The organism is Hyphococcus aureus (assembly GCF_042643165.1).
Classification (GTDB): domain Bacteria; phylum Pseudomonadota; class Alphaproteobacteria; order Caulobacterales; family Parvularculaceae; genus Hyphococcus; species Hyphococcus aureus.
Genome location: NZ_JBHRSH010000001.1, coordinates 2317565 through 2374265, shown reverse-complemented (window position 1 = coordinate 2374265; position 56701 = coordinate 2317565). Strand labels below are relative to the sequence as shown.

Below are 56701 nucleotides of genomic sequence, written 5' to 3'. Positions count from 1 at the left end.
GACGATGAAAAGTTCAGGCGCGTCGGTTGGCTCCAGCATGTAGCCTTGCTGTCGGTCATGTCCTGTGACGCGAATGATTTCGGCGACGCGCCGTCCTTTTTGCGTCTTCTCGATGAAGACGACGACATCGACGGCTTCCGCAATTAGGGATTGCGATGCGCTTTGCGATCGCTCCCCAATCAGTTGCTCCAGACGTGCAAGCGCCAAGACCGCTGAATTCGCATGAATAGTCGCGATGCCGCCGGGATGGCCCGTGTTCCAGGCTTTCATGAGATCGAGCGCTTCGCCGCCGCGGACCTCCCCGACGATAATTCGGTCCGGTCGCAACCGCATGGTCGAACGAACGAGCGCTTCAAGCGTCACGCGCTGCGATGTGCGCAAGGCGATGGAGTCTTTTGATTCGCATCGCAGCTCTCGCGTGTCTTCGAGAATGACGACACGCTCATTGTGTTCTGCGATTTCAGCAAGCAGTGAGTTCGCCAAAGTCGTTTTGCCGGACGCCGTACCGCCAGCGATAAGAACACTGCTCCGCATGCGCACGGCCGATCTTAGAACCTGCGCCTGGCGTTGCGTGATGACTCCGGCAACAACATAGTCTTCCAGAGGAATGACGATTTTCGAAGGTTTCCGGATCGTGAACGCGGGGTTGTTTGAGACGGGCGGCAAGACGCCTTCAAAGCGGTCGCCGGTTCCCGGCAGTTCTCCCGAGATAATCGGGTGCTCATGGTCGCAGACCGTATCGAGAGCCGATGCGACAAGACGGATAATCCGCTCAACAGCAGCCGCAGCTATTGGCGCGTCCGCTCTCTCACGACCACTTCCAGCGCGCTCAATCCACAAGGCACCGTCGGGATTGGCGATGATTTCGGTCACGCTATCATCGTCAAGCGCGCTGGCGATTGCCGGCCCAAACGCAGTCTTGAGCATCGAAATTCGGCGAAACGCGACCCGCGCGGCGTGCTGTTGACCCTGGGCATTGGTCATTGGACCGCCTCCCCGCGCTGTTCACTTGTCGCCGTGGTCAAGCCTATATGTTCGAGCAGCGTGTCGGTGAATCGCTCCTGCCCCATGAGGCGGTCGCCGACCTGCGAGATAAATCGCTCGAACCGCTTTTGACCCAACGCTTCAGCGGCGGCGCGGTTTTGCTCCGGCAGTGGCGGCGTGATGCAGAGATAATAAAGAATGTAGAGTGCGAGCGTTTCGGTCTGCGCGGATGCGTCGTCGGCTAGGCGCTCCATTGCGCGCGTCAACTTGTCGAGCCGTTTGATCAGCGCTGCATATTCCTGCGAATCTTCTTTGGGGTTTAGAAGCTCGACAATCGCCGCTTCCACAATCGACGCCTTGGTGACGCCGGGCCTTTCCGCGGCGCGCGACAAAAGCGTTTCCGCTTTTTCTCCCAACCGTACCTGCAGTCTTGCTTTTTTCATGGCTTAAAAACTCGGCGTAATGCTGTCTGAATGTCGGTCCATGACGGCCGCGCGCTGCGTCGCGGTCCTCGCGATATCCTGAAGTTTCTTGGCTTGCGCTGCGTCGTCATCATTCTCGGATGTCGATGGGTCGCGCGGTTCTGGGTCGGGCTTGCTCGCCGTCGGCATGGCGAATTCATGCTGCATGGCGTGTCCGCCATCGTTATTTTCGCCCTCGCCTTTGACCATATCGAACCAGGGTTGGCTCAGGCGCGCATCCGTCCTGGCGACGATGCCGGACCAGTTGTCATCACGCGCCTTCGGCGAATCTGCGTAGAAATCATCGTCGGCTGTGATGTCAGGCGGCGCGAGGCGGCGGACGGTGAAATTTTGGTCTCGGTAATAATGAAGTTTCTGGGCGCGAATTGGCGCGACGCCCGACACCATTGCAATCGCTTCTTTCGGCGGAAGCTGCATCACTTCGCCTGGCGTCAGCAACGGCCGGGCTGTTTCCTGACGTGACACCATGACATGGGCGAGCCATGGGGCGAGCCGGTGACCGGCATAGTTTTTTTGGGCACGGAGTTCTGTCGCTGTGCCGAGCGAGTCCGAAATGCGCTTGGCTGTTCGTTCGTCATTCGCCGCAAAGGCGATGCGCACATGGCAGTTGTCCAATATGGAATTGTTGGCGCCGTATGCTTTCTCGATTTGATTGAGTGACTGTGCGATTAGGTAAGCGCGAACGCCGTAGCCGGCCATAAAAGCTAGCGCTGATTCAAAGAAGTCGAGCCGCCCGAGCGCCGGAAACTCGTCGAGCATCATCAACAACCGATGCGCTCTCTCTCCAGCGTTGCTCTCCAGTTCCTCCGTCAACCGGCGGCCGATCTGATTCAAGATGAGACGCACCAACGGCTTGGTTCTCGATATGTCCGAAGGCGGCACGACGAGGTAAAGCGAGACCGGCCGATCAGCGTTCATCAGATCGTCGATCTTCCAATCGCAACGGCTCGTTACACGCGCGATGGTCGGATCGCGGTAAAGCCCCAGAAAGCTCATCGCCGTCGATAAGACGCCGGAGCGCTCGTTTTCCGACTTATTGAGAAGTTCCCGCGCGGCTTGCGCCACCACCGGATGAACCTTTGGCGCCTCGACCGTTCCGATATGATTGGTGATCATCATCACTTTGAGCGTGCGCTCAAAGCTGCGCGAGGGGTCGGATAAAAACGCGGCAACGCGCGCCAGCGTCTTTTCTCTTTCCGCATAAAGAACATGCAAGATGACGCCGACAAGAAGCGCGTGCCCTGTCTTTTCCCAATGGCTGCGGCGTTCCAGCGATCCTTCCGGATCGACAAGAATATCCGCTATGTTTTGAACATCACGCACCTCTTGTTCACCGGGGCGCACTTCAAGCAAGGGATTGTATTTTGCTGAATGCGGATTTGTTGGGTCGAACAGAAGACAGTGCGAGAACCTAGAGCGCCATCCGGCGGTCAATTGCCAGTTTTCGCCTTTGATATCGTGAATGACCGCACTCCCGGTCCAGGAGAGGAGCGTCGGGACAACCAGTCCCACTCCCTTCCCGGACCGGGTCGGGGCGAACGCCATGACGTGTTCGGGGCCGTCATGGCGCAGATACCGGCCCTTCCATTTTCCCAAGAATACGCCTCGGGCATCGAAAAGGCCGGCATGCGCGATGTCTTGGCGGCGAGCCCATCGCGCAGAACCGAATGTCGTTACATTTTTTGTTTGACGCGCGCGCCATACAGAACCGGCAATTGCGGCGGCCGCGCCCAACATGCCGCCGGATGCAGCGATCCCGCCGCCACGCATGAACACATCTGGCGCATAAGGCTCAAACGCGTACCACCACTCGAAAAGCCGCCAAGGATAATAGACGGGTAAATCGAAAGCGACGAACCAGGGCGCGCCAAGGGCACTGTCAAAACCCAAAGCGCCGGCAACGTAAGCTGTCGCAATCCACATCGCGACGCCGACAATAAGAAAGACGATTATCGCTTGACCAATGAGTATCTTTGTCGGCGTCATGATTGAATTCTCGCAACCGCTTTGTGGGTCTCGCGAATCAATCATCGACTTGCTAACTACAAAAAGTCACTCGCGTTTATGTAGGGATTGTTAGGGAGAGTCAGGGGAGTGCCGTATACTTTCCTGACCGTTGAAACCGGCCACAGTTATCAGCTGGTTGCGACAGCCAAGAAATTCGCAATTATTTTTCCAAGAATTGTCTTTAGACGATTACTTGTGAGCATTTTCTAATTATAAGATTTGAAAGTCCGCCAAATCATTACACTATCGTTCGTATCATCGACCGCCTGATGACTTACGATCAAAACAGAATTGACCTCGATGGGCTACGAACAGGAACACATACCTTCAAAATCGGACCTCTCAATCGCCGATTATGAAATGCTCGCCCACGGGACAAATCGCCTAAAAACGATGGACGCCGAAGCACTAGATTTTTCGATGCTGGGGTTTTTCGGTGAAGCCGGCAGCCTTCTGAGCGCAGTCAAGAAACGCAAACGAGACGATATTCCGACGGCCCGGTATATCCGAGCGGTTGAAGAAGAGCTGGGCGATTTTCTCTGGTATTACACGCTCGTGGCGAAATCCTGCGGTTGTGCTTTGGAGCCATTGGCGCAAGCAGCTGCGAACCGGCCGGTGCGTAGGGCGAAAGGCGTTCGTTTTTCTGATGTTCAGTCGCAGTTTCATCGCGCCAAACGTGCGCCGCTCGACCGACTGATCCGTCAACTCATTCTACTCGCTGGTGAGGCCGGCCGTTTTGTCGATTTCTATTCGCGTAAACGCACAACAATCGATGCGACCGAAGCCGAAGGTCATCTCGTCCCTATTTTTAAGTCACTTTTACGCGCGGCGAGCGCGGCTGGCATCGACCTTCAGGATGCTGCTATCGAGAATCTACATAAGACGTATGATCGATGGCCGCCCAAAAGCGCCAAGGTGTATCCCGATCCGCTTGACAACCACCACAAAGACGAAACTGAAAAGCTGCCACGCCAGCTTGATATTTGCATCGAACAGCGGCGTAAACGTAACAAACCCTATGTCTTCCAGAGTTGTAACGGCATCTATATTGGAGATCCGCTTACGGATAATATTCGAGATGAAGACTTCTATCGCTTTCATGATGTCTTTCATTACGCGTATGCGGCGAAATTTGGCTGGTCGCCTGTGACCCGCGCCCTATTCAAGCTGAAACGAAAATCTGATCCCGAAACAGATGAAGCGGAAGACGGCGCGCGGGCGATTCTCATCGAGGAAGGCATTTCCACTATGATCTTCAATTACGCCAAAGACCTCCATTTGTTCGAGGGCATTGAACTGGGCGAATTGTCGTTTGAACTGCTGAAAAAGATCCGCGAATTTGTCGCCGGTTATGAGGTGGCGAAGACGCCGCTCTGGTTATGGGAGGAAGCGATCCTGGAAGGCTATGAGTGCTTCCGGTTTCTGCGTGAGCATAAGAAGGGAGTTGTCCATCTCGATATGACAAAACGTTCTTTGACTGTGACGGTGCTTAATTGATGCGCGTTAATCGATTTGTTTCAGAACTCGCCGCGTTTTCCGGGGAAGCCATTTTTAATCCCTATCGCGACCGGTGCGATGTTTACGACCGTGCTGACGCGCCTGCGATCCGGCGCGCCAATCTCCGCCACATGCTGTCGGCCGCGATTGAGGGCGGCGCTTCGACGCTTTGGGTGGCGCGCGATCTTGGCTATCGCGGCGGCCGGCGTACCGGGTTGGCCCTTACCGATGAAGCGCATCTGGAAGACGCCAGGCTGATGATGGGCGGCGCCCGTTTCCGGCGTGCGACCAGGGGGCCGGCCATGGCGGAGCGCACGGCGACTGTGATGTGGGAGACGCTGCTGCGAATCAAAGAGCCCGTCATGCTCTGGAACGTCTTTCCGTTTCATCCGCACGAGGCGGATGAACCGATGAGCAACCGAAGTCACACGCGCCGGGAACGCGATCGCGCTCAACCGTTTCTATACGATCTGCTTGACTTGATCACCCCCCAAAAAGTCATCGCCGTTGGGCGCGATGCAGCGGCGGCGATGGAAGGATTTGGCGTGCCGGTCGAACCGGTGCGACACCCGAGCTATGGGGGGCAGACGGAATTTATCTGTCAGGTCGAGACGCTTTACGGTCTTAGCCCGCTTGCGCAAGCGGCTCCGCCCGCGCGCTCGCATGCTCTGCTCTAATCGTCTCGCACCGCTTGACAAGGTCGGACGCGCCAGACTTGTTCCATTTGGTGCTGCCGCGTTTTTCGTTGACATCGCCTGGATCAAGTTCGGCGTAAGTGGAATGGATCGTCAGCGTTCCCGGTTGATGCCCGGTTTCGCGCGCAATGAAATTGAGCAACCGGCTGAGGCCGATGAGATTGCCGAGTGTTTTTGAAATGTAAAAGTGGCTTCGGTAGAGGGCGGTCATGTGCAGGCGCACAGCGTCGCCATCAAGTTCGGGTTTAATCTCGATAAAGCTCAAACATTGACGGCCACGGAATTTGTTGGCGTCGCGCACGGGATGAAACAGCGTCATCTCGTACATATGATAGCGATTTTTCTCCTCCGGCGCGGCGGGGCCAAACTTCCTTAAATTCATGATCAGCGTTTCCAACTGGTTCTCGCTGCCGCCGCGGGCTTTCGGCCAATCGGTCATCCGCCGGAAGTACCTGCCCCAATCCGGCGCCGCGCGTTTGATTTTCGGATAGAGGCGGTCGTAACGCGCATAAAGCGCATCCCGGTCGCCTGGCGTCCATAGATCTTCTGGAAAAATAGTGTTCGCAACGGTAACAATTGGAAATGCTTTGTAGCTTCGCAAGAGGCTGTCCACTTCCCCGATAATGGCGTGATCGGTTTCGGAGTGATGCGCCGGGTTCGCGATATGCAGGCTAAGCCCGTATATTGGTCCTTCCGTGTCAAGGCGCAGAGCAGCGTCGAGCCAAGCGTCAGCGCAGCTCCTCGATGGCGGCATGGGATTATAGTATGTCACTTCTTTTTCTCCTTCAGCCGAAAGCCGCCCATCCAGCGGTCGTTCATATAATTCTCCGTGATCCAGGCGTGGCCGAGATCGCCCCAGCGTGGCCCCCATGAATTGCGAACGAGTAATCGATTTCGCGATTCAATAAGCCCGGCACCGACAACCAATAGAGCATGGCCGGCCCCTTGCGCGACCGGTTCGGGGTCGTCGTCCACAAGCGCGTGTTCGCCGTTTTTAATTGTATGGATAAACGAGTTCCCGATTTTCAGTCCAATGATTGTGGGCACGCCTTTGGCGAGCGCCGCGGAAATGTCATCATATCTGGAGTCGGCGTCGTCGTTATCTGCAACAAAGATGTCATTAGGCGCCGTTGGTGGCGGGCGCCAGTTTCCAGGGTCAGGATCAGCGACCGAATACGGCCAGTGCGCATCAACCGGCTGGCCGATGTCTCGTATGACGGATGTGGTGTCGGGGATTCTTGACCCGGCGTCGGGCGGATCGCCGGCTCGGGTGACGGCGTAAAAATAAAGCCATTCGACGCAAAACGGTTCCTCGGCGGCGTGGCAATAGCGGTGCGCAGCGGATGCGGCGAAAGCGAGGCATGTTGGTCGCCGGCCCTGGTTGTCCGCGTCGCCGAATTGGTTGCGGAGGTCGATTTTGATGCTGTCTTCCGTCATTGCGTCCGCAGCAATCCGTCAAGCTGCGGAGCATAAAGACCGGGGTCGCCGCCGGCGGCGGTCCTGACATGCACGGTCAGCGATTGCGCATCGTCTGTCGGGTCAAAGGGTCGTAACTCTCGAATTGTATAACTGCCATCGGGCAAAGCACTTGGGTCGCCGAGAACATAGCGTCGGTTTGGGCCGCCCAAGAGATTGTTGTGAAAGGCTTCACTTTCATCTTTGAGGATGACGAATCCGGCATCCTTGAGTTCGTCAAAGGTCCAGAGGTAACCGGCGCCTTTGTGCTCTTCGAGTTTAAGAACAAAGATATCCTTGCGGTTGGCTTCGATCACCAGCCCTTCATCTTTTTCGGTGAGGCGCCAGACATCGCGATTGCTCCAATTTTCGACTTGCAGATCGTCGATGAGGTCACGCTTTAAGTCCTTGGGCTGCACTTTTCGCATTTCATCTCGCATGGGGCGCGAGATAAGGTTTTCCCGCTCGAAGGCGAGAAGCGTCGCGGCGTAGCTTGCGCCGAAGCGCAAGGACGCCTGATAAACGGTTTGCGGATTTTCATAGTCGCGTTCAACGAGACTGTGGGCGTGATGGTGCTTCTCGATCAGGAAACGCGGCAGCAAAAAGTGCGACGCGAAAGCGTCCGCTTCGCGTTCCTGCATGGGCACTTGCCGATACGTTCCGGCGACCGGGGCGCGCCGCAATATGTTCTCATCATCGGCATGGGGCTCGTGATCCATGTGCATGTGACCTAGCTCATGGCCGGCCGTGAAGCGCTGGACACCGGTCGGGCGGTTGGTCGTGATGATAACGCCCTTGGCGTGATCCTCCCGCATATAGGCGCCAAGCAGTTTGTCTAGGGGCTGAAACATCAACATTGCGCCCAGACGGACAATCGTACCGTACACGTCAATACGCATGGACGGTCCTAGCTTGGCGACCGTATCAAGGTCACGGTGCAGCCGGGCAGCTGACCGCATACCTCGCATTATGGCGCGTCTGTCGTCCCTAAGCGTCATTATTCGCCTTTGATTTGGCTTTCAAAAATTCTGCGAAACGCTGCAATTCCCCACGGTCGGAATCGGAAAGTTGCGATGCGGTTCTTGCGAGAAACTCTACATCCGCCGGGACACCTTCGACTATTTCATCCGTAAACCAAGCAACTGGCTTTTGATAGAGCTTCGCCAGCTTCTTTAACTCCAGCGCGCTGATGGCACGCTTGCCGCTTTCGATTTCGGAAATCGCCGAACGGGGCACGCCAAGATACTCGGAGACTTTCGCCTGACTGGCGCCAAGATATTCTCGGGCCTCCCTCAAGCGTTGCAAAAACAAAGTGTTCTCAATCTCTGGGCCGGCAAAACCCATTCGTTGTTCGCTCATTTCACCTTCTCCTGCTTGCGATTAGCCGCCCAGGCGATTTCCGTCTCTCTCAGAAATGCTTCAACGCATTTTTCGACGTTATCGAAACCGCCGGGCGGGATTTTATCTTCTGAGATGACGAGACCGGTTTCATCCTCAATACGCAATGAAATGCGCAAGGCGTTTTGGGAGTCGATTTCTGGCTCCCAAGGCGCGCGGTCTGCGTTTTCGCGACGCTTGATGGCATCGGCTTTAATGGTGTCGATCTCGTCGCGGATCGCAGTTTCGATTTCGTCTCTGGGAAAGGACATGGGACCGCCTGTCTTATTTCTCGACACAAACATAGAATATGTCGGAATATCCGACAAGTGAGTCGGCTGAAATTTCACCCAGAAAAGAGCATTATCATTTAATTTCAACGAGTTATGAATTGAAAAGGCGCATCTCGGAGATTTTGGAATAGCCGAAAATCAGCCTGTAAGCGGCTTAACAGGCCCGAATTTGTCTCTGTGATTCGCTAATCTGAGACGAAAAGCAGATACGAAACGATAGATTTCCAACCGTCGTTGATGCGCGAGTGTCGCCGTCCCTGGGGGCCCATGCGCCCAATCCGAGCCTCATTCGATTGAACGAACAAACTTGAATTGCCGAATTTGCTCTGTTGTCCGTGCCTGAAAGTCGACGATCTATCCCAACAACTGGCGATAGCCCTTTTCCATCATGAATCTCCCCCGCCGGATCGATCGCCTGACGCGGTCAATCAAATACCCGCCTTCGGGCGCCCAGTCGTCCTCTACTAACTGTTCACCATACAGTGCGACCGCGATCTCCCGCATCGGAGTTTGTCGAAGCCAAAGATCGAGCGCGGTAAGCACCTCGCCAAGGCGCGCGCTTTTGGCGTCTGGCTTGAAGAGCGTTTCTGCAAACTCGCTCGCGCTGTACAGATGAAACAATCGACGCATCGCGAGCAGCTGGCGTTCAATATTTCTGTCAGGCGCTATTTGAGGAATAATCGCCTGCCCTACACTCACAAAATCTCCGCCAATGCAATTTATCTGAATTTGCTTTGAACCTGCTTTTAGTAGCAATTGGGGTGTACGCCCCGGCCCGGTCAGCAGAATTTTATCGCACTTAAATTTCTCCAACTTCAGTACATTGTCTTCTGTTTCATCGGCAAGCGAATTAACAATTCGCGCGTCTATAATATCAGCGGATAGATCGCGCTCCCAAAAAACTATCGTATTATCGATTGGACGATCGCAACGGTCGCAAAAAAGAACCCCAAAGCCTTCCCTCGACTCCCCCTCGCCGACCGCAACAACCGCTACACCCCCTACGGCTTTGCTTGGAAGAGTTCTCTTTTCTCTCGATTCTACAGCAGAAATGAATTCAGGGTTTCGCCGAAGGAACTCGAAAGCCCATCCAGCAGATGTCCGCGCCTCGCCGTCTGTGAGAGGCGTATGTTCCGGCAGCGCCTGTTGAACCGCTCTGTCCACGTTCCCAAGGCCTTAAACCCGTCAAATTGGCTTTTCCGTTGATTATGTTAATGCACTTTTTGCTTCGCTGAAAGAGGAAGATAGTGGAACATCACGCATAATTGCGATATAGGTTTTCCTAGCCTTTGCTTTGCAGGAAATAGTCTGATTTTATTGTATTTTTTGCTGGTCGAGACCAAATAAACTTGCCGCCCGAGCACAGAATATGACTAATCATCTTCGCAAAAAGAGTAACATAGATTTGATGCCGGATATTCTGCCCACCAGGAACGGCGCGCCAGCCACCGTGGAACTGCCGGCATCAGTGTGGACGAGCGCTTTGGATCATCCAAGTCACAGCGCCGGGCCGACTGACGGGCGCTGGGCGTTCATGAAAAACGCAAGCGGTTCCCTCCGAGAAACCTTGCGGCAGGTCGTTGGATGTAAATGGGAGGGCGCTCTTTACAAGCTTGACGGCCATGTGCGGGCTGGACTGTGGCGCAATGGGGCTGTCGCAGCGCCGGCGACAGTTCGCGCAACGATCTATTTTCCTGAATCCGAACGTGAATTTTACGATCTATACCGGGCCCATCACGCCGCCAGCTCTGCGATCAGTCGCCTTGACGACATACAGGCGGCGTTTCGTGAAAATGAATTGAGCCTTAATTCCAGACGTCTGAAGCATGGGCTCCTCGTCCAAGCGTTCACATTGGCGCTGCGAGGAAGAATTAGAGTCGCGTCAGATGAAACGCCCGTCGATCTCAGAAATGCAGTCAGTTTATTTCGGAACGAACTCCTTCTGCTCGACAAGGCGATGCCCAGCGCAGAAATCTTTCAGACCGGCGTCGTTGCGGCCGCGTTAATTTGCCTGACGCTCTATCCAAAGCACGAGGTGTTCTTCGAAAAGCTGGCTCAGGAAAAAGGCAACAAACGCGACGGGTTAATGGACCCCGTGGAATGCGTTTTAAGCCTAGTCGAAAAAATCCGGAACCAGGGAACTGCATCGATTGATGCTGTACAGGAAGATTTATGCGCGCGAACAGTGCGCGCTTTTCTGGCCCAAATTCGCGGCGACCCGGAAGTTTTTGAAGGTCGGGTCAACAATACGATGAAGCGGTACTGGTTCAAGCGCATGATTCAGGGCGTTGATCTTGATGCCTATGTGAAGCGGGTTCGGCGAAAGAAAAAGATCGCCGACACGAGTGACTTGTAAGCGGGACGGCATGGGATGCGGAAACGCGAGAAAGCCGGCACGCCGGCGCCGGTTGAAAGGCGCGCATTAACCCGCCTTGTTACGGGCTCGCTCCTCCTTGCGCTGGTAATTAGCGCCTTCTTTCCACCAGACGCCAGAGCGCAACAAGAACGCCCCGTCGAAGCAGTTATTCTTCGACCTGCCCCAAACCCCACATTCGATGAGATATTTAACGCCATTGAAATGGGCATTCGATCGCGAGGGTCTGCGCTTTCTATTACGGAGCGCCGACTCAATGCTTTCGCATCCGCGCAAGCGATGCGAAACGGTATTTCCTCGGATGCGCCCGAGATTGTTTTCACTCTCGGCCGGCAAGCAGACGAATCCTATCGAAGCAACGGCCTGGAAATCCGCCAAGTGGTCGGCGGACTTGATATTGAGCCGGGCCTAGGAAGCCGGGACGGCGTCTCCCTGACCGCCGATCCCGTATTCCTGCTCAGCCGATTGAAAACGCTTATGCCGGAAAAACGGCGAATAAATGTCGTTTACGACCCTTCAAAAGATCGATGGCTCATTGAGCGCGCCAAAGCAATATCGGCTTCTATCGGGGTGACAATCGTCGCCCATGAAGCGACGACACTCTCGGAAGCTTCAAACCACTACTGGAACATTCTGAAATACGGCAACCCCGAAACGGATGTTTTATGGCTTCTTTCCAACCCGTCATTTGTGTCAAACAGCAATCTACCACGCCTCGTAGAAGAGAGCTGGCGGCGTAATTTTACCATCATCAGCAACAATATCGATCATGCGCGCCGCGGAGCGTTGATTGCTATTTATCCAGACCTTGAGGCGATGGGCGCCCAACTTGCCGATCTAGCCATTACAATTTCTGAAAATCCTAACAAGCGCCCGGAGGTCGAACCGCTCGGCGCAGTGAAATTCGCCATAAACAAGCGGATTGCAAGTCACCTCGGCATAGCAATATCGGCGCAGGATGAGCGATCCTTTGATCTCATTCTGGGGGAGCGGTGAGCACGATGTTCAATCGTTTCCGCCAGATGCGAATTAGCCGTCAGCTCTCCATCACTGCCGGAGCCAGCATCATTCTATTCTCGATTACCCTGACGGCTATAGCCTCTACCTTGATTTCGCGTCAGCTCAGAGACAACGCCCTTACTGACGCTCGGCTGCAGACCGAGCAATTCGCTGAACGCTCTATCTTCGCTTTTCTCGTAGAAGACCTGACTGTCGCAGAAGAAGCGATTGGGAGCATCACCGCATTCCCCAATATCGATGATGCGAGACTGATTAGAGCCGACGGCGATGTGCTGGCAAGATACAATAATGGCCAAGCTATCAATGACACGGACAACCCAATCCGTCATCTCACAGATATACGGGAGTCCTCTGAATATTGGATTGTCGCCGCGCCGGTTCTGTCCTCTCCCGAATCCGACGATTTAGATGGCGGATCGGTCAATGCGGAATATCTTGGTTCAGTTGTGTTGGCGTTCTCGAAATCGCCGGTGCGTGAAACTATTCGAACAATATGGATCATCAACGGACTAGCGGGATTAGCCGCCGCCGGCATATTTCTAGCACTATTATCTTTCCAGATGCGTGTACTGACCGATCCATTGAGATCGCTAAGTTCCACAATGTCGAATGGCGGGCGTGGCGCTCCGCGTAAGCGCGCCAGAGTATTTGGTTCCAAGGAGATTCAGGAAATAGCCGCGATCTATAACCAGCTTATGGATGAGATCGAGAAATCCCAAGCCGCGCTAGAGTCCGAAGTAGCGATCCGAACCCAGGAGCTTAAAACCGCCCGCGACGCAGCGTTTGCCGCCAATCGGCAGAAATCCGAAATTATGGCGGCGGTTACGCACGAAATGAAAACGCCGTTGCAGGCGATAATCGGTTATGCGCAATTGACGCTAGAAGAGCTGGAATTCGCCGTCGAAGACGATGCCGCCCATCGCTCACGGGAACAACTTTCGAATATTCTCGGGCGCGCGCATGAACTTTTAAACCGCATCACGCAGATGCTTGATCTGGCCCGCGCAGAAGCGGGCAAATTTGACCTTAATCTGGTCGAAACCGACATCAGCGCTCTGCTTCACGATGCACAGAAATCAATCCTGCCGCTAGCTACAGAACGGAACAACAAGTTCACCGCTGAAATCGACTGTCCGGCGACAGTTCTGATCGACCGCGATAAGTTTCAGCAGATTGCGCTTAATCTTATGACGAACGCCTGCAAGTTTACGCACAATGGCGAGATATACCTCAGATGCGTTGGTCGCGCCGACAAATTAATGTTGGAGGTCGAAGACACTGGCGTCGGAATCGCTGAAAAGGATCTTGATTCTGTCTTCGAACCTTTCCGCCAAGTCGATATGAGCGCCAGTCGTGCTTTTGGAGGAACCGGGCTTGGCTTGGCTATCTCACGACAATTTGCAAAATTAATGGGTGGCGAGATTGATGTTCGCAGTGAGCTTGGCGCCGGATCGGTATTTAAAGCTACAATTCCGCTACCAATTAAACAGGGCGCCTATGGCGCAAAATAAGTTGAATATCTCTGTCCGGCATAAGGGTCACGCCGACTTTATCGCCCACCGTTTGATCATGGACCAGTCTAAACTCAAATTTCTGCGCGCATTTTGCAATTGTCGTTATCAATTCCATAAGCGCCAAATGCATACCGATGCACTTTCGGGCGCCGCCGCCAAAGGGAAAAAACGCAAATTGATGCTGCTGGCTTTTATTCCCCAGCTCGAACCGATCCGGACAGAATTTATCCGGTTCCTCCCAATAATCCGCATGACTGTGCGTCACCGCGGGAGAGAGTATAACTGTTGCATTCCTTTTCAGAGGGCAGCCTTGAACGGGATTCGTCTCGCTGGACGCGCGCCGTTCCAATGCGTAGGCCGGCGGCTTCAATCTCAACGTTTCCATTACAAACGCATGCGTGAAAGGTAATCGCTCAGCCTCATCAAAATCCGGCAAGTGCGATTCCGAAAGTTCTGATGCCTCCGCAGCAATTCGGTCCGCAAAGTCCGGATACGAGGCAAGATAATAGAATGCCCATACTAACGCATTTGCAGTCGTTTCTAAGCCGGCAAAAAAGAATGCTGTCGCCTCATCGCGCACTTCCTTCTCGCTTAATTGATCGCCATCTGATGACTTGAGCGAACGGAATTGATCGATGAGAGTTGAAGTAGATTGGGCGGTGCTGCTTGTGATAGAATGGTCAACTATGTCGTTAAACTTTTTCAAGGCGTTCCTAAATTTTTTACCTTGGGCAAGTTTTGAGTTCTGATTTGATCCCCTTAGGACAAAACTTCGACAGAAGACTCCAAACAAAGCCTCATTGATACTGGTCACGGCTTCGGCAGCGGCCTGCGCGCGCTCCGGCGACATATCTTCGCCAAACATGATTGTTGTCATTATATCGAGAATAAGGTGGTTTGCCTCTGCCGTTATATTGACGACCGATCCTTCTGCATCTCTGTGACTCCATCTTTCAACCAACAAATCAACATTTGAGTTTATAATCGGACGCCATGCCTGAACTGATTTCTTCATAAACAACGGCTGCAGCAGTTTTCGTTTTCGGCGCCAGTCAGCGCCATTTTCTAGCGCTAACGAGTCGCCAAACGCCGCTTTCATTGAGGATGTAAGAATTCCTTTCGTAAATTCGGGCTCGCCTCTTGTCAGGACTTCTTTCACGGCGTCAGGCGAAGAAACCAAATAAGCGTTTGAAGTCATTATTTTGAATTCAACTGGCCGATCATCTCGCTCGGCAAACCTTCTGAGCGATCCGATAAGATCGTTTGCCAAAGCAGGAAGCTGGCCTAGAAATGGCCAGCCCTTTATGAAATATGGCCTGTCTCTTTCTGATGACGATCCACCATTTGCGCTCGTACGCTTCACCTAGACACTCCAATTCGAGCAATAATCTTTCGACCTTCAAGGGGAATATCATCAGTTGGAAAAATCAGATTCGGGCTGGGTTCGAGAGCCCGCTTGTCTAACAAATTCGTTGCAGCGACCCGCACAAAGAGACCCGTAATTTGCCGTGGTCTGTATTCCAATGACAAATTGGCGAGCGCATATCCGTTTATAGGCGGGCGGATGTCTGATACCGCACGAGAGCGATTTCCGACATACTTGACGCCAATCAACCCTGACCATTCAGACGTCATCATCCAGCGTCCTTCAGCATATAACAGGTGTTGCGGGACGCCGCTAACCCGTTGGCCTGAATCTCGAAGCTCAGCGCTTTGGTAGGCATAGCTCGTTCTCACACTAACATTTTCATTTACCTCCAATCGCCCTTCGAGTTCAAAACCGGCCCCTCGTGTGCCGCTTGTGTTTTCGAAAGTCGGTATCCCGGTGCCCGGAGAAGAGACGACCTCGATCAAGTCGTTGGTCCAGTAGGCATACCCTGTAACTGACGTTTCAAGCGCGTCAGACCATCGCTTTTCCAGAACGATTTCCGCTGTGTCTATCATTTCCGGCTCTAAGTTCTGGTTGCCTCTCGCGATTTGTCCCGATCCCTCTGTCTCCTCCAAAAACGTGGGCGCTCGGAATGCGCTTCCGTAAAGCCCTTTGACGGTAAGTGTCGGATTTGCGTTCCAAACCACAGATGCGCGTGGATTGATCGTCAAGCCGAAATTGGAGAAATGATCGAACCGGACGCCAAGCGTCACAGTCCAGTCCGGGGCCACTGACCATTCATCTTGCAAGAGTCCGAATACATTCGTTCTCGAATCGGCAAAGGCATTCGGAAGGACACCCAGCTCGTCCGTTGTAAGAAATCCGGGCGCAGGCAATAACACACCGCCGGGACCTTGAAGAAAGTTGCGGCGATCCACAATATTCGTGGCTCCTTGATATGTAACACCGAAACCTGCCTTCAGCTTATGAGCATTTCCTGGCGCATACAGAATTTCGGCGCGCCCGCGATATTCCATGAGGTCGAAATCGATTTGGTTCAAAACGCCCTCCGGAAAAAAGCCAAATGCACCCGGCGGGTTCGATTGGAAAAATGCTTTGAAGTCTTCTCTGAAGAAGCTCGCCGTCGCCATCATCTCCAAATTCTCGGAGAGGGCTGTTTCGAACGTCAGATCCGAAGAGAAAAGGTGAAGATCTCTTTCGCCGACAGGATCGAGCGCGAATGCGACGCCAGCTCCATTTTGGGCGTCTATGATGCCCTGATAAGCGGCGCGCCAGGTGAAGCTGTCTCCAAAGCGAAAATCGCTTCGCGCGTTGATATCGGTCCTACCAAGGCTAATGCCGCCCGGCGCTAATGACGCACTCGTGCTAAACAGTTGGTCGAGGAAGCTCTGCACGTCGGCCTGCACGATTGGATCGTCGCCACTCGTCGTTTGCATTTCTAGTGAAAGCGCCGCTTCAAAGCCGTCTCGAATTATTCCGCTTTGAATCCAGCCTCCATAGGTGCTGAAACTTCCGCCCAAAGCGCCGACCGAGAATGGGCCGATTTCCTGAGCAGTCTTCGTAATGATGTTTATCGTGCCGGCAAAAGCGTCCGCGCCATAAAGCGCTGAGCCCGGGCCCCGTACAATTTCAATGCGGGAGATATTTTGAACCGGTAAAGTCCAACCGAGCGGTCTGCCGCCCTGCACGGCGTCGCCGATGGGTGCGCCGTTGATCATAACCAAAACGTGTGGATTTACTTCCGACGCTATGGATCGAATTACATAAATGCTGTCATGCGCCCGGTTTTTTGATATGTGCAAACCAGTTACGGTGGCGAGCACTTCTTCTATTCTGGTCGCGCCGAGCGCTTCAATGTCCTTCGCTATAATTACTGTCGCGACGGCTGGCGCTTCTGAGATCGGCTGCTCGTAACCGACCGCCAAACTAAACATTTGATCCCCGCCAAGCGATTGGACCAAGTCACTTTCCTGTGCGAACACCTGTCCAGGCAGAAAAGCCATGAACGCCGCCGAAATTGCTTTCTTTGAGTTATTTATCTTGTACGTCATTCAACACCTCCACCCATTCATCGTCGGTTAAATCTTGCGGCGCGCCGACAAGCATGGCGTCCAGCTGCATTGCAGCCCCGGACGCATTTCCCTGGCGCAAGCTGATTGATGCGGCGGTCGCCCGATGCGCGTTCTCACGCGCGGCGGCGCGCATTTCATCGATTTCCCGGTCGGCGCGCGCCAGCGCCATTTCCTGAAACAGGCTTCGGCAGAGCGCGCGAAGCACATTGATGTCGAATGGTTTTTCGACGAACTCATTGGCGCCGAGCAGCATCAGGTTTGAATGACGGCTTTGCGAAGCGTGCGCGGTGACAATGATGACCGGTTGTTTTGGATTAACCGCGAGTATTTCCTTGAGCACTTCTTCTCCAGGCAGCGCCGGCAACATGAGATCAAGCAGGACGAGATCGTGGCGCTTTTCTTTCCACGCAGAGAGGCCGTCCGCGCCATTGACGGCGATTTCGACCTTGTAGTCGGCATCGAGCGCGCGCCGTGCGGTTTCGGCGGCGTCCGGGTCATCTTCAATGATCAGGACGCTGGACCGCCGCCGCAGATCGATCGCCGCCTGAACAATGCGGGGAATCGCATCGGGTTCGGAAAGCGAAGCCGTTACAGCGTTGAGACTTTTCGCAATGGCCTCGAAGCCGGCGCTTGGGGCGCCTCGATGTAGAACCACAATCGGCAAAGCCGGGGCGCAGAAGCGCCCTGAGCGGATGACCTTGGCGAGACGCCAGCAATCGCAATCCTCCAGCTGATCCTGAATGATCGCGCAATGAAACGGCCTGCGGCGCAGCCGGTCGATGAGCTCGCGTCCGGTCTCGCAATAAATCGTCTTGAATCGCTCTCCCCAAAACGCGGCGGAGGCAGGCGCGGCGAGCGGCCTTAAAATGTCGGAGGCGACAATAATCGCCTGCTTCGTATCCTTTAAAGGTGCAGGAACCATGCTACCCCCTGCCCGACACAAGACTGTGGAAATTTTTGTAAAAGAATGCGCGCGGATCAAGTATTCTGATGCAGAACCTCAAATCGAGCAGCGTCGCTTTCTTGTTAAACTTGTGTTTTTCGCGCCGGCGAATAGATGACATTTCTGTGATCGGCATGACTGTCTCCTAACGGCCCGGTCCGCTGCGCGTTCGCCCGAAATTCCAGTTGACGCGCCCGCGCTCCATGACGCCCTCGATGAGCCGGCCCCTGCGCGCCTCCATGACCGGCCGCCACGGGACCAGCGTAAATTCCTTTGATTTTTCGAGTACGGCGAAACGTCCGGCGGGAAGGTCGAGCCGCTCGGTGAAACGGCCCTTGATGGACTCTCCGTCTTCAGTTGGAACAAATGTCTTTCCGAGTCTGTGCCCTAGCGTTTCAGTGTGCGCATTCATGGCGGCGGCGGCGCGCGCCGCGAGCTTGTCCTGATCGATGGAAAAGCCGTTTTCTTTTTCCTGCGCCAGACCTTGCGCAAGAAGCCAGTTGCGGCGCGTTGCAAGCGCCTTCTGAACTGCACTGCCGAACCCAAGCGCGCCGTGACTGTCTTCACCCTTCTCTATTGCGTCATCGAGAAAGGTCCGCACCGGCGCCGTCGTCAGCGCGTCAAGCCCGACCCATGACAATGTCCGCATTCGCGCCGGCGCCTTCGCCGCTTCAAACTGCGCTGTACGTTCAAGAAAATCGCCAGGAACGCGCCATGTCCCATCGGCCAGGCGCTCGCCGATGCCGGCCCGCCGCAACGCTTCAAGGCGGCGCTTGTGCGCAAGCCGGTATTCGGGGCTGGCGGAAGGGTCGTTGCGCGCGTGCAATGCGTCTGAATAAGTCCCGTCATGGCGCGCGGCGATTTCAGCGATGGTGCGGTCGGATTTGCGCGGCGCCGCTGAGGCCAGCGAGGCTTCGACTATCGCGCCTTCGGGCGGCGCCGTTCCGGGGGCGCCGTCAAAGGTTACATGCCACTGGTTTCCATCGGCGCCGTCGAGCGCCAGAAAGCGCTTGTTATGCGCGTCGTCCGCAGCGCCTTCCCCGACCACGCGTCCGACCAGGCGCGGCGGCGATCCCGCAGCTCCGAACTCGCGCAATTTCGCGGGCTCGAATTGAAGCCCCATGGCGGCGCCCATAGAGCGGATAATATCGCCGCGACGGCCCGCTTCCCGCAGCGTTTCTTCGAGGTCCGGCGCGAGCCGCCAGCCGTCCTTTTCGCGCGCAGCGAGGCGCATCTTTTCGAGCGTTCTGAGCCGGGCCAAAAGCAGCTTCGTTTGAAAGCGCTCATAAGCTGTCCGCCCTTGCGACGGGGCGACCACACCGTCTATGGCCGCTGCGCAAAGTTTGCGGTCGAGTGACGTAAAGCGCTCCTTGTCGATTTCCGCATGGCGGCCGCGGGCGATATCGAGATCGCGTCTCGGCCCCAATTCGAGCGTCGCGATTTCCTCGGCGCGCTTGCGAAAACCATGGGTGATATAGTCCCGCGCGATGACGAGATCGCGGCCCTGATCGTCGCGCCCGCGCAGCACGATATGCACATGCGGGTGGTCGGTGTCGTGATGGTTGACCGCGACCCAGTCGAGGCGCGTGCCAAGATCGCGCTCCGCCGCCGCCATGACGGCGCGCGTATAGCTATTGAGATCGTCGAGCTCGCCCGCGTCTTCCGGCGACAGGATGATCCGGAATTGATGGCGGTCGCTCCGCCCCTCCTCCAGAAACGCCTTGCCGTCCGCTTCGTCGCGATCCGGGCCGTAGAGCTTGCCCGGCGCACCGTCTTTCTCGGCGCCGTCGCGCTGGATATAGCGCAAATGCGCTCGCGCCTTGCCGAGGCCGTTGGCGCCGAGGCGGACCGAACGGATCTTGACGGCGGCGCGCCGCATACGATGGCGAGCGAACGCCCGCCCGTTCGCAATGAACGCCGCGCCGAGCCCAGCGCCGCGGCCGATCTGGGCGCCCATAAAACGCGTCTGGCCGCGCTGCGCGAAAACGCCGGGCCGCGCCTTTTCCATGCTTGCGTAAAGCCGCGCCAGATAGCGCTTTGACGCCTTGCCGCCCTGGGCGCGAATGCGCCCCAAGCGTGGTTGGAAATCGTTGTCAGCACGCATGTCGCATCCGCCGCATTTTGGCGCCGCCACTATCAAGGCGGCGCCGCCTAAAAAGATGTGCAGACAAGGGCTTAGCCGCATAGCGGCGCCGCCCCTTTAATCTTGCCCTCCCCGCCTTCTTCCGTACCCGTCTCATCTCTTCATTCCATTTCCTGAAATTAGTTCCGCTCGCCCCGCGTCCATAGGGGACGCGCGATGCCGATCACGAAAGCGGTTTTGGTCGCCCCGAAATACCGTCCGTCCAGGGACTGGGCGTGATCATTAAGGAGAAAGATTTCATCGGCTTCGAGGATTTTGCAGCCGCTCCAGACCGGCAAATTGCGGCCCTTGGAATCGCGGCGCAGCGCATGGGCGACAACAGCGCCGTCAATTGAAATATTGTCTTCGTTACGGCAAATGCGGGCACCGGAACGCGCCGCAACACGCTTCAAAAGCGGCGTCGCCGGCGGCAGATAACTGCGTTCGTCGATCAGCGCCTGAACGCGTGGCGTCGGCGCTACGATGACAAAATCGCCGCGCTCAAACCTCTCTTGCGATACTGAATAGAGCCCAATGGGCGCGCTGGCGCTCGCGTTCCAGACGAGGCGCGGTGCAAACTCGGCGGCGCTTGCAACGCCGAGCGCAGCAACCGCGACAGCGCCAATGATGAGAGGTTTTTTGCGGCCCGTTCTCATGATTGCCCAGCCGCTCTGTCGCGATCCGGCGACCCGGCGCCGCCGGTCGATGTGTATTTGCGTCCCTGCGACCAGCCATCGAGATCGGCGCGATGATAGAGAATGCGATTGCCGTGTTTGCGATAGACAGGGCCGCCGCCATAAATCCGGTAATATTCGAGCGTGCGTTCGCTTAATCTCAAATACTGCGCCGCTTCCGCTGCATAGAGAAACGGGCTTTCGGGGCTCTTTTGCGTCCCGGTCATCATCCATCGCCTTTCCGCGAAGCGTCTTGCTCGCCGCTTAACGGGAGGTCGTGCAACCAATCCCACGAAGGTCACAATGAACGGACTAAGACCAAGCGCCCAGAGTCGAATTTACGATGACGCAGAATCGACTCGGGATGACGCAGAAACGATTCCGGATAATGAAAACCCCCGCGCGGAACCTCCGCGCGGGGGCATTGTTGCAATGGAAGCTCGCGTTAGTTTTGCGGATTCCAGAGAATGGCGAGAACCCGCTCATCTTCCTGCCCGGCGGCGCGGGCGAGGTTCGCGAAAACGCGTTTCTCGCCAAAGGCCGGATGCGCGAAGGTGAGCGAGACGTAAGGCTTGCCGGAATTTTTCCCGACGCGGTTCCAGCCGCCGCCGATCTCATTGCCGCGCGCGGCATAGATGCGGAAATCGGGCTGGCGCTCGTTGTCCTTCGCCTCGTTGGGAACGATGGTGATTTTGGTATTCAAGGTCATCATCGCCAGCGTGCCTTCAAAGCCGCCATTCTCGCGTTTCGTAACGGTTCCAAGTGATTGAGCCATCTTTTCGTCTCCTTATCGCTTGGCCGGAGAACCATTCCCCGGCCTGACGCGAAACGAGAAGAACGGCGCGCCGGGCCGCCTGAACCCCCTCTTTCACTTTTGGGGGCCGAAGCGCAGCGAAGGACCGGCGGGGGCGGATTTTTTGTTTCGCGATGAATGGCGCAGCCAGAGGAAAAAATCCGGCGCCGCCGGTTTCGGGCGGGCCGGTCGTCGTTCAGTTTCGCTTGGTTAAAGGCCGGGAATGGTTGTCTTCGCTCAAGCGAAATCGCGGAAGACGAATGGCGTTAGAAACGCAGGACCGGCAACGCGCGAATTTAAGGCGCCGCTGATTGAAGGCGCGGCTTTGATGATCTGAATATCACGGCCATAGGTTCTAAAATGACGAGGCGAAGCGCGAAATGCGCTCCGCCCCATCATCGTCTACTCCGCGAAAAGCGGCGCGATTTTTTCGGCGCGTTTGACTGCGCCGGGCTTTCCGGCGTCGCCATAGGAAAGCGCCGGAAACTGCAGCCAGCGCGGGCGCCAGTTCGGCGTTTTTTCGCGCCCGTTCCGGCCGTCGAGGCAGTCGCGAATGATCGCTTTCTGGGCTTTCGCGGTCGCGTCGCGATTCGCCTTTGCAACGCTGTCGCCCGCAATGTCGGCGAGCATGGCGTTGGTCATGTTTTTATCGCGCAAAAGCTCGAAAAACGCGTCGTCGGGCGTCATCCAGTCGGCGATATCGATAGGCAGAACGCGCGCGAGACAGTCCACCGCCTCGTGACCGGCGGCGACGATTTCCGCCGTGACGAAAGTCAGAATACGGGCGATGTCGACGTCGGAAAGCGTCATCATTTTTGCGAAAATAGACGCCAGACGCCAGCCGTCTTCATTGCCCCCGGTGATAGAGGGCGGCTCGTCAAGATCGAACAATTTGCCGATGTCGGCGCGCTCTTTCTCAAATGCTATTTGCCCTTTCGACGCCGCGACGCTCGCCGCCGTTTCCTCTTTCCGCGTCGCCTGCCGGTCGGGCTGACAACGGATATTCGGCGCGCCCGCGATCAGATGCGCCGCCAGCAAACGCATCGCAATTTGAGAGTGTTTCAAGAGCACGACGCGCGCGGCGGCGTGGCGGTGAAGGTCCACATAATTCTCCAAGGGCGCTGAGCATTCGGGCCGTACGGCGCGTGTTTTTTCTTTCGCCGCGTGGGTTTTCCGCCGGGGCGCGTAGCCCTTGATAAACGCAACTTCACCGGAATGGCGCACTTCGACGAACACTTCCCCACCCTGTTTTTTGGCGAGTTGATCGTACTCCCATGAATGGAAAAACTCTCCGCGCGGCAGGACCGTCACCTTGGTCCAGCCGCTTGAAATCAGCTTCTCGCGCTCGACTTCAATCGCCGCTTCCTGACGCGCCCAGAACTTTTCGGCGTCGGCGAATACCGAACGTTCGCCGAACAAATCCTCGAAAATGTCGCCGTCATAATCTTCTAGGGAAAAGAGCGCGGCGCCGGTTTCAATTTCGCCGCCGCCCAAGAGCCAGCGCTTCAACTGCCCGCCCCGTGGCGCCCGCATATCCGCCGATTTGAACATCTCAAACCATTCGCGCTGCTTGGCAACGCTGGCGAGGGTGAGCGCGGTGATGCTGGCCCCGTCGATCTCGTCGTCGGCATAGGCTTTGCGGATGCCGGGAATGAGGCTCGCCAAAGCCAGGCGGCGCTTTACGGTGAGTTCCGTCACCCCGAATACGCGGGCGATTTCTTCAACGCTCTTGCCTTTGTCGTTGAGCTTTTTGAACGCCTCGAATTCCTGCATTTCGTCCGGCTCAAGCCGCGCGGTGTTTTCAAGAATCGAGGCCTCCACGGCGGCGGCGTCATCGCCTTCCTCAAGCACCCGGCAGGGCAAATCGCGCGCCTCGCCGGTCTCGATTGCGATTGTCTTCGAGGCCAGAAACCGCCGCCGTCCGGCGACGATTTCGAAATGATTTTCCTTGCCGTTTGGACGCACGAGCAGCGGCACCAGAACGCCGCGTTCGCGGATCGACGGCAATATATCGTCGAGATATGGCTTTTTGCGCGACGCCCTCATATTAAGCGCCGAGACCGCCAATCGGTCGAGCGGGATTGTTTGCAGTTCCATCCTTCATTCTCCTGTTGCTGATGGTTCGGGATTACGCGCCGCCTCGCGGGTGACGCGGCGCAATTCATCGACAAGGTCGATCTGGCGCCGGGATTCCAAGTCGAAGAGTCCGACATCGCAGCGTTTTTGCGCGGCGCGCGGAGCCATGGGCGCCGCCGCGAGAACCGCCAGCCGGTCGCGCAAAGTGATCGGCGCGACGCCGCGCATCAGCGTTTGCGACCCCGCGCTCGTTTCTTCGGTTTCCGGCTTCTCGTCACGCGCGCTCATGCGGCGCGCTCGGTCATTGCCGCCGATCCCACAGGCGCATTCGTTTCAAAAGCCAGAATAAAATCCGCCGCTTTGGAGGCGAGCGACGCCGCGTTGAAAATCGCGCGGTTGTCTTCCTTCAAGACCTCAAGCCATGCGCCGAGATAATCCGCATGGCGCACGGTCGGCGTGATGGAAAGCGATGCGCAGACAAACGCGCTTGAGAGTTCCGCGACCAGTTCCTCGCGGGCGTAAGCGTGGCTTCCGTAGCGGCCCTTGAATTCGCGACCCAAACGCGAGGCGTGGCCGGTCCAGTGGCCAAGCTCGTGAAAGCATGTGCGATAATAGTTGATCTGTTCAAAGAAGGCCGGTTGCGGCGGAACGCGGATAAAATCCTGTGACGGAACATAGAACGCCTTGTCGCCGCCGATCCGGAAATCAGCCCCGGTCGCCTTGATGAGGTTTTCCGCGCGCGGGATCGCGTCGCATTCCGGCAGAGGCTTGGCGCCCGCCGTCAGTTCTTCGGCCAAGCCTTCGCATTGCGCCGCGTTAAAGACGGTGTAGCGTTTGAGGAAGGGCACGAATGACGCCTCGTCGCCATCTTTCGCCGCGCGCTCCTGCTCGTCCTTCGGAATAAACTTGTCGGCGTAAACGACCATTGAGCCGCGCTCGCCCTTCATCACCGAACCGCCCAAGGCTCTCGCCTGTTTGAAAGTCAGCCAAGTCTGACCGGAAAAGCCGTTCTCAATGGCGGCGCCCCAGAGCAACAGAATATTGATCCCGGAATAGGCGCGGCCTGTGCTCGCGTTCTTCGGCAGGCCTGCGGCAATGGTTGCAGCCTCGCCACGCGCCGCCCAAGGCTGCGCCCATGGAAACCGCCCGGCTTCCAGTTCCTTCACGATCTTCGTTGTGACTTCCGTATAAAGATCGGCGCGGGGCTTTTTCTTGCCTGAACGCCCGCGCGGCTTCTCGCCCGTGTTCGCCGCGTTCTTTCGCTGGGCGGCGCGGCTGGGCGCATCGGTTGCGGTTTCAAGTGCTGTCATGGCTGCTCGCTCCTTGCCTCTCCGCCGCAAATTCCCCCGGGACGGCGGGGGCGGCGGAAACGGGGCGAGCATGAGCGCCGGGCACCCAAGGCCGGGGCGCAACCGGATTGGTAGGATGAGAAAAACAACGAAGACGGATATAAAGCCAAAGCGGTTGCGGCGCGGCCGCCCGGCGCTATTCGCCCCGTCTTCCGTTCCGCCGCCCCCGCTGTCCTGAGGGGAATGTCTAAAAAGCCGCGGGGCGAAGCCCCGCGTCCTTATCCCGCTCAATGAGCGGGCACGCGGCAGGGATCGTCACCCGAAGGGCGAAGACGGCGAATTCATCTTTTGAATTTGTCGGCTTCGGGCCGCCAATCACCCATGATTGGCGCGCCTAGAGCCCGGCGCCGTAAGGCGGCCGCCGTAACACTTAAAATGCGCCAAGAGACACGATGCTCCCGGCGTTCAGTTCACATATTTTCCAAAGATCGGCTCGGTCAGATAGGTAAGAAGCGCAAGCGCGAGCGTTCCCCACACAACAATTATAAGTCCATCGGCGCCAAACGACACGATTCCAAAGCCGACCAGAAAGACGCCGGCGCCGCCAGCGATAAAAATCGGTCCGGAATAATAACAATGGCGCCTTCGACATCGTTTTGCGTTTAATACACACGCAAAACCCATCCAGAAAAACGAACCGCTCATTATCAAGAGGATAATTGGCAGGGGAACGACGCCGCTCATGAAGTTGGTTGAAAACAAAATCGCAAGCGGCAGACCCCATGACCAGAAGAAAGGCAACGGCTTGGCGGCGTGATCGTTTCCCGTTGCGTCAACCACAACACGCCTTCCCAGCCTGTATGGGCGGACACTTCACATCGCCATAAGAGCAGTAAACGCAGCAATCGCCGGGCTTCGGTTTCAGAACGGCGCCGCAGCCTTCGCAGTCGTAAAACCACTGGCATGCGTTGGTTGGCATTTCGTCGGTAGACTGATATCCGCATTCTGGACAAGTGATGGTGGATTTTGCGATGACGTCGCTCATTGATTCACCCAGCGAAGCAATTGGGGTTCATAGAACGGCATAATGTAGGCGGCGACGATGAGCGCTGCCGCAAGGATGAGCGTGATCGCAACGCGCTTGCCTGGCCGCCGCCCTTTCCAGAACGCCGCGACAATCGCCACAGCGAGCAGAACGACCGCCGCGCCCATAAAATAATGTTGAAACCGTGCAAAGAACGCGAGCTTGCCGACAAGAGCCGCGCTGACGCCAAGATTGATCAGGATGAGCGGCAATATGCAACACGACGCGCCGATGAACGCTCCGAGGCCTGATAGGGCCCCGCCGCCGGCGATCAATCCGCCTTTCTTTCGCGCTTTCGTATTGTTCGGGTCTTCACCTGTCATGCCGTACATCGTAAATTCTGTAGTCGCTACAGGATCAAGAGAGATGGACCAATTCAATCTGACAATCGGGAAACTGAGCGATCAAACCGGCGTGAAGATCGAGACCATCCGCTATTACGAAAAAATAGGATTGATGCCGGCGCCGCCGCGGACTGAAAGCGGTCGCAGACTTTATGACGACGTCCTCGCCGACCGGCTTTGCTTCATCCGGCGCGGACGCGAGCTCGGATTTTCGCTCGATGATATCCGTGCGCTCCTGGGGCTGGAGGACCGAAAACCCACTTGCGCAGAAGTCTTCGAAATCACCTCCACGCATGTGGAGATGATCCGGACGAAGATATCGGATCTGAAAAAGCTCGAACGCACCCTTTCGACGGTCGCCAAAGGCTGCAGCCGTAACAGGACGCCCGATTGCGCGATCATCAAGACGCTGTTCTCCTGAGAGGCTTGAGAAAAGGTGTCTTAGGCTGTCATGGGCAGCGGCTCGTCCCGCGCTTTTTCTGCGGTCCCACAGCTCTTGAGCCGAGCCCGATTCTCAGTCAGAAGTAGTGAATTTGGTGCTTTAATAATTCTAGAATTTAATGGTAATTAACCCCCACCACGCGATTATCATAAACTCCACTCTTGCCAGAGCTTTGCAATTTCCCTATTTTGTTGGCTATGACCCAACAACGCCAGGAACGATTAAAGCCCCTGCTCGACGACCTGCCGCCCGGCTTTGTCGCCGACGCGGCCTGGCTGACCGGGCGCGGCATCGACCGCAAATCGATTCTGCAATATGAGCAGCGCGGCTGGCTCGAAAAGCTTGCCCGCGGCGTTTACCGTCGGCCTGATACGCACCGCGATGTCAACGCCGCCGGCGACTGGCGTCGCCTCGTCCTCTCCCTGCAGCGGATCATGGAATACGAGGTCCATGTGGGCGGACGGACCGCCCTGTCGCTACACGGCTTTGACCACTATCTGAGCCTCGGCGCCGAAACGCCGCGGGTCTATCTCTATGGCGATGTTCCGTCATGGCTTGCGCGGCTGCCGAACGCGGACCGGTTCGAAACAAGAACCCTGAGCCTCTTCGGCGGATCCAAAACCGGCGTCGACGGCATAGGCGACGAAGAGCAATCATCCCCGCCGCAACGACAACTGAACGACCTCGTCGTCTCAACGCCTGAACGGGCGATCCTCGAAATGCTGAACGAACTGCCGGCGAATGAAAGCTTTCACAATGTCGATGCGATATTCGAAAGCCTCGCCAATCTGCGCCCGCGCCTTCTCGAAGCCCTGCTCAAAGAGTGCCGCAGCGTGAAAGCAAAACGCCTGTTCTTCGTCTTCGCCGACAGCCAAGACCACGCCTGGCGACAATATCTAAACCCGGACGACTTCGATCTCGGCTCCGGCCCCCGTGCGCTCGTTGACGGCGGGCGGCTGCATCCGCGCTACGACATCACCGTGCCGCCAGAGCTGATAGACGGTAAGGAAAGGGACGAGTCTGACGATGGCCCGTGAAAGCTATCTCGCGCAGGTGCGGCTCTTGATGCGCCTCCTGCCCATCGTCTCGACTGAATCCGCCTTCGCCCTCAAGGGCGGCACGGCGATCAATCTATTCTATCGCGAAATGCCGCGCCTCTCCGTCGATATCGATCTCGCCTATCTGCCCATTGAAGAACGAGCGACATCGTTACACGCCATCGACGCTGCGTTCGACCGAATCATGGCGCAAATCAACAAACTGCCAGGCGTCACCGCAACACGAATCGCCGGGGGCGGCGGCGGCGATACGCGCATCCTGGCGAATGCGGACGGCGTGACCGTTAAAATCGAAACCTCGCCGGTGATGCGCGGCGCCATCGGCAAACCGCGACTGATGCGCACCACCGACGCTGTCGAGGACGCCTTCGGATTCGTTGCAACAAATGTTCTGGCGTTCGATGATCTTTACGCGGGAAAACTGCACGCGGCGCTCGATCGCCAGCACCCGCGGGATTTGTTTGACGTCAAGCTTCTTTATAAAAACGGAGGCCTCACGGACGATCTCTTCCGCGTTTTTCTCGTCTACGCCGCCTGCTCCAGCCGCCCCATGCATGAACTGCTCGCGCCGAATGAAAAGGACATTGCTGAGGGCTTCGCGCACGAGTTCGCCGGCATGACGGCTGAACCGGTGAATATCAACGCTCTTCTCTCCGTGCGAAAACGAATGATCGACGACATCCAGGCGCGGCTCAATGGAAACGCCGCTGAATTCCTGCGCACGCTGCAAGCGGCCGAGCCTGACTTCACGCTAATCGGCCTGCCGCAGGCCGCGGACCTGCCGGCGATTAAATGGAAACTTTTGAACCTCAAAAAATTGATGATAGACAATCCGGATAAGTATCGAGCGCAAAGCGAGGCGCTGAACGCTATCATCCGGAATTGAGAGCGGCGGCGCCTTCTTGTGCGAACAACCTCTACCTCACCGGACAAATCATGCCGGTCAGAACATCTGTAGCGTCTCTATTGGCAATATTGTTGCACATTATTGCCAGTTCACCGACTGCTCCGCGGACCAGAGATCGCCATTCAGATATGTCGTCTTTTTTGGTTCGTTGTACGCCAATAATCGTAATGCATTAGCGACGACAATGAGCGTCGACCCCTCATGCACCAGAACAGCTGGCCCGATGCCAAGTCCGAAAAGCGTCGCAGGAATAAGAACCGCAACAATGCCCAGACTGACCCAAAGGTTTTGACGGATCGTTCGGCTGGTCGCGCGGCTCAGTCCGACGGCGAATGGCAGCGTTTCAAGATCATCCGCCATAAGAGCGACATCGGCCGTTTCGAGCGCCACATCCGAGCCGGCTGCGCCCATAGCGACGCCAACGGTTGCGTTCGCCATGGCTGGCGCATCATTTACGCCGTCGCCAACCATGGCGACGCCGCCTGATTCTTTTAGATCCTTGATTTTCTCGACCTTATCGTCGGGCATAAGATCGCCGAAGGCGTGATCGAGACCAACTTCGCGCGCAATCGCGTCCGCGACTTGTTGATTATCGCCCGAAATCATCATCATTGTCGAAACGCCGATATCGCGCAAGCGTTGGATCACACGCCTGGCGGCGGAGCGCGGCGTGTCCATCAAGCCCAGAGCGCCAAGATACGCATCGCCCCGCCGGACAATCATCGTTGTCCGCCCCCGCGCCGACATGCTCTTGACGGTCACGCGAAGATCGTCTGGCAGCGGCGTTCCATTTGTCTCAGTAAAGAGAGCCGTTTTTCCGATGTGAACGAGTTCGTCATTCAATCGCGCGGAAACGCCTTTGCCGGTGATGCTTTTGAATTCCGTCGCGTTGTATTCAATGGCTCCCATTCGTTCTTTGACATCGCGGACGATCGCGTCGGCGAGTGGGTGGTCGCTTAACGCTTCAACAGCCGCGGCGACGCGAAGAAGCTCCGGTTCCGTTATGCCGGCGACTGGCGTGATTTCAACGAGCTTCGGCTCTCCGGATGTGAGCGTACCCGTCTTGTCGAATGCAATTGAATCGAGCCTGCCCAGCGATTCAAGCGGCGCGCCGCCCTTGATCAGCACGCCGCCGCGTGCGGCGCGGGCGATGCCGCTGAGGATTGCGCTGGGCGTTGCGATGGCGAGCGCGCAAGGACTAGCTGCGACCAGCACCGCCATCGACCGGTAAAAACTTTGCGCGGGGTTTTCGTCGAGAAAGAGCCATGACAAAGCCGTGATGAAGGCCAGCATGACGACGCATGGAACAAACACCTTCTCAAACTTCTTGGTGAAATTTTGCGTCGGCGACTGCCTGGTTTCAGCGGCGCTGACCATATCGATAACGCGGGCCAGCGTCGTTTCAGAGGCTCGCCGGGTCACCTGAATTTCGAGGCTTCCGGCGCCGTTAATCGAACCGGCGAAGACCTTGTGCGCCGGTTTGATTTTGTCGGAATTGTCAGCCGCTTCACTGCTATCTTTCACAGGCGACTTATCGGCCGGCGCGCTTTCGCCCGTAATTGGCGCCTGATTGACGCTGCTTTCACCCTTGATGACGAACCCGTCGGCGGGAATACGGTCGTTCGAGCGAACGATTACAATGTCGCCCGGCTTCAATTCGTCGACGGGTACTTTCGTTTCCCTCCCGTCCCGGCGAACGAGCGCCTCCTCAGGCGCAAGATCGGCGAGCGCTGATATGGCGTTACGGGCTCTCGCCATCGCGTAATTTTCAAGGGCGTGGCCGATGCTGAACAGAAACAGGAGGAACGCGCCCTCCGCCCATTCGCCGAGGACAGCCGCGCCGCCTGCGGCGACGAGCATAAGAAAGTCGATCTCAAATTTGCCGTGTGAAACTTTTCCGATTGCTTCTTTCAGCGTGAAATACCCGCCGAAAAAATATGCAGCCAATAACAAGCCAAACGCAACGCCGTCAGGCATCGCCGATATTTTCGGCCCGAGCCAACCAGCAAGAAGTGCGGCGCCGCACATTAACGAGAAGACGAGTTCAGCCCTGCCGTCCAACAAGCTGTTTAGCCAATCGTCGTGCTGATGATTGTCTTGCGTGGCTTTGTCGGTCGGCCGGCTTGTTTTATTCACGGCAAAAAATCCTCTGATGGGCAATTAAGTTAGGACAATGCGAGTAAAGCGACCGGCAGGTGTGGAAGCGATACCTTTATTGAAAAGAAAAGGCGGAGCCGCCGGGTTAGGGGGACGAACCCGGCGGCTCCTCTGGTTACGCCGGACGACTACGCGCGCAGGAAGTTGGCGCTATCGCCCGCTCGCAATTCGTAATGACACATGAACTGCGAGACCAGAAACTAAAGACTCAAATCGGAATCGCGGCCGTGATCTTGCTCACATAAATGAAGCCCGATTCCTCCATATCGGTTTTCCCGTTCGCGCGTATCAGATCAGCGGCTTCGGAGAGCCGGTCGTCTTCGCAGACAAGCTCCAGCTTCACCTCGGTGATCACGCGATCGCCAAGCTCGGTTGAATATTGCTGTTCTTTTTCGTCGAGCGCTTTGACCATGCCTTTGACATCGACGGCGGTCATGTTCGTGAAACCGCCCTTGCGCAAGGCGCGAACGACGCTCGCCGCCCGGCTGCGATGAATGAACGCCTTGATTTCAATCATGATGCGCTTCCTTTCATTCGGCTGCTTTTGCATGCGCGTCGGCGAGGTCGAGATCGCCCCGAGACGGCGCCGGCTCAGACTTCCGGCCGCGCATTTCCATCCACTCATAAATGACCGGCAGGAGAATCAGCGTCAGCGCTGTCGACGTCAGCAAACCGCCGACGACGACAGAGGCCAGAGGCCTTTGCGTCTCGGCCCCGACGCCGGTTGACAAGAGCATCGGTATAAGGCCGAGAATGGCGACGCTCGCCGTCATCAGCACCGGCCGCAAGCGCAGTTCGGTGCCGCGCCGAACGGCGTCGCGAATACTGAAGCCGGCGTCGCGCTGTTCATTAATGAAACTGACGAGCACGATGCCGTTCAACATGGCGACGCCGAAGACGGCGATGAAGCCAATCGCCGACGGCACGGACAGATATTGCCCGGTGACGAAGAGCGCGAAGAGCCCGCCGCTGGCTGCAAAGGGGACGTTTGCGATAATCAACGCGGCGTATTTCACAGAATTGAACGCCGTGTAGAGCAACACGAAGATGAAAAAGATCGTCGCCGGAACAATCAAAGACAGTTTCGCAAGCGCGCGTTGCTGGTTTTCAAAAGCGCCGCCCCATTCGATCCAGTAGCCCGGCGGCAAATCCACATTCGCCGCAATGACCTCATTGGCGTCCTTGACGAAGCCGTCGACATCGCGCCCGCGCACATCCATTTGGATGACGGCGTAGCGCTGCAACTGTTCGCGGCGGACGAAGGAATAGCCTTCCGCCGACGTGACCGTTGCAACCCGTCCGAGCGGAATGATTGCGCCGTCCGCCGTCTGCAGTGGAATATTGCGGATCGATTCCATGGACGCTTTCGATGCATCTTGAAGACGCGCCGTAATGTCGAATCGCCGGACGCCGTCAATGAGCGTGCCTACCGGTTCAGCGCCGATGCCGGTACGCACGACATTGAGAACGTCGTCAGCGTTCATGCCGTAGCGCGCGAGTTCAGCGCGATCGACCTGAATGCGAATTTGCGGCTTGCCGATATTGGCTTCGAGAGAAAGATCAGCCGCGCCCGGCACGCCGGATATCGCCTCCTTGATCTCCTGGCTAAGCCGGTCGAGTTCGGCAAGATCCTGACCGTAGATTTTGGCGGCCAGCGTCGCGCGCACGCCGGAGATCAACTCCTCGACGCGCATCTGAATCGGCTGGGTGAAGGCGACGACCGATGTCGGCACGGTTTCTTCGAGCTTTTCGCGCATGTCATCGGCGAGCGAAGCAACCGACCGCTTGCGCGGCCATTCGCTTTGCGGTTTCAAAGCCGTGTAGATTTCCATGTAGTTGACGTCGGCGGTTTCGCCTTTTTCGGCCCTGCCGATCATGGCGATGGTGGTTTCTACCTCGGGAAACTCGCCAAGTGCGTGTTCGATCTCCTTCGAAATCTCGATCGACTGATCGAGCGACGTCGAAGGGATCGACGTCACCCGCCACATGATCGAGCCTTCCTGCAATTGCGGCATGAATTCCTTGCCCAGGAAGGGAAAGAGCGCGAGGCTGGCGACAAGGAGGCCGCCGGCGGCGAGACCCACTTTCCGCTTGTTGTCGAGTGACCAGGCGATCAGGGGCAGATAGCCGCGCTTGACGATGCGCATCAGCATCGTGTCGCGCTCTTCCTTGGGCTTCAGGATCATCGCCGCCAGCACCGGAATGATGGTCAGTGTCAGGATTAATGATCCGGCCATGGCGAAGCTGATATTAAACGCCATGGGTTTGAAGAGTTTGCCTTCGAGCCCTTCGAGACTGAACAAGGGCAAAAAGACGACGATGATGATCATGATCGCGAACGCGATCGGATTAGCGACTTCCCGCGCGGCCTGCAGAACAGCGGCGGTGCGGTTGACCTCGCCGCCCTCTTCTTTTCGTTTCGCCATGATCCGAAACGAGTTTTCGACCATGACGACGGCGCCGTCGACCATCATGCCGATGCCGATGGCGAGACCGGCCAGCGACATGAGATTGGCCGAGAGTCCCGCCTGGCCCATGAAAATAAAGGCGATCAGCATGGCGAGCGGCAGCGCCGTGATCACGACCAGCGCGGAGCGGATTTCGCCGAGAAACAGAAACAGCACGATGGCGACGAGAATCGACCCTTCAATGAGGGCTTTCTCCGCTGTGCCGACTGCCTTCTCCACAAGCTCGGTGCGGTCGTAAATCGGTTTGATGACGACGCCGTCGGGCAGCGCGCCCTCGACCGTCTCGACCTTTTCCTTCACCGCATCGACGACGTTCTTGGCGTTCTCGCCGATGCGCGCGAGCGCCATGCCGAGCACGACCTCCTCGCCGTCGCGGGTGACGGCGCCGAAGCGCAGCGCCGGGGCCTGCTCGACTCTGGCGACGTCGCGCACATAGACAGGGGCGCCGTCCTTCACCTTGACGACGATATTGCCGATATCGGTTTCGTCCCGGACAAGACCCAAGCCGCGAACGAGATATTGCTCCGGCCCTTGATCGATATACTGCCCGCCGACCTGCCGGTTATTCGCCTCAAGCGCCTCGACAACATCAGAAAACCCGAGCTCGTATTTGATAAGTTGCAAAGGGTCGATCTGGACCTGGAACTGACGCTCTTGCCCGCCCCAGGACATTACGTCGTCGACGCCGGCGGCCGTGCGCAGGATGAGGCGCACGTTCCAGTCCTGCAGCGTCCTCAAATCCATATCGCTGATGTCGCCCTTAAGGGACTCGTCAGCGCGTTCGAGCGTGTACCAGAAGACCTGTCCGAGGCCGGAAGCGTTCGGACCCATTTCCGGCGAGCCGTAGCCTTCCGGTATCCGGTCGCGAACTTCCGCAAGCCGTTCCATGACAAGGCGGCGCGCGAAATAGATATCGACGCTGTCCTTGAAGTAGACGGCGACATAGGAAAGACCGAAGAGACTGACCGAACGGATTTCCGATACGTCGGGAAGTCCGGCCATCGCAGACTCCACGGGAAATGTCAGCAATTGCTCGACATCTTCGGCGGCGAGCCCCGGCGATTCCGTGTAGATGTTGACCTGCACAGGCGTGACGTCCGGGAAGGCGTCGATGGGAACCGTTGTGACCGCGCGCCCGCCGAGAAAGCTGACGACAGCGAAGATGATGAGCACCAGGAATTTATACTGGAGCGAGAATTCTACGAGTTTATTCAACATGGTTCACGCTCCTAATGCCCGTGGCCTTCGCCCATTTTCGTCTTTTGAATGAGCGATTTGAGGAGAAAGGTTTGTTCAGTGACGATTTCGTCGCCTGCCGAGACGCCAGACGCGATTTCGATCCATCCGCCGCTGGCGGCGCCGGTTTCAACACTGACGGGTTCGATTTCATCGCCCTCGATGCGGAAAACAGTCGGCGCGCCGTCCATCAGGACGACCGCGCGTTCCGGCAACGCCAGCGTTTCATCGCCGCCGCCGGCGGCGATTGCTGCGTCGACAAATTGACCGGCGTGAAAATCATCGTCTTCATTGCCGATCTCGACACGCGCCATCAACGTGCGCGTCGTTTCATCAAGCGCGTGCTGGAGCTGAATGACCTCGCCTTCTTCCCAGTGTCCCGCGCTGGACTTAACGCGCGCGGATGCGCCGACGGCTATCCTTTGCGCCTGTTCGGCGGTCAGTCGCGCTTCAACCCAGACCGTCGATTCGTCGCTGATTTCGACCAGCACCCGGCCGGGATCGACAAATTCTCCCAACGTGAAATCGTCGCGGACGACCGTGCCGGACTGCGGCGCGAACAGAATGAAGCGGCCCGTCGCCTTGCTGGCGTCGCCGCTTTTCAGAAGCGCGGCGACTTCCTGTTCAGCCATACCGAATGAGAGGAGTTTGGCATGGGCCTGCTGGCGCGCGACTTCCGCCTCGACATAACGCTTTTCAGAAACGACGTCCCGGCCGAGATTTCGGACGCGGCGCCATTCTTTGTCGTTGATGATGAGCGCGCCTTGCGCTTCGGCCATTTCGACGCTGGAGAGCGTGACCAGCGGCGCGCCTTCTTCGACTTTCTCTCCGCGCACGATATGTCGCTCGACAATCTGCGCGCTGATGCGCGGCGCGACTTGCGCCGTCCTGTAGCGGTTCGCCGTCACCTCACCCGGCGCAATGAACTCACCGGTCAGTTGTCGCTTGCCGAGCGCAATGGATTTGATCCCTTTGGCGCTCCGCTCCGCCGCCGTCATTTCGATATGACCGCCGCCTTCTTCGCCGTGGCCCTCTTCCGACTGCTCGGCTGAAGATGGCTTTTGTTCAGCATCCGATGCGCCGCAGCCTGCGACTGTCAGCGCCCCGAGGGCGATGATCGCCAGTCCAAGGCCAGAATTCAGTTTCCGAAAGTTACGCATCACAGAGTCTCCATCCATTCATTGAGCGTCCCTGACGCATCGAGCCAATCGATCCAGGCGCGCCATAAAGACCCTTGAAGTTCAATTCCTGCGCGTTCCGCGCTGTAGGTTTGATCGAGCTGCACGAGATATTCGACCGCAGTGATGTCGCCCGACCGCCATAATTGATCGAGCACGCGGCGTTGCTCACCGAGCACATCCGACCCGTCGCGCATCCACGCGCGCCACGTCCCCGCCGCGACGGCGAAGCGTCCGCTGGCTTCGACGAGCCGCGCTTCGGCGTTGCGTAGCTGATTGCGGATCGCTTGCTCGGCGGCGATGCGTTCGGCGCGCGCCTCATCGACTTCGGCCTGTCCGGACGCAAAAACCGGAATGGGTACGGACAATCGGACGCCGGCGAAATCGGCGTCTCCTTCGCGTCCATAGGCGGCGCCGATGGTCGGATCGGGAATGCGTGCTTTTTTCGCAAACCGGATTTCGGCCGACAGCGCGTCGGCGCGCGCTTCCGCCGCGCGCAATTCCGGCAAGCGGCGGACCAACGTCATATCGAGCGGCGGCGCGGCCGCCGGCGGGTCAGGTAGCACCGGCCAAGCCGGCATGACTTCGCCCACAAGCGCTGTCAAAGCTTGTCGCGCTTCGGAGAACTCGCTTCGGGCGGTCGTTTGCTCCGCGATCGCCTGGGAAAAGCTCAAGCGCGCAGCAAGACGCTCCGATTTTGATAAGTCGCCGGCCTCTGCGCGGCGGTCCGCAATCGAAGAAAACTCGCGCGCGACGTCGGCGCGCTCGGCCGCCAGATCGGAAAGGCGTTTCCTCGCCTGGTAATCCGCCAGCGCGGTCAGGAGTTCGGCGAATAACGCACGCTTTTCCGCTTCATAGGCAAAACTTGCGGCGTCGACGGCGCTGCGCGCGCCCTTCGCCCGAGTGGCGCGCTTATTGGTGATGTCGAAGGCTTTCGACAGGCCGATAGAGCGACTGTCATCCGCATCGTCTTCGCTGTCCGAGAACTCGCCCTCGAATTCCGGATTGTAGAGCGGCCGCGAATTGGCGCGCCCGCGCGCTTCCGCCGCATCGAGTTCGGCGCGCGCTTCTTCGAGCCTTGGATGATTGCGCGCGGCGTCTTCAAGAAATTGTCCTAGCGTCGGGCCAGGCTCAGCGGCGCTCTCCTGCGCGGACGCAGCGCCGAGCCCCCACGCCGCAAAAGCGGCGAGCGCAAGCCTGCATATTCTGATGGTCATTGGTCATTGTCCTCTTGGAATCAAAATTACTGATGGGCGCGCAGAGCGCGCGCGATCAGTCAGATTCGCGGAGGACGGAATAATGAGGAAAGAGAAGCCTGGGGGACGACACCGTTTTCCGGCGCTCTGATCTTGCTCGCAAAGAGCAGCAGGGACGCTGGCTCCAATGAGGCGCGAGACAGGGCGTGAAAATGACATGCGCCGGAATGACAATGCGCGGCGTGCTCCGGATGGATGGAACCTTCGTCAGCCGGCTCGCCTTGTGTCGCGGCGCGCTCTTCGCCCGCGTCGTGTTGCGTCGCATGATGGATGTCTTCTTCCGCCGCGTGCGCAGGCGCGACGATGCCAACCGCGCCCCATAGCGCAATCAACAATACCACAATGACGCGGTGCATATGTCGAATGGATGACATCATCTCAAATGCGTCCTACTGTAAAACTCCTGACAAATCATTATAATTTTTCGTTTACATCGTTGCGCCGACCCGATGGCGGCCTGAAATATCGCGCGGTCTGCCTCAAATACGACTCATAGGCTCTTCCAAAGGCCGCCCGAAGATGCGGCTCTTCGACCGATACAATATAACAATGAATGAAGAGCGCGAATGAGAGGGTGAGCACGAACGCCCAAACCGAAAGCGCGGCCAATGACACTCCCCCCAGGAACAAGGCGTATCCGACATATTGCGGGTTGCGTGACCAGCGGTAAACGCCCCGGTCAATAAGTTCGTCTTCCTTGAGGCCATAGACTCTCGAAAAATCCGCGTAGGCGCTCCGGCCCAGATAAATCAGCGCAGCCCCGGCAATCGCAAAAAATCCGCCAGCCGCGCTCGTCAGAATACTTGGGGCGCCAAGCGAACCCCGATCGAACCACGCGATTGCAAACAGCAACAAAGCATTGCCGTGCATTGCGGCGCCGGTCCAGACGGCCATCGGTATGCTGACGCGTCCGCGTTTCGAAAAGTCCCGTTTAACCAGCATCGCCATCGGGATGGAAAGCGCAGCATTGGCCGCCGCCAATATGAGTAACGCCCGCGCCATGCTCAAACACGCCCCTCGGCGAAATTCAGCGACGCGCGGCGTTCTTTCATCGACTGCGCAATAATCGAGCAAGCTGATCTGGCGAACAGGCTCGCAAGCAATGCCGCCACAATCAAATCGGGCCAAAACGATCCGGTCAGCCACACCGCTCCGCCGGCGGCGATCACGCCGATATTGCCGATGGCGTCGTTGCGCGAGCACAGCCAGACGGAGCGGACATTTGAATCGCCGTCCCGCCAGCGAAGGAGAATAAAAACGCTGGCGACATTGGCGGCGAGCGCAGCAAACCCGATGCCGCTCATCACCGGCGCAACAGGAGAGGCGTCGCCGAACGCGCTCGCAACCGTGGTGGTTAGGACAAACAGCGCCATCAAGCCAAGACTGGCGCCTTTAATGAGCGCCGCCGTTGCGCGCGTGCGCAGCGCCGCGCCGATAACCGCGAAGCTCAAAGCGTAGGTCGCAGTATCGCCCGCGAAATCGAGAGCGTCGGCTTTCAGCGCCTGTGAACTCCCAAGATAGCCAGCCGACATTTCCACCAAAAACATGACGGCGTTGATCGCAATCACCGCGATCAGCGCCCGCATATAGGCGGGCGACCGGCCGTCGAATTGATCGGTGTCAATTTGATTGTCCTCGCACGCGCATCCGGCCATCGCGGCTCTCCATTGCTTTGCTGCTGACCCTAACCTAATGTCTACAGCAACTGTAGGTTCAAGAGGAAAAATGCCGAAATCCGAAAAAATTCCCGTGACTATAGGCCGGCTGGCGAAAGCCTCGGACGTCAAGGTCACGACGATCCGCTATTATGAGAGTATCGGCCTTATCGATCCGCCGGATCGGTCCGAAGGCGGCCAGCGGATTTATGACGCCAAAGCCGTCGAACGCATGCGCTTTATCCGCCATGCCCGCGATCTCGGCTTTCCGCTGGAGGCGATCCGCGAACTGATCGCCCTCTCCAGAAATGAGAACCGGTCTTGCGCGGACGTTGATGAAATCGCACGCCGTCACGCCGAAGATGTCAGACAACGCATCAAGAGATTGAAATCGCTCGAACGCGAGCTCAATCGGATGATCAAGGAATGCAGCGTCGACAAAATTTCAGACTGCCGCGTGATTGAAATTCTCTCCAATCATACGCTCTGTGCGCATGAGCATTGAAAGTGGGAATCTTCAAGGTCATTTTTCCGAAGAAAGTCGATCTCCATTACGGCGACGTTTTCGTATACTAAGTGAAGATGGCGCCAGACGAACCGTAACAGCCTCAATCACAGACTGGGTTGTCAGCATAGGCTAATACGCGGTCCGACAATCGCACGACGTTGACGCACGCATTTCAAAAGCAGGCGAGAACCCGCCGCCCGGCGTTCGCATATTGGTTGTTTGCCCCTGATAGAGGCGCGCCGCTGTCAGCAAAATCGATCCGTCATAGGTGTAATTTCGGACATCGACTTTCATGGTTTTAACATCATCATCGAGACGTATGTTGCGCTCGCCCGGCGGAACGATTTCCTGAGCGACATAATCGTTTTGAAGGATCTCTTCCCATACGCGACGCGTGATCTTGTCTCCGCGATAAGCGGCCTTGCTGCCATAACCGGCAGCGGGTTTGAAAAACAGTTTTTTTCGATCAGCCCAAAAACTGTCGGCCCGGTCGGGATCAAGCACAACGGTGCGCGGGATCGCACCCGCCAGTAGTTCAATCGAATATTCATCGACGTTCCATTGCCGCAGAAGATCTTCGTCGCACAGAAAAATCAGGTTGCGCTTGTCCGCCAGTAGAGCGTGAACGCGCGGGTTCGGCGTGACGACGACATCGTTGGCAAGATACGCGGATCGGATCGCAGCGGATTGAACTTTCTCGAAGGCGAAGTCCGTCTGGCGATTATAGACAAGATCGACGGAGCGAGTATCGCAAATAAGCGCGCCGTTGCTGTGCTCAAAAGTCTCCGGCGGAGCGATGACAGCGCGCACGCCGCGGCGCTCAAACAGGGTTTTGAACAAAAGAAGTTCGGGGTAGAAAAACTGGCTTTCCGGATCTTCATCCACTATCGCGATTGTTTCGAGCGGCGCGTCGCCGCGCTGACGGCGCCAATCGCTGATGAAACTTTCAAAAATTGCATTCGCAGGATCCATAGCCTGTAAGTCTGATGGCTCTGCATTCGCCGTCATCCCGCAGCACGCGCGATGCGCCTGGGCGAGATAGGCGTTGATTAATGCGCCGCCGGCATTGGTGTTGATTTCAATGAGCTTTGGGCCGTCCGGCCCAAGATGAAAATCGTATCCCATCATAACGCCGCGCGCGCCTGGGTCGAATTGTGCAATGGTCGGCGCATGGGCAGCGACAGCGCGACAGTATTCCGGCGTTTGCGCAATTTTTTCTATCGCCGAAATAACACTGCGCATTTTTTCTGCGTGCTCGCGCCCGATGAAGACCGGCGTATCGGCGATAACAGCGGAATGCGATCCGGTGAAATACTCTCGAAAAATATCGGAGTCGGTCTGCGCCTGTAGGGTCGCATACAGCTTCTCGCGATCGAGCGTCCGACAAAGGCACTGAATGTTGGGGTCTTCAAGCGTAATGTTCATCGCCGGGACAACCTTCAGTTCTGTTCTCGATTTTGCAGGCGCCTTACAAGCGGTGCGATTTGCCCTGATAGATTTCAACGGAGCTATTGTCGCCTACGCATGAAACGCAGCGCTCCCTCATAATAAGCATTCCGCAACCGGCAATAAGCGCGGCGTTAATCGGTCACGCGGTTGTCGGCTGCTCCGCCAGAGGCGGTAGACTGTCTTCGGAATGAGCAAGGCGCATGCGCTTGATTTCACCTAACTTCCATAAATAGAAGACCGCCGGAATGACCATGAGGGTCAAAATGGTCGAACTGACAACGCCGCCGACCATAGGTGCAGCGATCCTGCGCATGACCTCCGAGCCGGTTCCGGCGCCAAGCATAATCGGCAGGAGCCCGGCGATAATCGCCGCCACGGTCATCATGATGGGGCGCAGGCGCAACAGGGCGCCTTCCCGGATCGCGCTTTCAACATCAAAATGATCGACGGCGCGTTTTTCGTTGCGCGCAATATCGACGCGTTCCGCGAAGGCGTTGTTCAGGAATACGAGCATAACGAGGGATATCTCGACGGTCAGGCCGGCAAGCGCAATGAAACCGACGCCGACAGCGATCGACATGTTGTAGCCAAGCGCATAGAGAAACCAGATCCCGCCGGCCAGCGCCAGCGGCAAGGTCAGGAGAATGATCAACACTTCCGCAATGCGCCGGAAGGCGAGGAAGAGCAGGACGACAATGAGCGCCAGGGTGATCGGCACGATCAGCGCCAGGCGCTGTTGCGCGCGCTCCATATATTGGAACTGACCCGACCAGCCCAGCGAGTAGCCGGGCGGCAACGCGAGCTGCTCAGCGACGGTTTGTTTAGCCGCGGCCACATACGTGCCAAGGTCGACGCCTGCGATATCGACATAGATCCAGCCATTAAGGCGCGCGTTCTCGCTGCGGATCATAGCCGGCCCGTCGACAATGCGAATGTCGGCCAAGTCTGCCAGCGGCACATGGGCGCCTGTCGCCGTCACTACCGGCAATTGCTGAAGATGAACGACTGAGTCGCGTATATCGCGTGGAAACCGCAAATTGACCGGGTAGCGTTCGAGCCCCTCGACGGACTCCCCGACATTGGCGCCGCCGATCGCGGACCGGACAATGTCCTGCACTTGCGCAACATTCATGTCATAGCGGGCCGCTTCCTCACGGCGCACGTCAATTTCGACATAACGCCCGCCGACGACACGCTCGGAATAGACAGAGGCGGTGCCTTCAAGCGGCTTCAAAACCCGTTCGATCTCCTCGCCGATCTCTGAGATCACGGCGAGATCCGGCCCCGCGACCTTGATGCCGAGCGGCGTCTTGATGCCGGTCGCGAGCATGTCGATCCGGTTCTTGATCGGCATGATCCAGACATTGGAAACGCCCGGAACCTGCACCGCGGCTTCAAGTTCGTCGCGAATCTTGTCCATGGTCATGCCCGGACGCCATTCGTCATCGGGCTTCAGTTGGATCGTCGTTTCGACCATCGTCAGCGGCGCCGGATCGGTGGCGCTTTCCGCGCGGCCCGCTTTTCCGTGTACGGTTTCAACCTCCGGCACGGTCGCGATCATCTTGTTGGTTTGCTGCAGCAATTCCCGGGACTTGCCGATCGAAACCGCCGGAAATGCGCTCGGCATATAAAGGAAATCGCCTTCATTGAGGTCCGGCATGAACTCGTTGCCGATGCGCAGGAACGGATAGGCCGCCGTCATCATGATCGCCGCGGCGAGCGCGAGCACGGCGCGCGGGCGTTTCAGAATAAGATCGATGACCGGCCGATAGCCGCGCACCAGAATGACGGCGAGCGGGTTTTTATTTTCCGGCCTGATGCGACCGCGCACGAGATATCCCATCAGCACCGGCACCAGCGTAATCGCCAGAATGGCCGACGCGGCCATGGCGTAGGTCTTGGTGAAAGCAAGCGGCTTGAACAGCCGGCCCTCCTGCGCTTCGAGCGCGAACACCGGCATGAAACTCAGTGTAATGATCACGAGCGAGAAGAAGATCGCCGGGCCAACCTCGCTCGCCGCTTCGCGGACGATCCGCCACCGATTTTCGGGCGTCAGCGGTTCCTTTTCGATATGCCGATGAAGCGTCTCGATCATAACAATGGCGCCGTCGACCATGGCGCCGATGGCGATGGCGATCCCGCCGAGGGACATGATGTTGGCGTTGATGCCCTGCAGCTTCATGATGATGATGGCTGAGAGGATGCCGAGCGGAAGCGACAGGATAATAACCAGCGACGAGCGGAAGTGCAGCAAAAACGCCGCGCAGATCAGGACGACGACAATGAATTCTTCCGTGAGTTTCTCATAGAGATTCTCGACGGCGCGTTCGATCAGTTTTGACCGGTCATAGGTCTGAACGATCTCGACGCCTTCGGGCATGCTCTCATGCAATTGCTCGAGCCTCTCCTTGACCGCATCAATGGTCGCAAGCGCATTGTCCCCCCAGCGCATGATGATTACGCCGCCGACAGCTTCGCCCTCGCCATTCAGTTCGCTGATCCCACGGCGCATTTGCGGACCGATGTCGATATCGGCAATGTCTCGTAAAAGAACCGGCGAGCCGTTCGATTGCCGGCCAACCGGGATGCGTTTTAAGTCGTCAATTGAAGACACATAGCCTCGTGCGCGGATCATATATTCCGCTTCCGCAAGTTCGATCACCGAACCGCCGACCTCCTGATTGCCTTCCTGAATAGCCCGTCGCACCTGCGCCAGCGTCAGATTGAAGATGCGCAGTTTGTCCGGATCGAGCGTCACCTGATACTGCCGCACCATGCCGCCAATCGTGGCGACTTCCGAAACGCCTGGGACGCTCTGCAACTCGAACTTCAAGAACCAGTTCTGGATGCTCGTGAGATCGGCGATGTCATGCCGGCCCGTACGGTCGACCAGCGCATATTGATAGATCCAGCCGACGCCCGTTGCATCCGGTCCGAGCTCGGTTTTGGCGCCCTCAGGCAAATCGGCCGCGACCTGGCTTAAATATTCGAGCACTCGCGAGCGCGCCCAGTAAAGGTCCGTCCCGTCCTCGAAAATGATGTAGACATATGAGTCCCCGAAGAAGGAGTAGCCGCGTACCGTCGTCGCCTTCGGCACCGCGAGCATCGCCGTCGTTAAGGGATAGGTGATTTGGTCTTCAACGACCTGCGGCGCCTGCCCCGGATAGTTGGTCTTGATGATCACCTGAACGTCAGACAAATCGGGAATGGCGTCGAGCGGCGTCTGTCGCATCGCGACGACGCCGGCGGCCAGCAGGAAAAACGCCGCCATGATGACGAGAAAGCGGTTCTCAATCGACCATCGGATAATACCGGCAATCATTGGGCGGCCTCCACGGCGTCGATGATGTAGCGGCTGTCGCCGGTCTCACGGATCAGAAAGGCGATGCGCTCCCCCATGGGGACAGAAGCAAGGTCCATTGAATCAGAGACCGGAAAATCCATGGTCATGGCCGGCCATCCGATCTCCGGGATGGCGTCGTGTTGAACGGTGATCTTTTTTTCTTCCGCACTCACGGATTTGACAACGCCAAACGCTTTCACAAGTGGTCGTTCGCTTGAAGCCGAGGCGCCGTGCGCCGAATGATCCATTTGGTCTGTCGCTTCTGAAGGACCAATTTCATCCATAGACGCGTTATGGGCGGAATGATCCATCGCGTCCGCCTGTTCGGCAGACGCACTTTTATCTGGCGGCGCATCATGCTCATGAATGGGCTCGACCACCGCGATCGAAGTGATTTCGTAGCCGCCGGTTTCCTCGTCGAACGCGAGGGTGAATTCGATATCGCCGCCGGGCCCGAGCGCGTCCGCGCCCACTCCTTCTGCGAGCGGCAAGTCCATGGTCATGGCCGGCCAATCTATGGCGGTGATCGGATCGTGCGTCAGATTAATAGTTCGCCCGTCGTCGCTGATGGAGTTGATGACGCCGACGCCCTCCGGATCTCCCTCGCCGTCATGGTCGTGGCGCATTGGCTGCATCCTGAGCGCCGCGCCGGAAAAGCTGGATTCCGAATCGATCAGGAATTGTCCTGAAACGACCACCGTTTCCCCGGGATTGAGCCCGGACAGAATTTCGATCTTGCCGTCCGCTTCAATGCCGCTTGTGACAGCCGCCGGCTGGAATTGACCGCCGTCGAGCGCCAGAATAACGCGCTCCTGCCGACCGGTCCGGATGAGCGCTTCGCGCGGAATGACGGTTGTCTCGGCGCGTTCCGGCCCGGCGACCGAAACCGTCATGAACATGCCGGGCTTGAGATCGCCGTCAGAATTGTCGAGAACCGTGCGTACAGGGATCGTCCGCGTCATCGGGTCAAGGTCAGGGTAAACGTAATCGACGACGCCTTCGATCGTCGTCCCGGGCTCGAATTTCGAATTGCCTAAAACTCGTGCGCCCGTGCGCAATTGATCGGCGTTGGATTCAAAGACATCGCTCATCAGCCAAACCGTTGACAGATCCGCAAGCGCCATGATTTCCGTATCGGGTTTCACATACTGGCCATCCGCTACGTTGAGCGCGGTGACGACGCCGGTGATCGGTGCGTAAAACCGGACATATTGCTGAACCTGCCCATTCTTTTCGAGGTTGGCGATCTGCTGTTCGGAAATATCAAGGGCGCGCAGCCGGTCTTTCCCGGCCTCTATATATTGTTCGCGGCCGCTGCGCAGGGCCTGCAAAAATTCCGCCTGCGCATTGACGAGATCAGGGGAGTAAACTTCGAAGAGAAGCGCGCCTTTTTCAACCGGCTCTCCTTCCGCACGAACACTTAGGCGTTCGATCCATCCGCTGGATCGTAAATGAAAATTTGCGACGCGTTCTTCGTCATATTCGATCCGCCCGACCGTTCGGATGGACGGTCTTAGTGATCCGTACTCGACCTTCGCAGTGCGAACGCCAATATTATTGACGACCGAGGCGTCGATGCTGACTGAACTCGTCTTTCCGCCCGCACCGCTCGCCAGTTCGTCTTCATAAACGGGAATGAGATCCATCCCCATTGGCGATTTGCCCGGCTTGTCGCTCCGGAAATTCGGATCCATGGGCGCTTTATAATAGGCGATCTCGCGGCCGCCCTCTCCGCCGGCAGCGCTTGTATCTTCGTTCGCGCCGCCGAAAATCGCCGCGCCATAGCCAATCGCCGCGCCGATAAGAAGAACAAGCGCTATCGGAAAAATGCGTTTCATCATGGTCGTTCACCTGCGAGGTATAAAAGTTGCGACTGCGCCTTGGCGTGTTCGACGCGCAGGCGCCGCAACTGCAGCTCCGTGTCGAGTTCGGCGAGTTGCGAGCGGACCAGTTCGGCGAAATCGGAAACCTGATTTTGATAACCGTCGAGCGCTGCTTCGGCATTGGCGCTTGCGCGATCGACGACGACCCGTTCGAACAGGTCGACGCGCGCGTCTAGCCGCTCCCAATCCGCATAGGTCCGATCGAGCGCTTTTTTCAGTTCCAAAAGCGTCGCCATGCGGTCGAACCGGGCGGCAGCGCGCTCTTTCTTGGCGGCGGAAAGACGACGATCCTGCCGCTTGCCGGTGAAGATCGGGATATCGAGCACCACCATGGCGGAGGCGAAATCCGCCCGATCACCGCCGCGCGCACCGTAGCCGGCGTCAAGCGACCACCCCGGACGATATTGCTGTTTCGCGATCTCGACGTCGCTTTCCCGGACTTCAATCACCGCATCTTCCACTATCGAGGATGGATGATTGACAAGCCCGTCTTCGATCAGCTGGCGCGCCGGCGGCGCCGGCAGGCCCGGAAACGCATCGTCAATCGCACGGCGCGCATGTTCGGGACCAATGAGGCGCGCCAGATCCGCAAGTCGTGCGTCTATCTGGCGCTCAACTTCGACGGCCCGGTCATCCAGCAGGCTCAATTCCAGTTCCGCGCGCAACAAATCCTGGTTCGATTGCACGCCGACTGCGAACGACGTCTGGATCACCTCGACCAGCTCATTGACGACCTCGCGACTTTCGCGAACCGTTTCCCGGGCACCGAGCCAATAGTAAAGGTCAAGCCAAGCCGTGCGGGTATCAAGCACAATCTGCAATTCCTGCAAGGAGCCCGAAGCGCGCTGTCCGATTGCTTCCGCCTCGCGCCGCTCCCGCGTTTTCGAGAGTGTCTTCCCCCGCGGAAAACTCTGGCGCACGCCGACCTGCACCTGCGTCATCGCTTCCTGTTCGAAATCAAACGTATCAACCGGAAAATTCTGGAGACCAACGCGCAATTGCGGATCAGGCAATTGCGAGTCGGAAACGGCGCGGTCATCCAGTGCGCTAGCGCGTTCCGCAAAGCGCGCGACGGTCGGATCGTTAGCGCCCAGCGCAATCGCCACGGCGCCGTCAATAGTCAAGCCTTGACACGCTGCCCCAGGGGCCGCGCCGGCAAGTAAAACTGCTGCAAGCGCGGCAAGCGACGTTCTGTTCCGCCGACGGGTATTTGCTCCGGTAATCATGCGATCGAACTCAACTCCTGTCCTCACGCCTGACGGCGCTTTTCTGTCCATTCCCGCAGGCAGTAATTTCCATAACGCAGCGTTAAGGATCCCCCGGCTGGCGACCGTGTGAAGTTCAATACGCACCAAACCGCCTGATCCCGCATGACACACACCCGATTTATGTCCGGCACGCAAAACGCGTTCGCAAACAGGCGATTTTTTTTGGAGAGGCCATCGGTTGGGTCGTTTCGTAGCATTCGGCGTCGCCTCAAGCATTGTATGTACGGCGCGATATTCCCCTGGTTCGTCGGCTCCTCCCTGCGCCGAGAAAAAACGCTTGACCTTCCAGTAACTGGAATCTCTAAATTGCCCCCTGGCTCGACGAAATGGCGTTATCAAGCTGGCGGGAGGTCCAAAATGGCGGGTTCGAAAACGACGACGTTAGTGGACGTTTTAGCGCGCAAGGCGGCGGTCATTGCTCGATCGCATCGGGTACTGACAGTTGAAAGGATTTTGAGGCGAACGACATGAATATAGGCGAAGCATCGGCAAGATCGGGCCTCCCGGCGAAAACCATCCGTTATTACGAAGAAGCGAATGTCGCCCCGTCGCCGGCGCGCAGCACATCCGGCTACCGCGACTATGGTGAAAATGACGTTCATCTTCTGCGCTTTATCCACACAGCGCGGCGTCTCGGTTTCTCGCTCGAGGAATGCCGTGAGCTCGTTTCGCTTTACACCGACCCCAACCGGGCGAGCGCTGACGTTAAAGCGATCGCCAAACGGAAGATCGCCGAAATCGACCGCAAGCTGAAAAACCTCAAATCAATGAAACACACGCTGACGACGCTGATCGATGAATGCCATGGCGACGATCGGCCGGACTGCCCCATCCTTAAAGGCCTCGCCATGGAAGAAGAAAGCGAATTCCATGAAAACTGATCAACTTCCCGCAAGCAAAACCGGTCATTGTAAGGATCATACGCGTGCAGCGTCTGATGTTGCTACGGTTAAAGATCCGGTCTGCGGCATGGATGCCGATCCGCACCGCACGGAACACCGCGCCCGCTATAATGGCGCGCCCTATTATTTCTGCAGCGCTCATTGCCGGGATAAATTTGTCGCCGATCCCGAACCCTATCTTTCGGGCGAGCGGCCTCAGCCGGCGCCGGCGGCCCCCGGCGCGCAATATACCTGCCCGATGCATCCGGAGATCGTGCAGGACGGCCCTGGCGACTGCCCGATCTGCGGCATGGGGCTTGAGCCCATGGACGTTACGGCTGTTAAGGGCCCGAGCGTAGAATATCTCGACATGCGCCGGCGTTTCTGGATCGGTCTTGTCTTTGCCATTCCGGTGTTCTTCCTTGAAATGGGCGCGCACGTTTCCGGCGTTGGTTTGCATCGCTTCATCACAATCCAACAATCCAACTGGCTTCAACTTGCGCTGGCGACACCGGTCGTTTTGTGGGCCGGCTGGCCATTTTTCCAGCGCGGCTGGGCGTCTCTCCTGTCGCGCAATCTCAATATGTTTACACTGATCGCGATGGGCGTCGGCGCAGCCTATGTTTACAGCGTCCTCGCGGCGCTGACCCCGCAGATCTTTCCGGAAAGCTTTCGCCACGAAGGCGGCCCCGTCGCCGTCTATTTCGAGGCGGCGGCGGTCATCACCGTGCTGGTCCTTCTTGGCCAGGTGCTGGAATTGAGCGCGCGGGAAAAAACCGGCGCGGCGGTGCGCGCGCTTCTCGACCTTGCGCCAAAAACAGCAAGGCGTATTCGCGACGACGGCGCGGAAGAGGAAGTCGATCTTGACGTCGTCGACGCCGGCGATCGCCTACGGGTGCGGCCGGGCGAAAAAATCCCGGTGGACGGCGAAGTCCTTGAGGGCCGCAGCGCCATTGATGAATCGATGATCACCGGCGAGGCCGTGCCAGTTGAAAAGACGACCGGCGACAAAGTGATCGGCGGTACGCTCAATGGGACCGGCTCCTTCATCATGCGCGCCGATCGCGTCGGCGCGGAAACAATGCTGTCGCAGATTGTCAAAATGGTTGCCGAGGCCCAGCGCAGCCGCGCGCCGATTCAACGTTTGGCAGACGCCGTATCTGGATATTTCGTGCCGGCGGTGATCCTCGTCGCGCTCATCGCCTTTGGCGTTTGGGCCGCTGTTGGGCCTCATCCGTCGTTCGCCTATGCGCTGGTGATCGCCGTTTCCGTACTGATTATCGCCTGCCCTTGCGCGCTCGGCCTCGCAACGCCAATGTCGATCATGGTCGGCGTCGGGCGCGGTGCCCAGGCCGGCGTTCTCATCAAGAACGCTGAAGCATTGGAACGCATGGAAAAAGTCGACACCCTTGTCGTCGATAAAACCGGCACGTTGACGGAAGGAAAGCCGAAATTATCGAAACTTATCGCCGCACCGACTTTTGATGACGATACTTTGTTGCGTCTTGCGGCCAGCCTTGAACGCGGCAGCGAACATCCCCTCGCCGAGGCGATTGTAACTGCTGCGGAGGAACGGGATCTGGCGCTGGACCGCGCTGAAGACTTCGAAGCCGTGACCGGACAAGGCGTCAAAGGCGTCGTCGACGCCCGCGCCGTCGCGCTTGGCAATAAACGGTTCATGGACGCCCTTGGCGTCGAGACCGACATGCTTGATGCGATAGCCGAGGAGCAGCGCAAAGCGGGTGCAACATCGATGTATGTCGCTGTTGATAATAAGCTTGCCGGGGTCGTCGCCGTCGCCGATCCGATCAAACCGACGACGAAGGAAGCGCTCAAGACCCTCAAGCGCCAGGGCGTCAAGATCGTCATGCTTACCGGCGACAACAGGACGACGGCGATGGCGGTCGCGCGCCAGCTTGGCATTGAAGATGTGCGCGCCGAAGTCCTGCCCCAGGACAAGGGCGAAATCGTGCAGAAATTAAGGGATGGCGGGCGCGTGGTCGCCATGGCCGGAGACGGCGTCAACGATGCGCCGGCCCTCGCCTCCGCCGATGTCGGCATCGCCATGGGCGCGGGCTCCGACATCGCCATCGAAAGCGCCGGCGTCACGCTGATCAAGGGCGATCTCAACGGCATTGTCCGCGCCCGCAAACTGAGCCGCTCCGTGATGCGCAATATTCGCGAAAACCTGTTTTTCGCGTTCGTCTACAACTCCGCCGGTGTGCCGGTCGCGGCGGGCGTTCTCTATCCCGTGTTCGGCCTGCTTTTGAGCCCCATTCTCGCAGCTGCAGCAATGGCATTCAGCTCGGTCTCGGTGATCGGAAATTCCCTAAGATTGACCAGGGTCAAATTGTGACCGGCGGATGCGGCTATTTAGGAGGTGAAAGGATGAGGGCGATGGGCTACGGTTTAACGTCAGCGAGGGGCGGCGCGAAAAGGCGCGTATATCCCTTTAGACCAATCGGAGAAGTCGCTTTATGCCGAAATTGGATGCGTTGTTGCGTAAATACAGGGAGCGTACGGCGTGCGATCCCGTAGAACCAGTGGAACTCAAGGTCCTGGCCCGGTTGCGAGACAGGGAGGCAGCTTCGGTCGGAGCAATCGCCGCCAGACCGGCGTTCCGCCCTGTCGCAATGGCCGGCGGTTTTTTCATGGGCCTCGTCGCGGTCGGGTTCGCGCCGCTTGCGACAACCGCCACCGCCTCGGTGCCGGAATTGGCGGTGTTCGCGCCCGACGCGCCGAATCTTCCCTCCACATGGCTCGGCCAGACAAAAAAATGAATTTGAAATTCGGCCCGTTATTGCTGACGCTCGCCTTGGTGGCTGCGGCCGCCGCCGGCGGCGCGTGGGTCGGCGCGAGGCTTCTCCAGCCGCAAGATTACACCCACGAAGATTTTCACGACAGATTATTTGCAGAACTACACCTGACGGACGCGCAGCACGAGCTGATGGAAGTGCTCGAACACAGTCACGCTGAAGAAAACGGCGTACTCGAATCCCGCCTCGCCGACGCCAATCGCCATCTTGCAATCCTTATGGAAAGCGAATCCGCCTATAGTGACGACATCGATCGCGCCATCGAAGACTTCCACACGGCGATGCTCGAATACCAAAAAACGTCCGTTCGCCACCTTTATGAGATGAGAGATATTCTGAACCCGGAGCAACAAGAGATTTTTGACCGTCATGTCGCTGAGACCCTTAGAGAATACGCGAATTGACTTTGCCGAAAAGTCCGACGCGGACCTGATGGCCGAAGTCGCCGATGGCGATCATGCCTCGTTTACGGAGTTAATGGCGCGTTACAAGACGCCGTTGTTTCGATTTATTCTTCGATATGTGGGTGCCAGAAGCGAAGCAGAAGATTTGTTGCAGGACGTTTTCATAAGCGTCTTTTCCAAAGCGGCCTCTTATGATCCAGCATGGAAACCGACCACCTGGATTTACCGCATCGCGCTCAACAAATGCCGCGATTACGGTCGCAAGCAGCGGCTGCGCAAATTCGTATCCATTACTCGTCCCGATAACGAAGACGAGCCGGGCTCCTACACGCCTGAGCCCGTCGATCTCGGCCCCAATGTCGAGGACATCGTCGCCCGGCGCCAGGAAATAAGCCGTCTTTCGGCGGCGATCGACGCACTGCCGCACAAAATGCGCAGCGCGCTTGTCCTGCACACGATTGAAGGGCGCTCTCAAATCGAATGTTCGGAGATCCTTGGCGTATCGCGCAAGAGTGTTGAAATGCTCGTCTATCGCGCGCGCAAGACACTGCGCGACAAGCTCGGCTACCAACCCTGATCGTCAAGCAAGCAGCAACATCGGTCTAGATGAATCGGCGGAACATCGTATCGTTTTCGTCCGCAGCACGCTCAACAATATCGTGTTTTTTTACGTCGCCGCTGATAACCCGTACTCTGGCGAAATGCATGTCGACCAGTTCAATGACTTCAGCAGTCCCGACATCCTCGCGAATAAAGTCGGCGCCTTCTGATCCGGGATCGAGATAGCGATAGATGATGAAGATCCGGCCCGGCGCCGCGCCATCGGCGCGCCAAATACAGATGATCGTTTCCGTCGGTGCGGCGCGGACCACCTGGCCGCGCATCAATACGCCGTGAACGAACCCGCCGCCCGAGGAGCCGGATGCGTAGGCGCTCAGCAATGCACCGGCGATAAGCAGCGCTGCGATCATCGAACGCCTCACAACCATTCCTTTCAAATAGAGATTTGACGCCGGAAGCCTAGCGGGCGCCGGTTCGAGCCGACAGCCAGACTTTGGTCTAATGGGTTGACCCCTATGAAGACTGAGGGAGAAAAGGGCCCGGCGCGTATGCTATCGAACAGCCGCAAAGCAGCGGGAGGGGTTGATGATGGCGTTTTGGCGAATTTTGTTTCTTTTATTGGCGTTCTCCGCGACGCCGGCCACCGCGCATCTGTCGCTGACCGATTCAGATCCTGCAAACGGCGCTGAGCTTGTTTCAACGCCCGACGCCGTGGTTCTTTATTTTTCAAGGCCGGCGCGCCTCACGGCCGCCAGCATCGCGAAAACGGATGCCGACGCCGCCCCTCTTCCCCTTGCGCCCGCCGACAATGCGCCGACCACGGAAATGCGCTTGGAATTGCCGGCGCTCGCCGATGGGACCTACCGCATAGTCTGGAGCGCGATCGCAGAGGATACCCATCTGGCCTCCGGTGAAATCGTCTTCAACCTGACATTGCCGGTCGTTGACGAAACACCTGACGAGGCGGTTGCATCCATCGAGCCTCAACCGGGCGGCGCGGCGCCGGTTGCAGATGTCGGGCAAGCCCCGGATTCAACCCGCCAGAGACTTGCTCCAACCGAAATCACGCCGCCGAAACCCTCTTCTCGCGCAAAAACGCCCCCGGATCTGCTGGCGGTCGCAGCGCGCGCCCTTGGTTTCGCCGCCGTTCTGCAGGCAGTGGGCGCTGCGATTTTTTTGAGCGTCTTCGGCGCCAAGCTCGCCAGCGCTCAGCCCGCCATCCGCCGGCTCACCGCGATCGCAGCCGTTTTTGGCGTTTTGTTGACGGGACTGGTTTATCTCCTTGAGCCGGCGCGCATGGCGGGCGACTTTGCCGGGGCATTCGATCCGGCGATGCATTCATTGCTTGCGGAAACCAGCGCCGCAAAAGCGCGGGCCTTCCGAATCTTCGCGCTCATACTGGTGTTTTGGGGCGCTATCTCCGCGCCGCCAAGCGGGCGCACCCGCATGCTCCTCGGCGCCGCCTTCGCAGTCGCTTCCTTCGGGCTCATCGGCCATATCTCAAGCTCGGAACCGGGGTGGCTCCTTTTCATCGTTCTGGCGGCGCATCTTTCGATTGCAGCCTTCTGGTTCGGCGCGCTGATCCCCCTGCTGACGGTCCTCGCTGATGAGTCCAGAAGCGTCGCCGCCGCGATCGTCGACGGTTTTTCGCAAATCGCTCTGTGGCTTGTACCAGTTGTCTTTGTCGCCGGCGCCGTCATGGCGTTCTTTCTCATCGGCTCATTGAATGACTTGCTGACGACTGGTTATGGACGCCTCATCCTTACAAAAACAACTTTGTTCGCAATATTGATGGGGCTCGCCGGCTTGAACAAATTTCGGTTCGGCCCGGCCCTGTCGCGCGGCGAAGACCGAGGTCTCGCCGGACTTAAGACCGCCATCAGAATCGAATTCTGGCTCATCCTCGCGGTGCTGACGGCGACGGCGTTCCTGACTACGCTGTTCTCCCCGGAGGTCTGAGCTTACGCCTTTATTTTCAAAAGACCCGTCGCGTTTTGTGAGGGAAAGCAGCCGCCGATCCGTATCCTCAAGCGATAGGCGCTGATGTTCAGCGCCGGCGTCAAGGAAAGGGATTGGTATACCTGCGCACCGTCCTTTCTGAACCGCCCGAAAAGGGATCGCTATTCGCTAGGCATGATGACCCTCTCATCTTCTTCGAGCACGATCCCGAGCCCGCCGTCGCATATCTCTCCCCCAAATGTGCGCGGCGGGCTATACTTGCATCAGCCGCAACGGAAGGAGAGCCCGGAATGAAACGTATTGATCGACCCTTGCCGACGCCCCAATCAAGAAGAACGATCCTGTTCGCCGGCGCGGGCGTCCTCGCCGCGTCCGCCGCATCAGTCGTTCCGGCATGGGCTGCGCCGGCGTCGGACAAAAAGATCACGGTCTACAAAACGCCAACCTGCGGCTGCTGTTCGGCTTGGGTCGAGCATTTAACGGCCGCGGGCTTTGACGCGCAGATTATTGACAGGCCCGACCTCACGCCGATGCGGGCCCGCTTCGGCGCGCCGGAGGATTTGCGCTCCTGCCATTTTGCGATCATCAGGCGCTATATCGTCGAAGGCCATGTCCCGGCGGCGTCGATCAACAAACTTCTGTCGGATGCGCCCGACGCCGTCGGCATTTTCGTACCCGGCATGCCGCTGGGCTCGCCCGGCATGGAAGGCCCCTACGGCAGTCAGCCTTATGATGTCATCCTATTACGGGAAAACGGCGACCGAGAGGTGTTTGACCGATACGAAGCGTAAGGACAGAGTTTCGACAGATGCTTCGCCGCAACGACTTCAGACTATGTCGAAGATCCGGCGCTGAGACATCACTCCAATCGCGATCAACAACAAGAAAAAGGGGTATCATGATGCTCAGTACTCACACCACATTCCAACGACGAACCCGCGCCGGAACGCTGGCGAAAAGCGCATTCGCCGCATTTTTTTCCTTCGTCGCGGCGCCGGCGACGGCTCATCAGACATTTCTTCTACCGGGCGAATTTGCGTGGGACAGCGGCGAGGCGGTGACCGTCGATCTCACCAGCGCCTTGTCGTTTCCGGATCTTGAACATGGTCCGTCTCAGGATCGAATCGCCTATTCGCAAGCGACTGTCGGCGGCGAACCGGTCAGCGCGCTCAGTTTCAACGAAGGCGAGACGGCGCTGCAGATCGGCTTCGGCTCAAGCGGAACAGGCTTCGCGATCGTCGCCGCAAGTTCAAAACCACGCGCCGGGCAAATACTGCCCGAAGATGTTGATGTGTATCTCGACGAAATTGAGGCGGCCCCTTCAGTGCGCGCCGCGTTCGACGCCCTGCCCGGTTCGCCGCCGCTCGATCGAAGTTACAGCAAACATGCAAAGACGTTCTTTTGCATTAAGACCTGCGACAACGCTGATGGGGCGACGACGCCAGCAGGCCAGAAACTGGAATTCGTCGCTTCCGGATCTCACGCCAGGACATTCGTCCTGCTTCTTGACGGCGAGCCCCTTGCCGGCAAAGCCGTGACAATTGTTCCGGTTGAGGGCGAGACAGAGAAAACCGTCAGCGGCGAAAATGGCACGGTGACGATAAGCCCGTCGCTCTCAGGCGTCGCCATGCTGTCCGCAGTCTGGATCACGCTGCCGGAAAACGCGGACGGCGTTTTTCACAGCGACTATGCGACGCTGACCATCGACCTTGATCAGCGGCCGTCAGGTTCCGAATAGTCATGACGTTCATGAAATGGGCGGTACGCGTCCACAAATGGATTGCGCTCATTGTCGGCCTCCAGATCGTGCTCTGGATCGCCGGTGGCGTCGTGATGAGTGTGATCCCGATCGAGATCGTCCGCGGCGAACACAAAATCGCCGAACGTCAGGTCGGAGCCTTCGATCCCGGTGAGGTTATTTCCGTTAATGAGGCGGCCGCTCGTCTGGGCGCCGATCGCGTTACATCCGCGGCCCTTGGCGAATTCCTTGGCGCACCGGTCTGGCGCATCGCGGCAGAGAACGGGGCGATGCATCTTGTCAACGCGAAGACCGGCGCGATCCTTTCGCCCCTAGGCGCCGATCTCGCACGCGACGCCGCCGAAAGCGGTCTCGCTATTGAAGGCGCCGTCCAGCGGATCGAGCAGCTCGAAACGCCGCCTTCCGAATACGCCCGGTCCGGACCTGTCTGGCGCGTTGAATTCGACGATCGCGACAATACGACGATCTATGTGGACCCCGGGACCGGCGAGGTGACAGCGCGGCGATCAAAGACCTGGCGCTTTTATGATTTCTTCTGGAAGCTCCACATCATGGACTATGACGACGGCGCCGATTTCAATCATCCGCTCCTGATCACCGCCGCCGGCGCTGCAATTTTTGTAGCACTCTCCGGTCTAATTCTTCTGATCATCAAGGTTCGGCGAAGTCTCCTGGTCTGGTTGAATCATCGCAAGAGCATCAAGACCATCGTCGCCAACTGACAGCCGAAGCGAAGACGGTATTACCGTCGCATTGAGATGAGCGGCGCGCCGCCGCGTCAGCGCGCAGAACAGATCGCCAGTAAAGCGATCGTCCGCTCGATCAACGCCTGAGGCTCGCGCGGCTCGCTTGTTTTCAGGCCCTGACCGCAAACATATTGTAAAGCGGGCCGAAGATCAGGGCCACATACCATCCGTAGATGAATGTTTCGACAAGCCCCAGAAAGAATGCGCCCCCGCTGATCCAGACAAATCCCGGCAACAGCCCGTGCCACGCCTCATGCATCGCGTATTGCGGAAACAAAAGGT

The 56701-nt window shown here is 57.7% G+C and carries 54 protein-coding genes (2 of these 54 cut by a window edge); 18 read left to right on the top strand and 36 right to left on the bottom strand.

Annotated elements, in window-relative coordinates:
• The 3 genes in view from trbB to ACFOOP_RS11560 are tightly spaced (at most 3 nt apart) and all read right to left on the bottom strand, a layout consistent with a single transcriptional unit that may run on beyond the window.
• Positions 1 to 984, bottom strand: the 5' portion of a protein-coding gene (gene trbB, locus ACFOOP_RS11570) for a P-type conjugative transfer ATPase TrbB (protein WP_379881112.1). The gene continues 21 nt to the left of window position 1, outside the view; the window shows 984 of its 1005 coding nt (coding positions 1-984); the start codon lies at positions 982 to 984; its stop codon lies off the left edge, out of view.
• A complete protein-coding gene (locus tag ACFOOP_RS11565) occupies positions 981 to 1427 on the bottom strand; it encodes a CopG family transcriptional regulator (RefSeq protein ID WP_379881111.1) in 447 nt (148 codons plus the stop codon). The genes trbB and ACFOOP_RS11565 overlap by 4 nt, the downstream gene beginning before the upstream one ends.
• 3 nt (positions 1428 to 1430) lie before the next feature.
• A complete protein-coding gene (locus ACFOOP_RS11560) occupies positions 1431 to 3452 on the bottom strand; it encodes a conjugal transfer protein TraG (protein WP_379881110.1) in 2022 nt (673 codons plus the stop codon).
• A gap of 321 nt (positions 3453 to 3773) precedes the next feature.
• Between ACFOOP_RS11560 and ACFOOP_RS11555 the strand changes: the two genes are divergently transcribed.
• Together ACFOOP_RS11555 and ACFOOP_RS11550 are read left to right on the top strand one after the other, a co-directional pair.
• Complete coding sequence (locus ACFOOP_RS11555; protein WP_379881109.1) at positions 3774 to 4970, top strand: pyrophosphatase; 1197 nt, start codon at positions 3774 to 3776, stop codon at positions 4968 to 4970.
• Positions 4970 to 5647: a uracil-DNA glycosylase gene (locus ACFOOP_RS11550; RefSeq protein ID WP_379881108.1), complete on the top strand. Its 678-nt coding sequence runs from the start codon at positions 4970 to 4972 to the stop codon at positions 5645 to 5647. Before ACFOOP_RS11555 ends, ACFOOP_RS11550 begins: the two co-directional genes overlap by 1 nt.
• Here ACFOOP_RS11550 and ACFOOP_RS11545 read toward each other — a convergent pair.
• The 6 genes from ACFOOP_RS11545 to ACFOOP_RS11520 form a co-directional block, all read right to left on the bottom strand.
• Complete coding sequence (locus tag ACFOOP_RS11545; RefSeq protein ID WP_379881107.1) at positions 5595 to 6437, bottom strand: thymidylate synthase family protein; 843 nt, start codon at positions 6435 to 6437, stop codon at positions 5595 to 5597. The genes ACFOOP_RS11550 and ACFOOP_RS11545 overlap by 53 nt on opposite strands.
• Positions 6434 to 7102 carry a C1 family peptidase gene (locus tag ACFOOP_RS11540; RefSeq protein ID WP_379881106.1) on the bottom strand — a complete coding sequence of 223 codons (669 nt, stop codon included), beginning with the start codon at positions 7100 to 7102 and terminating at the stop codon, positions 6434 to 6436. Before ACFOOP_RS11540 ends, ACFOOP_RS11545 begins: the two co-directional genes overlap by 4 nt.
• Positions 7099 to 8019 (bottom strand): ImmA/IrrE family metallo-endopeptidase, encoded by a 921-nt coding sequence (locus ACFOOP_RS11535; RefSeq protein WP_379881105.1) that lies wholly within the window; start codon positions 8017 to 8019, stop codon positions 7099 to 7101. Before ACFOOP_RS11535 ends, ACFOOP_RS11540 begins: the two co-directional genes overlap by 4 nt.
• An 88-nt stretch (positions 8020 to 8107) precedes the next feature.
• Positions 8108 to 8479, bottom strand: a complete 372-nt coding sequence (locus ACFOOP_RS11530) for a helix-turn-helix domain-containing protein (protein WP_379881104.1) — start codon at positions 8477 to 8479, stop codon at positions 8108 to 8110.
• The gene (locus ACFOOP_RS11525) at positions 8476 to 8769 is read right to left on the bottom strand and encodes a hypothetical protein (protein WP_379881103.1); all 294 of its coding nucleotides are present in this window, start codon (positions 8767 to 8769) and stop codon (positions 8476 to 8478) included. Before ACFOOP_RS11525 ends, ACFOOP_RS11530 begins: the two co-directional genes overlap by 4 nt.
• Positions 8770 to 9144: 375 nt before the next feature.
• The gene (locus ACFOOP_RS11520; RefSeq protein ID WP_379881102.1) at positions 9145 to 9954 is read right to left on the bottom strand and encodes a DNA -binding domain-containing protein; all 810 of its coding nucleotides are present in this window, start codon (positions 9952 to 9954) and stop codon (positions 9145 to 9147) included.
• Positions 9955 to 10324: 370 nt separating this feature from the next.
• Here ACFOOP_RS11520 and ACFOOP_RS11515 point away from each other — a divergent pair, with 370 nt between their 5' ends.
• The 3 genes from ACFOOP_RS11515 (at position 10325) to ACFOOP_RS11505 (ending at position 13695) form a co-directional block, all read left to right on the top strand.
• A complete protein-coding gene (locus tag ACFOOP_RS11515; protein ID WP_379881101.1) occupies positions 10325 to 11146 on the top strand; it encodes a hypothetical protein in 822 nt (273 codons plus the stop codon).
• A 297-nt stretch (positions 11147 to 11443) separates the two neighbouring features.
• Complete coding sequence (locus ACFOOP_RS11510) at positions 11444 to 12160, top strand: ABC transporter substrate binding protein (protein ID WP_379881100.1); 717 nt, start codon at positions 11444 to 11446, stop codon at positions 12158 to 12160.
• A gap of 5 nt (positions 12161 to 12165) precedes the next feature.
• Positions 12166 to 13695: an ATP-binding protein gene (locus ACFOOP_RS11505; protein ID WP_379881559.1), complete on the top strand. Its 1530-nt coding sequence runs from the start codon at positions 12166 to 12168 to the stop codon at positions 13693 to 13695.
• Here the strand turns inward: ACFOOP_RS11505 and ACFOOP_RS11500 are convergent.
• From ACFOOP_RS11500 to ACFOOP_RS11440, 13 genes are all read right to left on the bottom strand, one after another.
• A complete protein-coding gene (locus ACFOOP_RS11500; RefSeq protein ID WP_379881099.1) occupies positions 13667 to 15061 on the bottom strand; it encodes a cytochrome P450 in 1395 nt (464 codons plus the stop codon). The genes ACFOOP_RS11505 and ACFOOP_RS11500 overlap by 29 nt on opposite strands.
• Positions 15058 to 17139 (bottom strand): TonB-dependent receptor plug domain-containing protein, encoded by a 2082-nt coding sequence (locus ACFOOP_RS11495; RefSeq protein ID WP_379881098.1) that lies wholly within the window; start codon positions 17137 to 17139, stop codon positions 15058 to 15060. Before ACFOOP_RS11495 ends, ACFOOP_RS11500 begins: the two co-directional genes overlap by 4 nt.
• Entirely contained in the window at positions 17120 to 18082 is a 963-nt protein-coding gene (locus ACFOOP_RS11490; protein WP_379881097.1) for a response regulator, read from the bottom strand. Before ACFOOP_RS11490 ends, ACFOOP_RS11495 begins: the two co-directional genes overlap by 20 nt.
• 166 nt (positions 18083 to 18248) lie before the next feature.
• On the bottom strand, positions 18249 to 20207 hold the full coding sequence (locus ACFOOP_RS11485) for a DUF3363 domain-containing protein (RefSeq protein ID WP_379881096.1): 1959 nt from the start codon (positions 20205 to 20207) through the stop codon (positions 18249 to 18251).
• A gap of 158 nt (positions 20208 to 20365) precedes the next feature.
• Positions 20366 to 20881 carry a S26 family signal peptidase gene (locus ACFOOP_RS11480; protein ID WP_379881095.1) on the bottom strand — a complete coding sequence of 172 codons (516 nt, stop codon included), beginning with the start codon at positions 20879 to 20881 and terminating at the stop codon, positions 20366 to 20368.
• Complete coding sequence (locus tag ACFOOP_RS11475; RefSeq protein WP_375204407.1) at positions 20878 to 21129, bottom strand: helix-turn-helix domain-containing protein; 252 nt, start codon at positions 21127 to 21129, stop codon at positions 20878 to 20880. The genes ACFOOP_RS11480 and ACFOOP_RS11475 overlap by 4 nt, the downstream gene beginning before the upstream one ends.
• Positions 21130 to 21344: 215 nt before the next feature.
• On the bottom strand, positions 21345 to 21674 hold the full coding sequence (locus tag ACFOOP_RS11470) for a DUF736 domain-containing protein (RefSeq protein ID WP_104831441.1): 330 nt from the start codon (positions 21672 to 21674) through the stop codon (positions 21345 to 21347).
• Between the two features lie 420 nt (positions 21675 to 22094).
• Positions 22095 to 23789, bottom strand: coding sequence for a ParB/RepB/Spo0J family partition protein (locus tag ACFOOP_RS11465; protein WP_379881094.1), 1695 nt, complete (start codon positions 23787 to 23789; stop codon positions 22095 to 22097).
• Positions 23790 to 23792: 3 nt separating this feature from the next.
• Positions 23793 to 24056, bottom strand: coding sequence for a hypothetical protein (locus ACFOOP_RS11460; protein WP_379881093.1), 264 nt, complete (start codon positions 24054 to 24056; stop codon positions 23793 to 23795).
• Positions 24053 to 25078 carry an ArdC family protein gene (locus ACFOOP_RS11455; RefSeq protein WP_379881092.1) on the bottom strand — a complete coding sequence of 342 codons (1026 nt, stop codon included), beginning with the start codon at positions 25076 to 25078 and terminating at the stop codon, positions 24053 to 24055. The genes ACFOOP_RS11460 and ACFOOP_RS11455 overlap by 4 nt, the downstream gene beginning before the upstream one ends.
• A 444-nt stretch (positions 25079 to 25522) precedes the next feature.
• Positions 25523 to 25897, bottom strand: a complete 375-nt coding sequence (locus tag ACFOOP_RS11450) for a hypothetical protein (protein ID WP_379881091.1) — start codon at positions 25895 to 25897, stop codon at positions 25523 to 25525.
• Positions 25890 to 26102, bottom strand: coding sequence for a GDCCVxC domain-containing (seleno)protein (locus ACFOOP_RS11445; RefSeq protein WP_379881090.1), 213 nt, complete (start codon positions 26100 to 26102; stop codon positions 25890 to 25892). The genes ACFOOP_RS11450 and ACFOOP_RS11445 overlap by 8 nt, the downstream gene beginning before the upstream one ends.
• Entirely contained in the window at positions 26099 to 26473 is a 375-nt protein-coding gene (locus ACFOOP_RS11440; RefSeq protein ID WP_379881089.1) for a hypothetical protein, read from the bottom strand. The genes ACFOOP_RS11445 and ACFOOP_RS11440 overlap by 4 nt, the downstream gene beginning before the upstream one ends.
• 34 nt (positions 26474 to 26507) lie before the next feature.
• Between ACFOOP_RS11440 and ACFOOP_RS11435 the strand changes: the two genes are divergently transcribed.
• The 3 genes from ACFOOP_RS11435 (at position 26508) to ACFOOP_RS11425 (ending at position 28871) form a co-directional block, all read left to right on the top strand.
• The gene (locus ACFOOP_RS11435; protein WP_379881088.1) at positions 26508 to 26906 is read left to right on the top strand and encodes a MerR family transcriptional regulator; all 399 of its coding nucleotides are present in this window, start codon (positions 26508 to 26510) and stop codon (positions 26904 to 26906) included.
• A 218-nt stretch (positions 26907 to 27124) separates the two neighbouring features.
• Entirely contained in the window at positions 27125 to 27964 is an 840-nt protein-coding gene (locus tag ACFOOP_RS11430) for a type IV toxin-antitoxin system AbiEi family antitoxin domain-containing protein (RefSeq protein ID WP_379881087.1), read from the top strand.
• The gene (locus tag ACFOOP_RS11425; RefSeq protein ID WP_379881086.1) at positions 27954 to 28871 is read left to right on the top strand and encodes a nucleotidyl transferase AbiEii/AbiGii toxin family protein; all 918 of its coding nucleotides are present in this window, start codon (positions 27954 to 27956) and stop codon (positions 28869 to 28871) included. The genes ACFOOP_RS11430 and ACFOOP_RS11425 overlap by 11 nt, the downstream gene beginning before the upstream one ends.
• Before the next feature lie 99 nt (positions 28872 to 28970).
• Here ACFOOP_RS11425 and ACFOOP_RS11420 read toward each other — a convergent pair whose 3' ends face one another.
• The 8 genes from ACFOOP_RS11420 to ACFOOP_RS11385 form a co-directional block, all read right to left on the bottom strand.
• Positions 28971 to 31028, bottom strand: a complete 2058-nt coding sequence (locus ACFOOP_RS11420) for a heavy metal translocating P-type ATPase (RefSeq protein ID WP_379881085.1) — start codon at positions 31026 to 31028, stop codon at positions 28971 to 28973.
• Between the two features lie 229 nt (positions 31029 to 31257).
• Positions 31258 to 31566, bottom strand: coding sequence for a P-II family nitrogen regulator (locus ACFOOP_RS11415; protein WP_274493828.1), 309 nt, complete (start codon positions 31564 to 31566; stop codon positions 31258 to 31260).
• Positions 31567 to 31579: 13 nt separating this feature from the next.
• Positions 31580 to 34735, bottom strand: coding sequence for an efflux RND transporter permease subunit (locus ACFOOP_RS11410; RefSeq protein ID WP_379881084.1), 3156 nt, complete (start codon positions 34733 to 34735; stop codon positions 31580 to 31582).
• A gap of 11 nt (positions 34736 to 34746) precedes the next feature.
• The gene (locus ACFOOP_RS11405; protein WP_375211450.1) at positions 34747 to 35913 is read right to left on the bottom strand and encodes an efflux RND transporter periplasmic adaptor subunit; all 1167 of its coding nucleotides are present in this window, start codon (positions 35911 to 35913) and stop codon (positions 34747 to 34749) included.
• The gene (locus ACFOOP_RS11400; protein ID WP_379881083.1) at positions 35913 to 37148 is read right to left on the bottom strand and encodes a TolC family protein; all 1236 of its coding nucleotides are present in this window, start codon (positions 37146 to 37148) and stop codon (positions 35913 to 35915) included. The genes ACFOOP_RS11405 and ACFOOP_RS11400 overlap by 1 nt, the downstream gene beginning before the upstream one ends.
• A 59-nt stretch (positions 37149 to 37207) precedes the next feature.
• Positions 37208 to 37564, bottom strand: a complete 357-nt coding sequence (locus tag ACFOOP_RS11395) for a hypothetical protein (protein ID WP_379881082.1) — start codon at positions 37562 to 37564, stop codon at positions 37208 to 37210.
• Positions 37565 to 37601: 37 nt separating this feature from the next.
• Positions 37602 to 38189, bottom strand: coding sequence for a methyltransferase family protein (locus ACFOOP_RS11390; RefSeq protein WP_379881081.1), 588 nt, complete (start codon positions 38187 to 38189; stop codon positions 37602 to 37604).
• 2 nt (positions 38190 to 38191) lie between these two features.
• Positions 38192 to 38842 carry a cation efflux transmembrane domain-containing protein gene (locus ACFOOP_RS11385; protein WP_379881080.1) on the bottom strand — a complete coding sequence of 217 codons (651 nt, stop codon included), beginning with the start codon at positions 38840 to 38842 and terminating at the stop codon, positions 38192 to 38194.
• Positions 38843 to 38912: 70 nt separating this feature from the next.
• On the opposite strand from ACFOOP_RS11385, the gene ACFOOP_RS11380 reads away from it, so the two are divergent.
• The gene (locus ACFOOP_RS11380; protein ID WP_379881079.1) at positions 38913 to 39347 is read left to right on the top strand and encodes a MerR family transcriptional regulator; all 435 of its coding nucleotides are present in this window, start codon (positions 38913 to 38915) and stop codon (positions 39345 to 39347) included.
• A 132-nt stretch (positions 39348 to 39479) separates the two neighbouring features.
• On the opposite strand, the gene ACFOOP_RS11375 is transcribed toward ACFOOP_RS11380, so the two are convergent.
• From ACFOOP_RS11375 to ACFOOP_RS11360, 4 genes are all read right to left on the bottom strand, one after another.
• Positions 39480 to 40775, bottom strand: coding sequence for a hypothetical protein (locus tag ACFOOP_RS11375; protein ID WP_379881077.1), 1296 nt, complete (start codon positions 40773 to 40775; stop codon positions 39480 to 39482).
• A 163-nt stretch (positions 40776 to 40938) separates the two neighbouring features.
• Entirely contained in the window at positions 40939 to 44121 is a 3183-nt protein-coding gene (locus ACFOOP_RS11370) for an efflux RND transporter permease subunit (protein ID WP_379881076.1), read from the bottom strand.
• Positions 44118 to 45983, bottom strand: a complete 1866-nt coding sequence (locus ACFOOP_RS11365; RefSeq protein WP_379881075.1) for an efflux RND transporter periplasmic adaptor subunit — start codon at positions 45981 to 45983, stop codon at positions 44118 to 44120. The genes ACFOOP_RS11370 and ACFOOP_RS11365 overlap by 4 nt, the downstream gene beginning before the upstream one ends.
• A complete protein-coding gene (locus ACFOOP_RS11360) occupies positions 45980 to 47149 on the bottom strand; it encodes a TolC family protein (RefSeq protein WP_379881074.1) in 1170 nt (389 codons plus the stop codon). Before ACFOOP_RS11360 ends, ACFOOP_RS11365 begins: the two co-directional genes overlap by 4 nt.
• A gap of 611 nt (positions 47150 to 47760) precedes the next feature.
• Here ACFOOP_RS11360 and cueR point away from each other — a divergent pair.
• From cueR to ACFOOP_RS11335, 5 genes are all read left to right on the top strand, one after another.
• Positions 47761 to 48174 carry a Cu(I)-responsive transcriptional regulator gene (gene cueR / locus ACFOOP_RS11355; RefSeq protein ID WP_379881073.1) on the top strand — a complete coding sequence of 138 codons (414 nt, stop codon included), beginning with the start codon at positions 47761 to 47763 and terminating at the stop codon, positions 48172 to 48174.
• Positions 48164 to 50530 carry a heavy metal translocating P-type ATPase gene (locus ACFOOP_RS11350; RefSeq protein ID WP_379881072.1) on the top strand — a complete coding sequence of 789 codons (2367 nt, stop codon included), beginning with the start codon at positions 48164 to 48166 and terminating at the stop codon, positions 50528 to 50530. The genes cueR and ACFOOP_RS11350 overlap by 11 nt, the downstream gene beginning before the upstream one ends.
• Positions 50531 to 50651: 121 nt before the next feature.
• Positions 50652 to 50954: a hypothetical protein gene (locus ACFOOP_RS11345; RefSeq protein WP_379881071.1), complete on the top strand. Its 303-nt coding sequence runs from the start codon at positions 50652 to 50654 to the stop codon at positions 50952 to 50954.
• A complete protein-coding gene (locus ACFOOP_RS11340) occupies positions 50951 to 51394 on the top strand; it encodes a Spy/CpxP family protein refolding chaperone (RefSeq protein ID WP_379881070.1) in 444 nt (147 codons plus the stop codon). Before ACFOOP_RS11345 ends, ACFOOP_RS11340 begins: the two co-directional genes overlap by 4 nt.
• The gene (locus ACFOOP_RS11335) at positions 51360 to 51971 is read left to right on the top strand and encodes an RNA polymerase sigma factor (protein ID WP_379881069.1); all 612 of its coding nucleotides are present in this window, start codon (positions 51360 to 51362) and stop codon (positions 51969 to 51971) included. The genes ACFOOP_RS11340 and ACFOOP_RS11335 overlap by 35 nt, the downstream gene beginning before the upstream one ends.
• 25 nt (positions 51972 to 51996) lie before the next feature.
• Here ACFOOP_RS11335 and ACFOOP_RS11330 read toward each other — a convergent pair whose 3' ends face one another.
• Positions 51997 to 52377, bottom strand: coding sequence for a hypothetical protein (locus tag ACFOOP_RS11330; protein WP_379881067.1), 381 nt, complete (start codon positions 52375 to 52377; stop codon positions 51997 to 51999).
• Between the two features lie 163 nt (positions 52378 to 52540).
• On the opposite strand from ACFOOP_RS11330, the gene ACFOOP_RS11325 reads away from it, so the two are divergent.
• The 4 genes from ACFOOP_RS11325 to ACFOOP_RS11310 all read left to right on the top strand — a co-directional run bounded on the left by ACFOOP_RS11325 (position 52541) and on the right by ACFOOP_RS11310 (position 56395).
• On the top strand, positions 52541 to 53914 hold the full coding sequence (locus ACFOOP_RS11325; protein ID WP_379881066.1) for a copper resistance CopC/CopD family protein: 1374 nt from the start codon (positions 52541 to 52543) through the stop codon (positions 53912 to 53914).
• A gap of 290 nt (positions 53915 to 54204) precedes the next feature.
• Positions 54205 to 54705, top strand: coding sequence for a DUF411 domain-containing protein (locus ACFOOP_RS11320; RefSeq protein WP_379881065.1), 501 nt, complete (start codon positions 54205 to 54207; stop codon positions 54703 to 54705).
• Between the two features lie 107 nt (positions 54706 to 54812).
• Positions 54813 to 55652 (top strand): DUF4198 domain-containing protein, encoded by an 840-nt coding sequence (locus ACFOOP_RS11315; protein WP_379881064.1) that lies wholly within the window; start codon positions 54813 to 54815, stop codon positions 55650 to 55652.
• A gap of 2 nt (positions 55653 to 55654) precedes the next feature.
• The gene (locus tag ACFOOP_RS11310; protein WP_379881063.1) at positions 55655 to 56395 is read left to right on the top strand and encodes a PepSY domain-containing protein; all 741 of its coding nucleotides are present in this window, start codon (positions 55655 to 55657) and stop codon (positions 56393 to 56395) included.
• Between the two features lie 133 nt (positions 56396 to 56528).
• Here ACFOOP_RS11310 and ACFOOP_RS11305 read toward each other — a convergent pair whose 3' ends face one another.
• On the bottom strand, positions 56529 to 56701 hold the 3' portion of the coding sequence (locus ACFOOP_RS11305) for a DUF5676 family membrane protein (RefSeq protein WP_379881062.1). It continues 100 nt past the right edge of the window; the window shows 173 of its 273 coding nt (coding positions 101-273); its start codon lies off the right edge, out of view; the stop codon is at positions 56529 to 56531.

Bases quoted from the DNA above. Each gene is read 5' to 3' on its own strand.
- ACFOOP_RS11565 (WP_379881111.1), bottom strand. From the start codon at position 1,427: ATGAAAAAAGCAAGACTGCAGGTACGGTTGGGAGAAAAAGCGGAAACG.
- ACFOOP_RS11560 (WP_379881110.1), bottom strand. From the start codon at position 3,452: ATGACGCCGACAAAGATACTCATTGGTCAAGCGATAATCGTCTTTCTT.
- ACFOOP_RS11555 (WP_379881109.1), top strand. From the start codon at position 3,774: ATGGGCTACGAACAGGAACACATACCTTCAAAATCGGACCTCTCAATC.
- ACFOOP_RS11550 (WP_379881108.1), top strand. From the start codon at position 4,970: ATGCGCGTTAATCGATTTGTTTCAGAACTCGCCGCGTTTTCCGGGGAA.
- ACFOOP_RS11540 (WP_379881106.1), bottom strand. From the start codon at position 7,102: ATGACGGAAGACAGCATCAAAATCGACCTCCGCAACCAATTCGGCGAC.
- ACFOOP_RS11535 (WP_379881105.1), bottom strand. From the start codon at position 8,019: ATGCGTATTGACGTGTACGGTACGATTGTCCGTCTGGGCGCAATGTTG.
- ACFOOP_RS11530 (WP_379881104.1), bottom strand. From the start codon at position 8,479: ATGAGCGAACAACGAATGGGTTTTGCCGGCCCAGAGATTGAGAACACT.
- ACFOOP_RS11525 (WP_379881103.1), bottom strand. From the start codon at position 8,769: ATGTCCTTTCCCAGAGACGAAATCGAAACTGCGATCCGCGACGAGATC.
- ACFOOP_RS11515 (WP_379881101.1), top strand. From the start codon at position 10,325: ATGAAAAACGCAAGCGGTTCCCTCCGAGAAACCTTGCGGCAGGTCGTT.
- ACFOOP_RS11510 (WP_379881100.1), top strand. From the start codon at position 11,444: ATGCGAAACGGTATTTCCTCGGATGCGCCCGAGATTGTTTTCACTCTC.
- ACFOOP_RS11505 (WP_379881559.1), top strand. From the start codon at position 12,166: ATGTTCAATCGTTTCCGCCAGATGCGAATTAGCCGTCAGCTCTCCATC.
- ACFOOP_RS11495 (WP_379881098.1), bottom strand. From the start codon at position 17,139: ATGACGTACAAGATAAATAACTCAAAGAAAGCAATTTCGGCGGCGTTC.
- ACFOOP_RS11490 (WP_379881097.1), bottom strand. From the start codon at position 18,082: ATGGTTCCTGCACCTTTAAAGGATACGAAGCAGGCGATTATTGTCGCC.
- ACFOOP_RS11485 (WP_379881096.1), bottom strand. From the start codon at position 20,207: ATGCGTGCTGACAACGATTTCCAACCACGCTTGGGGCGCATTCGCGCC.
- ACFOOP_RS11480 (WP_379881095.1), bottom strand. From the start codon at position 20,881: ATGAGAACGGGCCGCAAAAAACCTCTCATCATTGGCGCTGTCGCGGTT.
- ACFOOP_RS11475 (WP_375204407.1), bottom strand. From the start codon at position 21,129: ATGATGACCGGGACGCAAAAGAGCCCCGAAAGCCCGTTTCTCTATGCA.
- ACFOOP_RS11470 (WP_104831441.1), bottom strand. From the start codon at position 21,674: ATGGCTCAATCACTTGGAACCGTTACGAAACGCGAGAATGGCGGCTTT.
- ACFOOP_RS11465 (WP_379881094.1), bottom strand. From the start codon at position 23,789: ATGGAACTGCAAACAATCCCGCTCGACCGATTGGCGGTCTCGGCGCTT.
- ACFOOP_RS11460 (WP_379881093.1), bottom strand. From the start codon at position 24,056: ATGAGCGCGCGTGACGAGAAGCCGGAAACCGAAGAAACGAGCGCGGGG.
- ACFOOP_RS11455 (WP_379881092.1), bottom strand. From the start codon at position 25,078: ATGACAGCACTTGAAACCGCAACCGATGCGCCCAGCCGCGCCGCCCAG.
- ACFOOP_RS11445 (WP_379881090.1), bottom strand. From the start codon at position 26,102: ATGAGCGACGTCATCGCAAAATCCACCATCACTTGTCCAGAATGCGGA.
- ACFOOP_RS11440 (WP_379881089.1), bottom strand. From the start codon at position 26,473: ATGTACGGCATGACAGGTGAAGACCCGAACAATACGAAAGCGCGAAAG.
- ACFOOP_RS11435 (WP_379881088.1), top strand. From the start codon at position 26,508: ATGGACCAATTCAATCTGACAATCGGGAAACTGAGCGATCAAACCGGC.
- ACFOOP_RS11430 (WP_379881087.1), top strand. From the start codon at position 27,125: ATGACCCAACAACGCCAGGAACGATTAAAGCCCCTGCTCGACGACCTG.
- ACFOOP_RS11425 (WP_379881086.1), top strand. From the start codon at position 27,954: ATGGCCCGTGAAAGCTATCTCGCGCAGGTGCGGCTCTTGATGCGCCTC.
- ACFOOP_RS11415 (WP_274493828.1), bottom strand. From the start codon at position 31,566: ATGATTGAAATCAAGGCGTTCATTCATCGCAGCCGGGCGGCGAGCGTC.
- ACFOOP_RS11410 (WP_379881084.1), bottom strand. From the start codon at position 34,735: ATGTTGAATAAACTCGTAGAATTCTCGCTCCAGTATAAATTCCTGGTG.
- ACFOOP_RS11405 (WP_375211450.1), bottom strand. From the start codon at position 35,913: ATGCGTAACTTTCGGAAACTGAATTCTGGCCTTGGACTGGCGATCATC.
- ACFOOP_RS11400 (WP_379881083.1), bottom strand. From the start codon at position 37,148: ATGACCATCAGAATATGCAGGCTTGCGCTCGCCGCTTTTGCGGCGTGG.
- ACFOOP_RS11395 (WP_379881082.1), bottom strand. From the start codon at position 37,564: ATGATGTCATCCATTCGACATATGCACCGCGTCATTGTGGTATTGTTG.
- ACFOOP_RS11390 (WP_379881081.1), bottom strand. From the start codon at position 38,189: ATGGCGCGGGCGTTACTCATATTGGCGGCGGCCAATGCTGCGCTTTCC.
- ACFOOP_RS11385 (WP_379881080.1), bottom strand. From the start codon at position 38,842: ATGGCCGGATGCGCGTGCGAGGACAATCAAATTGACACCGATCAATTC.
- ACFOOP_RS11380 (WP_379881079.1), top strand. From the start codon at position 38,913: ATGCCGAAATCCGAAAAAATTCCCGTGACTATAGGCCGGCTGGCGAAA.
- ACFOOP_RS11375 (WP_379881077.1), bottom strand. From the start codon at position 40,775: ATGAACATTACGCTTGAAGACCCCAACATTCAGTGCCTTTGTCGGACG.
- ACFOOP_RS11370 (WP_379881076.1), bottom strand. From the start codon at position 44,121: ATGATTGCCGGTATTATCCGATGGTCGATTGAGAACCGCTTTCTCGTC.
- ACFOOP_RS11365 (WP_379881075.1), bottom strand. From the start codon at position 45,983: ATGATGAAACGCATTTTTCCGATAGCGCTTGTTCTTCTTATCGGCGCG.
- cueR (WP_379881073.1), top strand. From the start codon at position 47,761: ATGAATATAGGCGAAGCATCGGCAAGATCGGGCCTCCCGGCGAAAACC.
- ACFOOP_RS11350 (WP_379881072.1), top strand. From the start codon at position 48,164: ATGAAAACTGATCAACTTCCCGCAAGCAAAACCGGTCATTGTAAGGAT.
- ACFOOP_RS11345 (WP_379881071.1), top strand. From the start codon at position 50,652: ATGCCGAAATTGGATGCGTTGTTGCGTAAATACAGGGAGCGTACGGCG.
- ACFOOP_RS11340 (WP_379881070.1), top strand. From the start codon at position 50,951: ATGAATTTGAAATTCGGCCCGTTATTGCTGACGCTCGCCTTGGTGGCT.
- ACFOOP_RS11335 (WP_379881069.1), top strand. From the start codon at position 51,360: ATGTCGCTGAGACCCTTAGAGAATACGCGAATTGACTTTGCCGAAAAG.
- ACFOOP_RS11325 (WP_379881066.1), top strand. From the start codon at position 52,541: ATGATGGCGTTTTGGCGAATTTTGTTTCTTTTATTGGCGTTCTCCGCG.
- ACFOOP_RS11320 (WP_379881065.1), top strand. From the start codon at position 54,205: ATGAAACGTATTGATCGACCCTTGCCGACGCCCCAATCAAGAAGAACG.
- ACFOOP_RS11315 (WP_379881064.1), top strand. From the start codon at position 54,813: ATGATGCTCAGTACTCACACCACATTCCAACGACGAACCCGCGCCGGA.
- ACFOOP_RS11310 (WP_379881063.1), top strand. From the start codon at position 55,655: ATGACGTTCATGAAATGGGCGGTACGCGTCCACAAATGGATTGCGCTC.